The organism is Demequina lignilytica (assembly GCF_030418305.1).
In the GTDB taxonomy this organism is placed as follows: Bacteria; Actinomycetota; Actinomycetes; order Actinomycetales; family Demequinaceae; genus Demequina; species Demequina lignilytica.
Window position 1 is genome coordinate 338,067 of record NZ_JAUHPX010000002.1, and the last position, 53,089, is coordinate 391,155.

At 71.6% G+C, this 53,089-nt stretch carries 60 protein-coding genes and 2 tRNA genes (2 of these 62 only partly in view); 29 read left to right on the forward strand and 33 right to left on the reverse strand.

Annotation, left to right across the window (positions count from 1 at the left end; all coding sequences use genetic code 11):
- From QQX10_RS04865 to QQX10_RS04890, 6 genes are all read left to right on the forward strand, one after another.
- Positions 1-676, forward strand: partial view of a hypothetical protein gene (locus QQX10_RS04865; RefSeq protein ID WP_301118557.1) — the 3' end only. Its footprint begins 3,824 nt before the window's first position; 676 of the gene's 4,500 nt are visible here — the last part of the coding sequence; the start codon falls outside the window, past its left edge; it ends in the stop codon at positions 674-676.
- 154 nt (positions 677-830) lie between these two features.
- Complete coding sequence (locus QQX10_RS04870; RefSeq protein WP_301118558.1) at positions 831-1,115, forward strand: hypothetical protein; 285 nt, start codon at positions 831-833, stop codon at positions 1,113-1,115.
- Between the two features lie 30 nt (positions 1,116-1,145).
- Positions 1,146-1,745 (forward strand): TetR/AcrR family transcriptional regulator, encoded by a 600-nt coding sequence (locus QQX10_RS04875; protein WP_301118559.1) that lies wholly within the window; start codon positions 1,146-1,148, stop codon positions 1,743-1,745.
- A 70-nt stretch (positions 1,746-1,815) separates the two neighbouring features.
- Entirely contained in the window at positions 1,816-3,942 is a 2,127-nt protein-coding gene (locus QQX10_RS04880) for an alpha/beta hydrolase (protein ID WP_301118560.1), read from the forward strand.
- A 116-nt stretch (positions 3,943-4,058) separates the two neighbouring features.
- Positions 4,059-4,376 (forward strand): DUF2316 family protein, encoded by a 318-nt coding sequence (locus tag QQX10_RS04885; RefSeq protein WP_301118561.1) that lies wholly within the window; start codon positions 4,059-4,061, stop codon positions 4,374-4,376.
- A gap of 106 nt (positions 4,377-4,482) precedes the next feature.
- On the forward strand, positions 4,483-4,716 hold the full coding sequence (locus QQX10_RS04890; RefSeq protein ID WP_301118562.1) for a hypothetical protein: 234 nt from the start codon (positions 4,483-4,485) through the stop codon (positions 4,714-4,716).
- A gap of 12 nt (positions 4,717-4,728) precedes the next feature.
- Here QQX10_RS04890 and QQX10_RS04895 read toward each other — a convergent pair whose 3' ends face one another.
- Complete coding sequence (locus QQX10_RS04895; RefSeq protein WP_301118563.1) at positions 4,729-5,076, reverse strand: hypothetical protein; 348 nt, start codon at positions 5,074-5,076, stop codon at positions 4,729-4,731.
- Between the two features lie 91 nt (positions 5,077-5,167).
- Between QQX10_RS04895 and QQX10_RS04900 the strand changes: the two genes are divergently transcribed.
- The gene (locus QQX10_RS04900; RefSeq protein ID WP_301118564.1) at positions 5,168-6,523 is read left to right on the forward strand and encodes an MFS transporter; all 1,356 of its coding nucleotides are present in this window, start codon (positions 5,168-5,170) and stop codon (positions 6,521-6,523) included.
- Positions 6,524-6,526: 3 nt separating this feature from the next.
- On the opposite strand, the gene QQX10_RS04905 is transcribed toward QQX10_RS04900, so the two are convergent.
- From QQX10_RS04905 to QQX10_RS04920, 4 genes are read right to left on the reverse strand one after another with little or no spacing between them, the layout of a single operon-like run.
- A complete protein-coding gene (locus tag QQX10_RS04905) occupies positions 6,527-6,991 on the reverse strand; it encodes a hypothetical protein (protein ID WP_301118565.1) in 465 nt (154 codons plus the stop codon).
- A 54-nt stretch (positions 6,992-7,045) separates the two neighbouring features.
- Positions 7,046-7,552: a GNAT family N-acetyltransferase gene (locus QQX10_RS04910; protein ID WP_301118566.1), complete on the reverse strand. Its 507-nt coding sequence runs from the start codon at positions 7,550-7,552 to the stop codon at positions 7,046-7,048.
- Positions 7,549-7,965 (reverse strand): ribonuclease E inhibitor RraB, encoded by a 417-nt coding sequence (locus tag QQX10_RS04915; RefSeq protein ID WP_301118567.1) that lies wholly within the window; start codon positions 7,963-7,965, stop codon positions 7,549-7,551. Before QQX10_RS04915 ends, QQX10_RS04910 begins: the two co-directional genes overlap by 4 nt.
- Before the next feature lie 31 nt (positions 7,966-7,996).
- Complete coding sequence (locus QQX10_RS04920) at positions 7,997-8,524, reverse strand: GNAT family N-acetyltransferase (RefSeq protein ID WP_301118568.1); 528 nt, start codon at positions 8,522-8,524, stop codon at positions 7,997-7,999.
- A 150-nt stretch (positions 8,525-8,674) separates the two neighbouring features.
- Between QQX10_RS04920 and QQX10_RS04925 the strand changes: the two genes are divergently transcribed.
- The 6 genes from QQX10_RS04925 (at position 8,675) to QQX10_RS04950 (ending at position 14,193) form a co-directional block, all read left to right on the forward strand.
- The gene (locus QQX10_RS04925) at positions 8,675-8,845 is read left to right on the forward strand and encodes a DUF8730 family Cys-rich protein (protein ID WP_301118569.1); all 171 of its coding nucleotides are present in this window, start codon (positions 8,675-8,677) and stop codon (positions 8,843-8,845) included.
- A gap of 156 nt (positions 8,846-9,001) precedes the next feature.
- Positions 9,002-9,232 (forward strand): TM2 domain-containing protein, encoded by a 231-nt coding sequence (locus tag QQX10_RS04930; protein WP_301118570.1) that lies wholly within the window; start codon positions 9,002-9,004, stop codon positions 9,230-9,232.
- Between the two features lie 52 nt (positions 9,233-9,284).
- Entirely contained in the window at positions 9,285-10,550 is a 1,266-nt protein-coding gene (locus tag QQX10_RS04935) for a CotH kinase family protein (RefSeq protein ID WP_301118571.1), read from the forward strand.
- An 80-nt stretch (positions 10,551-10,630) separates the two neighbouring features.
- Positions 10,631-11,887 (forward strand): arginine deiminase, encoded by a 1,257-nt coding sequence (locus QQX10_RS04940; RefSeq protein ID WP_301118626.1) that lies wholly within the window; start codon positions 10,631-10,633, stop codon positions 11,885-11,887.
- A 20-nt stretch (positions 11,888-11,907) separates the two neighbouring features.
- Positions 11,908-12,114, forward strand: a complete 207-nt coding sequence (locus tag QQX10_RS04945) for a hypothetical protein (RefSeq protein ID WP_301118572.1) — start codon at positions 11,908-11,910, stop codon at positions 12,112-12,114.
- A 267-nt stretch (positions 12,115-12,381) separates the two neighbouring features.
- On the forward strand, positions 12,382-14,193 hold the full coding sequence (locus tag QQX10_RS04950; protein ID WP_301118573.1) for an alpha/beta hydrolase: 1,812 nt from the start codon (positions 12,382-12,384) through the stop codon (positions 14,191-14,193).
- Positions 14,194-14,220: 27 nt separating this feature from the next.
- On the opposite strand, the gene QQX10_RS04955 is transcribed toward QQX10_RS04950, so the two are convergent.
- From QQX10_RS04955 to QQX10_RS04985, 7 genes are all read right to left on the reverse strand, one after another.
- Positions 14,221-15,207: a DUF4432 family protein gene (locus tag QQX10_RS04955; protein WP_301118574.1), complete on the reverse strand. Its 987-nt coding sequence runs from the start codon at positions 15,205-15,207 to the stop codon at positions 14,221-14,223.
- Positions 15,208-15,221: 14 nt separating this feature from the next.
- Positions 15,222-16,241, reverse strand: coding sequence for a class I mannose-6-phosphate isomerase (locus QQX10_RS04960; RefSeq protein ID WP_301118575.1), 1,020 nt, complete (start codon positions 16,239-16,241; stop codon positions 15,222-15,224).
- Positions 16,238-17,488 carry an ADP-dependent glucokinase/phosphofructokinase gene (locus QQX10_RS04965; RefSeq protein WP_301118576.1) on the reverse strand — a complete coding sequence of 417 codons (1,251 nt, stop codon included), beginning with the start codon at positions 17,486-17,488 and terminating at the stop codon, positions 16,238-16,240. The genes QQX10_RS04960 and QQX10_RS04965 overlap by 4 nt, the downstream gene beginning before the upstream one ends.
- A gap of 13 nt (positions 17,489-17,501) precedes the next feature.
- Entirely contained in the window at positions 17,502-18,362 is an 861-nt protein-coding gene (locus tag QQX10_RS04970; protein WP_301118577.1) for a ketose-bisphosphate aldolase, read from the reverse strand.
- A gap of 38 nt (positions 18,363-18,400) precedes the next feature.
- Entirely contained in the window at positions 18,401-19,282 is an 882-nt protein-coding gene (locus tag QQX10_RS04975; protein WP_301118578.1) for a carbohydrate ABC transporter permease, read from the reverse strand.
- Between the two features lies 1 nt (position 19,283).
- Positions 19,284-20,234: a carbohydrate ABC transporter permease gene (locus QQX10_RS04980; RefSeq protein ID WP_301118579.1), complete on the reverse strand. Its 951-nt coding sequence runs from the start codon at positions 20,232-20,234 to the stop codon at positions 19,284-19,286.
- A gap of 89 nt (positions 20,235-20,323) precedes the next feature.
- Positions 20,324-21,589 carry an ABC transporter substrate-binding protein gene (locus tag QQX10_RS04985; protein WP_301118580.1) on the reverse strand — a complete coding sequence of 422 codons (1,266 nt, stop codon included), beginning with the start codon at positions 21,587-21,589 and terminating at the stop codon, positions 20,324-20,326.
- Positions 21,590-21,828: 239 nt separating this feature from the next.
- Between QQX10_RS04985 and QQX10_RS04990 the strand changes: the two genes are divergently transcribed.
- The gene (locus QQX10_RS04990; protein WP_301118581.1) at positions 21,829-22,650 is read left to right on the forward strand and encodes a DeoR/GlpR family DNA-binding transcription regulator; all 822 of its coding nucleotides are present in this window, start codon (positions 21,829-21,831) and stop codon (positions 22,648-22,650) included.
- A 13-nt stretch (positions 22,651-22,663) separates the two neighbouring features.
- Here the strand turns inward: QQX10_RS04990 and QQX10_RS04995 are convergent, their stop codons facing one another.
- Both QQX10_RS04995 and QQX10_RS05000 read right to left on the reverse strand, forming a co-directional pair.
- Positions 22,664-23,635, reverse strand: coding sequence for a VOC family protein (locus tag QQX10_RS04995; RefSeq protein ID WP_301118582.1), 972 nt, complete (start codon positions 23,633-23,635; stop codon positions 22,664-22,666).
- A 119-nt stretch (positions 23,636-23,754) separates the two neighbouring features.
- Positions 23,755-24,333, reverse strand: coding sequence for an NADPH-dependent F420 reductase (locus QQX10_RS05000; RefSeq protein WP_301118583.1), 579 nt, complete (start codon positions 24,331-24,333; stop codon positions 23,755-23,757).
- Between the two features lie 113 nt (positions 24,334-24,446).
- On the opposite strand from QQX10_RS05000, the gene QQX10_RS05005 reads away from it, so the two are divergent.
- Positions 24,447-25,004: a MarR family winged helix-turn-helix transcriptional regulator gene (locus tag QQX10_RS05005; RefSeq protein ID WP_301118584.1), complete on the forward strand. Its 558-nt coding sequence runs from the start codon at positions 24,447-24,449 to the stop codon at positions 25,002-25,004.
- Positions 25,005-25,008: 4 nt separating this feature from the next.
- Here the strand turns inward: QQX10_RS05005 and QQX10_RS05010 are convergent, their stop codons facing one another.
- From QQX10_RS05010 to QQX10_RS05025, 4 genes are all read right to left on the reverse strand, one after another.
- Complete coding sequence (locus tag QQX10_RS05010) at positions 25,009-25,341, reverse strand: SH3 domain-containing protein (RefSeq protein WP_301118585.1); 333 nt, start codon at positions 25,339-25,341, stop codon at positions 25,009-25,011.
- A gap of 98 nt (positions 25,342-25,439) precedes the next feature.
- Complete coding sequence (locus QQX10_RS05015) at positions 25,440-25,583, reverse strand: hypothetical protein (RefSeq protein WP_301118586.1); 144 nt, start codon at positions 25,581-25,583, stop codon at positions 25,440-25,442.
- Between the two features lie 13 nt (positions 25,584-25,596).
- A complete protein-coding gene (locus QQX10_RS05020; RefSeq protein WP_301118587.1) occupies positions 25,597-27,054 on the reverse strand; it encodes an NAD(P)/FAD-dependent oxidoreductase in 1,458 nt (485 codons plus the stop codon).
- Positions 27,055-27,235: 181 nt separating this feature from the next.
- Complete coding sequence (locus tag QQX10_RS05025) at positions 27,236-27,622, reverse strand: phage holin family protein (RefSeq protein WP_301118588.1); 387 nt, start codon at positions 27,620-27,622, stop codon at positions 27,236-27,238.
- Positions 27,623-27,932: 310 nt separating this feature from the next.
- Between QQX10_RS05025 and QQX10_RS05030 the strand changes: the two genes are divergently transcribed.
- The gene (locus tag QQX10_RS05030; RefSeq protein WP_301118589.1) at positions 27,933-29,546 is read left to right on the forward strand and encodes a cation:proton antiporter domain-containing protein; all 1,614 of its coding nucleotides are present in this window, start codon (positions 27,933-27,935) and stop codon (positions 29,544-29,546) included.
- Between the two features lie 15 nt (positions 29,547-29,561).
- Here QQX10_RS05030 and QQX10_RS05035 read toward each other — a convergent pair whose 3' ends face one another.
- On the reverse strand, positions 29,562-29,975 hold the full coding sequence (locus QQX10_RS05035; RefSeq protein WP_301118590.1) for a carboxymuconolactone decarboxylase family protein: 414 nt from the start codon (positions 29,973-29,975) through the stop codon (positions 29,562-29,564).
- A gap of 94 nt (positions 29,976-30,069) precedes the next feature.
- On the opposite strand from QQX10_RS05035, the gene QQX10_RS05040 reads away from it, so the two are divergent.
- The 4 genes from QQX10_RS05040 to valS all read left to right on the forward strand — a co-directional run bounded on the left by QQX10_RS05040 (position 30,070) and on the right by valS (position 34,678).
- Complete coding sequence (locus tag QQX10_RS05040; protein WP_301118592.1) at positions 30,070-30,489, forward strand: DUF4383 domain-containing protein; 420 nt, start codon at positions 30,070-30,072, stop codon at positions 30,487-30,489.
- A gap of 64 nt (positions 30,490-30,553) precedes the next feature.
- On the forward strand, positions 30,554-31,144 hold the full coding sequence (locus QQX10_RS05045) for a sigma-70 family RNA polymerase sigma factor (protein WP_301118593.1): 591 nt from the start codon (positions 30,554-30,556) through the stop codon (positions 31,142-31,144).
- Positions 31,144-31,881, forward strand: coding sequence for an anti-sigma factor (locus QQX10_RS05050; protein WP_301118627.1), 738 nt, complete (start codon positions 31,144-31,146; stop codon positions 31,879-31,881). The genes QQX10_RS05045 and QQX10_RS05050 overlap by 1 nt, the downstream gene beginning before the upstream one ends.
- Positions 31,882-31,912: 31 nt before the next feature.
- Positions 31,913-34,678: a valine--tRNA ligase gene (gene valS, locus QQX10_RS05055; protein WP_301118595.1), complete on the forward strand. Its 2,766-nt coding sequence runs from the start codon at positions 31,913-31,915 to the stop codon at positions 34,676-34,678.
- A 20-nt stretch (positions 34,679-34,698) separates the two neighbouring features.
- On the opposite strand, the gene QQX10_RS05060 is transcribed toward valS, so the two are convergent.
- From QQX10_RS05060 to QQX10_RS05075, 4 genes are all read right to left on the reverse strand, one after another.
- Positions 34,699-35,670 carry an endonuclease domain-containing protein gene (locus QQX10_RS05060; protein ID WP_301118597.1) on the reverse strand — a complete coding sequence of 324 codons (972 nt, stop codon included), beginning with the start codon at positions 35,668-35,670 and terminating at the stop codon, positions 34,699-34,701.
- 177 nt (positions 35,671-35,847) lie between these two features.
- Positions 35,848-37,092: an ATP-dependent Clp protease ATP-binding subunit ClpX gene (gene clpX / locus QQX10_RS05065; RefSeq protein ID WP_301144524.1), complete on the reverse strand. Its 1,245-nt coding sequence runs from the start codon at positions 37,090-37,092 to the stop codon at positions 35,848-35,850.
- Positions 37,093-37,296: 204 nt separating this feature from the next.
- Positions 37,297-38,001, reverse strand: a complete 705-nt coding sequence (locus QQX10_RS05070; RefSeq protein ID WP_301118599.1) for an ATP-dependent Clp protease proteolytic subunit — start codon at positions 37,999-38,001, stop codon at positions 37,297-37,299.
- A complete protein-coding gene (locus tag QQX10_RS05075; RefSeq protein WP_301118628.1) occupies positions 37,998-38,576 on the reverse strand; it encodes an ATP-dependent Clp protease proteolytic subunit in 579 nt (192 codons plus the stop codon). The genes QQX10_RS05070 and QQX10_RS05075 overlap by 4 nt, the downstream gene beginning before the upstream one ends.
- 214 nt (positions 38,577-38,790) lie before the next feature.
- Between QQX10_RS05075 and QQX10_RS05080 the strand changes: the two genes are divergently transcribed.
- A complete protein-coding gene (locus tag QQX10_RS05080) occupies positions 38,791-39,186 on the forward strand; it encodes a DUF4190 domain-containing protein (protein WP_301118600.1) in 396 nt (131 codons plus the stop codon).
- A gap of 130 nt (positions 39,187-39,316) precedes the next feature.
- The gene (locus QQX10_RS05085; protein WP_301118601.1) at positions 39,317-39,868 is read left to right on the forward strand and encodes a DUF4190 domain-containing protein; all 552 of its coding nucleotides are present in this window, start codon (positions 39,317-39,319) and stop codon (positions 39,866-39,868) included.
- Between the two features lie 75 nt (positions 39,869-39,943).
- On the opposite strand, the gene tig is transcribed toward QQX10_RS05085, so the two are convergent.
- Positions 39,944-41,275, reverse strand: coding sequence for a trigger factor (gene tig / locus QQX10_RS05090; RefSeq protein ID WP_301118602.1), 1,332 nt, complete (start codon positions 41,273-41,275; stop codon positions 39,944-39,946).
- Positions 41,276-41,458: 183 nt separating this feature from the next.
- On the opposite strand from tig, the gene QQX10_RS05095 reads away from it, so the two are divergent.
- The gene (locus QQX10_RS05095; RefSeq protein ID WP_301144525.1) at positions 41,459-41,884 is read left to right on the forward strand and encodes a MarR family winged helix-turn-helix transcriptional regulator; all 426 of its coding nucleotides are present in this window, start codon (positions 41,459-41,461) and stop codon (positions 41,882-41,884) included.
- Complete coding sequence (locus QQX10_RS05100; protein WP_301118604.1) at positions 41,881-43,116, forward strand: MFS transporter; 1,236 nt, start codon at positions 41,881-41,883, stop codon at positions 43,114-43,116. The genes QQX10_RS05095 and QQX10_RS05100 overlap by 4 nt, the downstream gene beginning before the upstream one ends.
- Positions 43,117-43,122: 6 nt before the next feature.
- On the opposite strand, the gene QQX10_RS05105 is transcribed toward QQX10_RS05100, so the two are convergent.
- The gene (locus tag QQX10_RS05105) at positions 43,123-44,760 is read right to left on the reverse strand and encodes an alcohol dehydrogenase catalytic domain-containing protein (protein ID WP_301118605.1); all 1,638 of its coding nucleotides are present in this window, start codon (positions 44,758-44,760) and stop codon (positions 43,123-43,125) included.
- A 149-nt stretch (positions 44,761-44,909) separates the two neighbouring features.
- Positions 44,910-45,470 (reverse strand): NYN domain-containing protein, encoded by a 561-nt coding sequence (locus tag QQX10_RS05110; protein WP_301118606.1) that lies wholly within the window; start codon positions 45,468-45,470, stop codon positions 44,910-44,912.
- Between the two features lie 33 nt (positions 45,471-45,503).
- On the opposite strand from QQX10_RS05110, the gene QQX10_RS05115 reads away from it, so the two are divergent.
- Positions 45,504-46,088 (forward strand): GNAT family N-acetyltransferase, encoded by a 585-nt coding sequence (locus QQX10_RS05115; protein ID WP_301118607.1) that lies wholly within the window; start codon positions 45,504-45,506, stop codon positions 46,086-46,088.
- A gap of 8 nt (positions 46,089-46,096) precedes the next feature.
- Here the strand turns inward: QQX10_RS05115 and QQX10_RS05120 are convergent, their stop codons facing one another.
- Complete coding sequence (locus tag QQX10_RS05120) at positions 46,097-46,318, reverse strand: hypothetical protein (protein WP_301118608.1); 222 nt, start codon at positions 46,316-46,318, stop codon at positions 46,097-46,099.
- 61 nt (positions 46,319-46,379) lie between these two features.
- A complete protein-coding gene (locus QQX10_RS05125) occupies positions 46,380-46,976 on the reverse strand; it encodes a cation efflux transmembrane domain-containing protein (RefSeq protein WP_301118609.1) in 597 nt (198 codons plus the stop codon).
- 40 nt (positions 46,977-47,016) lie between these two features.
- Here QQX10_RS05125 and QQX10_RS05130 point away from each other — a divergent pair, with 40 nt between their 5' ends.
- Positions 47,017-47,412 carry a DUF1304 domain-containing protein gene (locus tag QQX10_RS05130; RefSeq protein ID WP_301118610.1) on the forward strand — a complete coding sequence of 132 codons (396 nt, stop codon included), beginning with the start codon at positions 47,017-47,019 and terminating at the stop codon, positions 47,410-47,412.
- Between the two features lie 10 nt (positions 47,413-47,422).
- Here QQX10_RS05130 and QQX10_RS05135 read toward each other — a convergent pair whose 3' ends face one another.
- Positions 47,423-48,133, reverse strand: a complete 711-nt coding sequence (locus tag QQX10_RS05135; RefSeq protein ID WP_301118611.1) for an MBL fold metallo-hydrolase — start codon at positions 48,131-48,133, stop codon at positions 47,423-47,425.
- Complete coding sequence (locus QQX10_RS05140; RefSeq protein ID WP_301118613.1) at positions 48,130-48,492, reverse strand: DUF2568 domain-containing protein; 363 nt, start codon at positions 48,490-48,492, stop codon at positions 48,130-48,132. The genes QQX10_RS05135 and QQX10_RS05140 overlap by 4 nt, the downstream gene beginning before the upstream one ends.
- Before the next feature lie 82 nt (positions 48,493-48,574).
- Here QQX10_RS05140 and QQX10_RS05145 point away from each other — a divergent pair, with 82 nt between their 5' ends.
- Both QQX10_RS05145 and QQX10_RS05150 read left to right on the forward strand, forming a co-directional pair.
- Positions 48,575-49,138 (forward strand): TetR/AcrR family transcriptional regulator, encoded by a 564-nt coding sequence (locus QQX10_RS05145; RefSeq protein ID WP_301118614.1) that lies wholly within the window; start codon positions 48,575-48,577, stop codon positions 49,136-49,138.
- Positions 49,139-49,210: 72 nt separating this feature from the next.
- The gene (locus QQX10_RS05150) at positions 49,211-49,630 is read left to right on the forward strand and encodes a DoxX family protein (RefSeq protein WP_301118615.1); all 420 of its coding nucleotides are present in this window, start codon (positions 49,211-49,213) and stop codon (positions 49,628-49,630) included.
- Between the two features lie 20 nt (positions 49,631-49,650).
- Here QQX10_RS05150 and QQX10_RS05155 read toward each other — a convergent pair.
- Positions 49,651-49,724 (reverse strand) — tRNA-Pro (locus QQX10_RS05155).
- Positions 49,725-49,814: 90 nt separating this feature from the next.
- On the opposite strand from QQX10_RS05155, the gene QQX10_RS05160 reads away from it, so the two are divergent.
- Positions 49,815-49,885: transfer RNA gene (locus QQX10_RS05160), tRNA-Gly, on the forward strand.
- A 79-nt stretch (positions 49,886-49,964) separates the two neighbouring features.
- Here the strand turns inward: QQX10_RS05160 and QQX10_RS05165 are convergent.
- Both QQX10_RS05165 and QQX10_RS05170 read right to left on the reverse strand, forming a co-directional pair.
- Positions 49,965-52,844, reverse strand: coding sequence for an aminotransferase (locus tag QQX10_RS05165; protein ID WP_301122004.1), 2,880 nt, complete (start codon positions 52,842-52,844; stop codon positions 49,965-49,967).
- Between the two features lie 99 nt (positions 52,845-52,943).
- A protein-coding gene (locus QQX10_RS05170; RefSeq protein WP_301122006.1) for an aldo/keto reductase crosses the window boundary here: on the reverse strand, positions 52,944-53,089 show its final stretch. It continues 802 nt past the right edge of the window; only the last 146 of its 948 coding nucleotides appear in the window; its start codon lies beyond the right edge, outside the window; the stop codon is at positions 52,944-52,946.

Below are 53,089 nucleotides of genomic sequence, written 5' to 3' on the forward strand. Positions count from 1 at the left end.
CCAGGGCAAGCTCAACCTCTGCGGGCCGGCCGCGACGCTGCGCGCCGTGATGAACCGCGACCGCAAGCTGGTCGCCGGGTTCGTCGCCGGCCTCTACGCGCACGGGGACGCACGCTGGGGCACCCGGACCGTCGAGCCCGGCGGGGATCTGCGCCGTCAGCTGATGGATCCCGCGTGGGGCGTCGAGCCCGCCGCCTGGATCGCGATGAGCTCGCTGCGGGACGACGAGAACTGGCTGCTCGACTTCGAGGGAACCCCCGACGAGGACGTCGCGGCCGCGACCACGCCCGGAGAGGTGGCCGACTGGCTCGAGGAGACCAACCTCTACTCGAACGTGCGGAACGAGGCGAACCTGGTGGTCAACCGCGACGTCGACCACATCCTGGGCCTCACGCCCGACAACCGCCATGACGTGATCCTGCTCATCCACGCGCACCTGCTGCGCGGGCAGCCGGTCGCGGCCTCCGGCGGAGCCCCGATCGACGGCGAGGTGAAGTCCGACGAGTTCATCCTCAACTCGTTCCCCAACCACTTCATCATGCTCGACGGGCCGGCCACGCTGAACGGCGACCGGGTGGGGTTCAACGCGTGGTCGTGGGGCACCAACTACGACGTGAGCGTCCCGGTCGACACATTCAAGAAGAACTACTACGGGGCCGTCATCGCGACCGCCTGAGCCGCCGGGCCCCCGACGCCCCTGACAGCGGGCCGAATTCGGACATTCCGGTTGACATCCACCGTGCTCGGGCGCATGCTGACACATGTCGGTCGAACGACCGAACGAGGAGCGGCGACGATGCGGCTCCCCGACAGCAGATGGAGTCCCCGCCATGACCACCTACGACAACCCCGACCTGCGGTACGTGCCGTCCCCCGACCCGAACCAGGCCATCGCGCAGGCGATCGCGCAGCTGACCTACCGTCGCGTCAACGGGCACCTGCCCGGCCGCGACGAGCACCGCGTGCACCGCACCCCGCGTCAGCGCGTGCTCGCCGACCGCCTGCGCCACGCCGGCCAGGTGTCGCTCGACGCGGTCGCCGCGCGCGCCCGCCGCTGGTCCGACGCCCTCGCCGACGCCGGCACCCACGGCACCGGCACCCCGAGCGCGGCCTGACACCGGTCGTACCCTGAGACAGAGGACCCGATGACACCGACCGCCACCGCCGACGCGACCACCACGGATCGCATCCTGGCCGCCTGCCGCGAGCAGATCCTCACGGGCGGAGCGGCCTCGGTGTCGACCCGGAAGGTCGCCGACGCCGCCGGCGTGCCGCTGTCCCAGATCCATTACCACTTCGGGTCGAAGCGCGGCCTGATGCTCGCCACCTTCGCCGCCGAGGACCGCCGCCTCCTCGACCGTCAGGCCGCGATGTACGCCGGGAACGAGCCCTTCGCCGTCCAGTGGCGACGGGCCTGCGACCACCTCGACCAGGACCTCGAGTCCGGGTACGTGCGCATGCTCCAGGAGATGATCACCGCCGGCTACTCCGACGACGAGCTGCGGGCCCAGGTGCGCGACATGCTCGGCGGCTGGTCCGGCCTCATCACCGAGGCCCTGCGCTACCACTACGCCCACGGCCTGCGGCTCGGCGGCCTCACCGCCGACGAGGCCTGCGCGCTCATCGCCGCGGTCTTCCTGGGGGCTGAGACACTGTGCCTCATGGGTCAGACCGACGACGCGACCCCGGTCCGCGACGCGCTCCGCGCGCTCGAGCCGCTGCTCGCCGCCGCCCAGCAGCCCTGACGCCATCCCCGCGTCGACCGCGCATCGGCGCCACGTCCCCGCCCGGCCTCCCCGTCCCCAGGAGCCACCCATGCGACCAGTCCTCCCGTCCTCCGACGGCACGGTGGAGCGCGACCGTGCCCGCCTGCACTTCGACGTCTACGCGGACCTCTGCCCTGCGGGCTCCCCCACGATCGTGCTCCTGCCCACCTGGACGGTGGTGCACGCGAGCGCCTGGAAGATGCAGATCCCGTACCTCGCGCGGCACTTCCGCCTGGTGGTGTTCGATGCCGCCGCCTCGGGCCGCTCCACCGGCCCCACCGACCCGGCGCGCCACACCCACGGCAACCGGCTCGCCGACGCTGCCGCCGTGATCGAGGCGACCTGCGACTCTCCCGCGCTGGTCGCGGGCGTCTCCATGGGCGGGACCCTCGCCTACAGCCTTCAGGCGTACCGGCCCGAGCTGGTCGCCGGTGTCGTGTCGATCGGCGGCAGCGAACCGTTCCGCGTCGACCCGCCGGACTGGCACGACGCGCACTGGGCGGACGACCCGTGGCTTCTCGAGTGGTCCAAGTTCGACCACGACCGCATCCGCAGCGACTGGACCGGCTTCCTCGAGTTCTTCATGTCGCAGGTGAGCCACGACCCCCACTCGACCAAGGCCGTCGAGGACCTGATCGCCTGGGGCAGCACCCAGGACCCGGACGTCGCGCTGGCGAGCATCACCGATGCCGACGACCTCGACCAGGACGACTGGCGCCGCCGCCTCACGGCCACGACCATCCCGACCCTCATCATCCACGGCACCGACGACCGCATCATCCACGTGGACAGCGCCCGTCGCGCGGCGGCGGAGATCCCCGGCGCGCGCCTGATCATCGACGAGGGCGCCGGCCATGCCCCGCACGCCCGCTACCCCGCGCTCAACAACCTCCGCATCCGCGACTTCGCGGACGAGGTGTTCGGCCGACCCTCCCGCGCGGCCCTGGAGGCGGCGGCCTGGGCGGCCCCGGCATCGTCCCGCCGGAAGGTGCTGTACCTGTCCTCGCCGATCGGTCTGGGGCACGCGCGGCGCGACGTGGCGATCGCGCAGGAGCTCGCCGCCGCCCACGACGTGGAGATCGACTGGCTGGCGCAGGACCCCGTCACCCGGGTGCTGGCCGCCGAGGGTCACCGCGTGCACCCGGCGTCGCGGCTGCTGGCGAGCGAGTCGGCGCACCTCGAGGAGTCCTGCGGCGAGCACCAGCTCGACGTGTTCGAGTGCTCGCGCACCATGGACGAGATCCTCATCACCAACTTCCACGTGCTCGACGAGGTGGTCGCGGAGGGTCGCTACGACCTGATCGTCGCCGACGAGGCGTGGGACCTCGACTACCACCTGCACGAGACCCCCAGCCTCAAGAGGGCGCCGGTGGCGTGGCTCACCGACTTCGTGGGCAACGTGCCGATGCCGGCGGGTGGAACGCGCCAGGCCGAGCTGGTCGCCGACTACAACCTCGAGATGATCGAGCACGTCGCCCGGCATCCGGAGATCCGCGACGCCTCGGTGTTCGTGGGCGAGCCCGACGACGTCACGCACCTCCCCTTCGGACCTGGCCTGCCGGGGATCCGCGAGTGGACCGAGGAGCACTTCGACTTCACCGGGTACATCGCGGGCTTCGACCCGAGGACTCTCGGCGATCGCGACAGGCTGCGCGCGTCCGTGGGCTTCGGGCCGCGGGAGAAGGTCTGCGTGGTCGCCTGCGGCGGCACCGGGGTCGGACGGAGCCTGCTCGAACGGGTGGCGGCCGCGGTGCCCGCGGCGAGGGCGCTGATCCCGGAGCTGCGCGTGGTGATCGTCACCGGACCGCGGCTGGACCCGCAGACGATGCCACAGGTCCCGGGCGTCGAGTACCACGCGTACGTCGACCGGCTGTATCGCTGGCTCGCGGCCTGCGACGTCGCGATCGTCCAGGGCGGCCTCACCACCACCATGGAGCTCACGGCGGCCAAGGTGCCGTTCATCTACGTGCCGCTGCGCGACCACTTCGAGCAGAACGTCCACGTGCGGGCGCGCCTCGAACGCTACCGCGCGGGACGCCTCATGGAGTACGACCAGCTCGAGCCGGCCGCCGTCGCCGCGGCGCTGGTGGAGCTCCTCGGCAACGAGGTCGACTACGTCGACGTGGAGACGGACGGAGCGCGGCGGGCGGCGGCCCGCATCGGCGTGCTGCTGTAGCCCCTGCCGGGCGTGTCGCCAACATCACACGGTTGTTCGTCCGATAGTTGGCGTATCGCGGATTATCCTTCTGCGGTGGCACGAGGCAACGTCGCCTCGGACCGAAAGGAAGACACATGTCGCTGAACCGTGAGCAGACCGCGCGCGCAGGCCGCGAGATCGCCGCCAACCTGGCCCTCGCGGGCCTCTCGCCCGAGACCATCGCCCAGACCCTCGAGTTCAGCCCGCGTCGCGCCGCCGAGACGCTCCGCGTGGGCCCCGCCGCCGACCCGGTCGACGTGTGGGCCGTGCGCGACCTGCTCGACGCGACCATCCGCGGGGCCGGCGCCGAGCCCGCGCCGTGGGAGGTCCTCACCGACAAGGCCCGCGTGGCCGCGGCGCAGTGGTTCGCGCTGCGGACCCCGCCGACCGTGACCGAGGCGCCCGCCGCCTGACCCTGACCGCGATGCGGGACCTCGGACCCGCATCGTCCACCCGCCGAGGCGCGTACCCTGGACGCGCCCTTTCTGACAACGACGTACAGAGGACTGGCACCGCATCATGATCGACAGCCGCGACCGGCTCGACCACCCCACCATGGACAACTACGGCGACCTGCTCGCGCTCGCGGGCATGGTCCGCGCCACCGGCAGCTGCGTGGCCTGCCCGCCCGAGTCAGCGCACCATCACGCCGAGCACCTCTGGCTGGTCCACGACGCCGCCACCCAGGACGCGACCCCCGAGGGCCTGCTGTGCTCGCGCCACGCGCTCGAGGCCCGGGCCTCGATGGGCTGAGCCCCGCCGCGCTCAGAGGTCCCTGAGCGCCCTCTCGACCAGGTAGGTCCGGTTCATGATCACGGCCTGGATGGCCGCGCCGAACCAGCTGACGATGCCGATGACCCCGGTCCACCAGCCGGCGGGCAGCAGCACCACCAGCGAGCTGAACACCAGCCACGCGCCGCCCGAGACGTAGTACTTGACCCGCGCGGTCTTGAATCCCGCCCAGACGAACCCGACCCAGCCGAGCACGCCGAGCGAGACCAGCGGCGGCAGGATCCACCATGACGTCTTGAGCCGCCACGAGCGGTTCTCGAGCTTGCGCACGGCGTGCGGCGGCAGCGGAGCGCCATCGGGGCGGCTGGCGGGCATGGGCATGGAACCTCCTCGTCTGCCCCTCAGCGTAGGCGCGGCGCGCCGCGCGTCCCCCCACCCGGTCCGGACGGCGCGCCGGCCGTAGCCTGAGCAGGTGAACCGCCCCCGAGCCGTCCTCGCGATCGCGATCCTCGGCAGCTTCGTCGCCTTCCTGGACGGCAGCATCGTCACGGTCGCGCTCCCGGCCATCGAGCGCGACCTGGGCGGCGGCGTGTCGATGCAGCAGTGGGTCGTCGACTCCTACCTGATCACGCTCGGCGCGCTGATCCTCGTGGCGGGCTCCCTGTCGGACCTGCTCGGCAGGATCCGCATCCTGCGCCTGGGCCTGCTGGGCTTCGCCGTCGCCTCCGTCGCGATCGCGCTCGCGCCGACCGCGGGCGTGCTGATCGGCGCGCGGCTGTTCCAGGGCGCCGCCGGCGCGCTGCTGGTGCCGTCCAGCCTCGCGCTGATCATGTCGACCTTCCGCGGCCCCGAGCAGGCCAAGGCGATCGGCACGTGGACGGGGGCGACCACCGGCGCGTTCGTGGTCGGCCCGCTGCTGGGCGGGCTGCTCACCGACCTCGCGAGCTGGCGGTGGGCCTTCGGCATCAACGTGCTGCCGATCGCGATCACGATCCTCCTGCTGGGCCGCCTGGGCCCCTCGGAGAGGCGACGTCCGGGGACGCGGGTGGACCTCATCGGGGCGGCGCTGGCCGCGGGCGGCCTCGGGGCCACGGTGTTCGCGCTGATCGAGCAGCCTCGGCTCGGGTGGATGCACCCGGCGATCATCGTGACCGGCACGCTCGGCGCGGTCGCGCTCATCGCGATGCTGATCCACGAGTCCCGCACACCCGCACCGATGCTCCCGCTGAGCCTGTTCCGCATCCGCAACTTCGCCTGGGGCAACGCCGCCACGTGGATGATCTACGGGGCGCTCGCGCTCAACGGATTCATCCTGGGGGTCTACCTCCAGACCGGGGCCGGGCTCAGCGCGACCCAGGCGGGCATGGCGTCGCTGCCGGTGATGCTGCTGATGATCCTCGGCTCCTCCACGGTCGGGCGCTGGGCGGGTCACCGGGGCCCACGCCTCTTCATGACGGCGGGACCGGCCGTGATGGCGGTCGGCAGCGTCATGCTGCTCGCCGTCGACGCGGAGTTCGACTACTGGACCCAGGTGCTGCCCGGCGTGATCGTGTTCGGCGCGGGGCTGACGCTCACCGTGGCGCCACTGACCTCCGCGATCCTCTCCCCCGTGGGCCCCGACCGCGCGGGCATCGCGAGCGCCGTCAACAACGCGGTCGCGCGCATCGCCGGCCTGGTCGCGGTCGCGATGCTCGGATCGATCGTGGCCGGCCTGCTGGACCTCACCGGCTTCCACCGTGCGACCGTGGTGACGGCCGTGCTCCTCGCGGCGGGCGCGGCGATCTCCTGGGCCGGCATCAGGAACGATGCGGCGGTCCAGGAGACGTAGAGCTCACCGGTGCCTGACGTCGGCACGGATGCTCAGCAGGGCGATGTCGTCGTCGTCGAGCGGGAGGCGATGCCGCAACCGCGTGATCGACAGGCCGACGTTCAGGCCCAACAGCGCCACGGCCACCAGCGTCATCGCCATGTGCGCGTGGAACGCGCCGCCCACGGTCTCGCTGATCACCGCGAACAGGCCGTATGCGCCGAACAGGCCGCCGACCACGGCGGTGCCCCAGGCGCTCGCACGGTCGTTCAGCAGCAGCGTCGCGACCGCCATCACCAGCGGGATCACGACGAAGCCGTTCATCATGTAGCCCCACAACGGGACGATCTCCTCGCCCTCCATGGTGCCGCCGACGGCCTCCTCGATCACGCCCGGCTCGTAGAAGAACAGGGTCAGGGCCGACAGCAGCGCGATCGCTGCGGCGAGCCAGACGCCGGTGGCCTGGACCTTGAATACCAGGGATCTCATGATCTCTCTCCCCTCCTCCGTGAGGTCGGGGACCACTCTCTATTCTAGTCGGGGTCAGTCGAGCGGGCAGGTCCAGACGTTGAGGGTCATGTCGACCCCGCGGTACTCCTCCTCGATGACGCCCACGCGGGCGAACCCGACCGCACGGCACAGCGCGTTCGACGCGTCGTTGTCCACGTTGGGACAGGCCATCAGCAACGGCGCCGCCGCGGACTCGTCACGATGCGCCCGCGCGTCCTCGACCAGCAGCCGCAGCGCAGCGCTCGCGGCACCCCTGCGCTGGAACGCGGGCAGCACGTTCCATCCGGCCTCGTAGCACGCTCGACCGTCCCACTCCGAGACCCACCAGCCGATGCCGCCGACCCCGACCCCGGCATCGTCCCGGATCGAGTACATCCGCGGCATCCCCGCGTCCCACCCGCGGATGTACTGCTCGTGGCGGCGGCGCACCCGCGCCTCCGTCTCCGGCCCGCCCAGGTGGGCGGTCATCTCCGGGGCGTTGGCCGCGATCAGCAGCGGCAGGTCGGCGTCCGTCCAGCGACGGAGCCGGTACCCGGTCATCGCAGCACGTCGAGGGCGTCCGAGTCGCCCTTCTCCTCGTCGGTCAGCAGGCCGGCCCAGCCCTCGTACTCGCCGCCGTACTGGTCGGCGATGCGCTCGCACAGGTCGATGGTCTCGCGCAGGTAGTCCGGCACCAGCGGCTTGTTGAAGCCCCGCACGAACACCATCCACTCGGGGATGTCGTGGCTGGGCTCCACAAGCTCGTGGGTGATGCGCATGGCCCGCAGCTCGTCGACGGCGAGGCGCACCTTGGGCTCGGAGGTGAAGCTGAGGAAGAACTCGGACTCCCGCGGCGCGGTGACGTCCGCCCCGCGGGCCTCGAGCGCGTCGAGCTGCTGCGCATCGTCGCTCCACAGGCTGTACGGCGCGACCCTGCTGCGCCCGCCCCCGAACACCTTCGACAGGAAACCCATGGGGCTCACGCTATCCCGCGCGGGTCCCGGCTCACGACCCTTCGGGCCCCCGCGAGACCTCGACGAACCCCAGCCCCTCGTACAGCGCCCGCGCACCCGCGTTGTCCTCGTCCACGGTCAGCCCGAGGGCGTGCTCCCCCACGGCCTTGGCGGCGCGCGCGGCGGCGGCGAGCAGGCCCGACGCGACGCCCTGACGCCGGTGATCGGGGATCGTGAGGCAGTTGAGGACGAACGGGCTGTCCGGCGCGTCGTCGATCGTGATGCGCTGGACGGTCGCGACCACGCCGGCGACGTAGCCGTCCTCGGTCACGCCCACCGGCGACGCGACGGGCATGAAGTCGCCCCACCGGCCGGTGAAGATCGACTGCGTCGAGGCGACCGCAGCGTCCCAGGTCTCGAAGCCGCGGCCCCCCTGGTAGGCCTCCCACGAGGCGGCGGCGAGCCACGGGATGTCCTCGGGCTGGAGCGGCCTGACGTGCGGCCAGGGGGTCGCGGCGGCGATGATGGAGTCCACGGGGGCCGTCATCACGATGCGCATCCTCGGGCTGTCGTCTGCCATTCCAGCAACGTAGCACCGCCCTCTTGACACATACCCCCTGGGGTATGCATACTGGACATCAAGCGACCGGCGCCGCCTCCCCCCTCATGGCCCGGTCGCCTCAGACCGACCGGCGACCGCCGGGACAAGACGACAAGAAGGAGTCACCCTATGTGCTCTCGCATCACCTGCAGCCAGTGCGGCAAGGCCACGTGGACCGGTTGCGGCAACCACGTCGAGCAGGCCCTCGCGGGCGTCGCCAAGGACCAGCGCTGCACCTGCGAGCAGACCTCGAACGCCGGCTCGTTCGGCTCCATCTTCGGGTCGATCTTCTCGCGCTGAGCCGCTGAGAGCAGGCCGGACCCCGCCACTACCTTTCCGGTGGCGGGGTCTTCTGCTGTCCGGGGACGATGAGCGGGCCGGGACGATGCGGCGGTCACGCAAGATCAGGGCGTTCCCCGATGGCGGGTCCCGACCGCCCGTGCCTACGCTCGAGGCATGAGCTACCCGACCGTCCCGCTCCCGCCCAAGGACACGGCGATCACCTACATCCTGTGGTTCTTCCTCGGGATCTTCGGCGTGCATCACTTCTACCTGGGCAAGATCGGCCGCGGGATCCTGTGGCTCCTGACCGCGGGCCTGCTCGGCATCGGCTGGCTGGTCGACCTCTTCACCATCCCCAGCCAGGTCCGCACGGTGAACGCGCGGCGCGCCGCCGGCATCCGCTGATCCCCACCGGACTCCCAGCCCCCTCCCAGGGACGTGCGGTCCACTGGATCGCATGACCCGACGACGCGCCCTGCTCCCGCTTCTCGCCACCGCCACCCTCGCGCTGGGCGTCAGCGCCTGCGACGCCTCCGAGGCCGAGAGCACCTCCGCCGCGTCCGTCGACGCCGCCGCCATCGCCGACGTCTGGGACTCGACCGTCCTGCACACCTTCGAGGTCGAGTACGAGCAGACCGACTACGACGCCCTCATGTCCGCGTACGAGTCCGCGGGCGAGAAGGTGTGGATCGCGGCGACCGTCACCATCGACGGGGTGACCTACGAGGATGCGGGCCTCAAGCTCAAGGGCAACTCCTCCCTGCGCGGAGCATCGAGCGCGGACGACCCGGCGACCCTGCCCTGGATCGTGTGCCTCGACAAGTACGTCGACGGGCAGTCCCACGACGGCTCGACGGAGTTCGTCATCCGCGGCAACTCCTCCGAGACGTCCCTCAACGAGGCGATCGCGCTCGAGCTGCTCGACGCGTCGGGTCTCGCGGCCCAGCAGGCGATCTCCGTCGCGCTGACCGTCGACGACGGCGAGCCCGAGCTCCGGCTCGTGGTCGAGAATCCCGACGACTCCTGGATGGAGCGCGAGCTCGGCGACGGCGCGCTCTACAAGGCCGAGGCCGGCGGCGGCTACGACTACCTGGGCGACGACTCCGACGCGTACGCCGAGGTCTTCGACCAGGAGGGAGGCGACGACGACCTGGAGCCGCTGATCGACTTCCTCGAGTTCGTGAACAACGCCGACGACGCGACGTTCGCCGCGGAGCTCGCCGACCACCTCGACGTCGACGCCTTCGCGACGTACCTCGCGTTCCAGGAGCTGGTCGACAACGACGACGACATCGACGGCCGCGGCAACAACTCCTACCTCTACTTCGACCCCGACACCGGGCTCATGACGGTGGTGAACTGGGACCTCAACCTCGCCTACGGGGCGACGCCCGGCACGGGCGGCGGCGCAGGCGTCGGCGCGGGAGCAGACGCGGGCGACCGGACGATGCCCGGCGGGAGGGCGCCCGGCGGCGCCCAGGCCGGCGCGGGCGGGCCCAGCGACGGGAACATCCTCGCGGCACGCTTCCTGGCGGACGACGACCTCGCCGCCCTGGTCGACGCCGAGGTGACCCGCCTGACCGAGGCGCTCTACGGCGACGGCATCGCCGACGAGGCGCTCGACGCCTGGTCCTCGATGCTCCTCGACGGCGCGACGGACCTGGTCCCCGCCGAGACCATCGAGTCGGAGGCCTCCGCGCTGTCCGACCGCTTCCCCGCATGACGCATCGTCCCGGACCACCGCATCGTCCCCGCTGGTAGGTTCGACACGACGCCCAGGAACGGAGATCACACGTGTCCGAGATGACCGCGCCGCCCACCACGCAGCCGCGCTACGGCGTGCATTCCGAGGTCGGGCGCCTGCACTCCGTGCTCGTCTGCTCGCCGGGGCTCGCCCACCACCGGCTCACCCCCTCGAACTGCCACGACCTGCTCTACGACGACGTGCTCTGGGTCGAGCAGGCGGAGCAGCACCATCAGGGCTTCGTGACTCTGATGAAGGACCGCGGCATCGAGGTCAAGGAGCTGCACACCCTGCTGGCCGAGACCCTGCACGTGCCCGAGGCCCGTGACTGGCTGCTCAGCCGCAAGATCACCCCCGACGAGGTCGGGCTCGGCCTCGCGACCGACATCCGCGAGTTCCTCGACGAGCTCGACAGCGCCACGCTCGCCGACTACCTCATCGGCGGCCTCTCCACGCACGACCTCCCGCGCGACTTCTCCCCGCCCGGCGTCCAGCTGGTGCGCGAGGAGTCGGGCATGACGGACTACCTGCTGCCCCCGCTGCCCAACACGCTCTTCACACGCGACACCACCAGCTGGGTCTACGGCGGGGTCACCCTCAACCCGCTGTACTGGCCCGCACGCCACGCCGAGACGCTGCTGATGAAGGCCGTCTACTCGTACCACCCCGACTTCGCGGGCGCGGTCCGCACCTGGTGGGGCGATCCCGAGATGGAGCACGGCTTCGCCACGCTCGAGGGCGGCGACGTCATGCCGATCGGCAACGGCACCGTGGTGATCGGCATGTCGGAGCGCTCCTCCCGCCAGGCCATCACCCAGCTCGCGATGGAGCTGTTCCTGGGCGAGGGCGCGGAGCAGGTGATCGTGGCGAAGATGCCGCGCATGCGGGCCGCCATGCACCTCGACACCGTGTTCACGCTCGCCGACCGCGACGTCTGCACCGTGTTCCCCGGGATCATCGATCAGATCGAGACCTTCACCATCCGCGAGGCGCCCGCCCCGACGTTCCTCGACGTGAACCGCGAGGACCGGCCCTTCGTCGACGTCGTCGCGGGCGCGCTCGGGCTGGACCATCTGCGCGTGATCGAGACCGGCGGCGACCGCTACATGTCCGAGCGCCAGCAGTGGGACTCCGGCAACAACCTGCTCGCGCTCGAGCCCGGCGTGGTGGTCGCGTACGACCGCAACGTCGCCACCAACAAGAAGCTCCGGGCCGCGGGGGTCGAGGTGCTGGAGATCGTCGGCGCGGAGCTCGGCCGCGGGCGCGGCGGCGCGCACTGCATGACCCAGCCGCTGCTGCGGGACCCCGTCGACTGACCGCCGCCGCGGGGGGATCCATGGCACCGGCGGAACCGTGCGCACGGCTGCGACGCAGCCCGACGTGGCACGGCATCGCCTACCTGGCGGCCGTCGGCCGCGCGCTGTGGGTGGCGGTGGCGCTGGTCGTCATCGCCGCGGTCGCCGTGGGCCTCTGGCTGGGCCGGGACGATGCGGCGGCCGGGTGCGCTGAGGATCCCCCCGTGGTGGACGCCGGGTCCTGCTGACGCCACCCGGAGATGCGACGAGCGCGGCCACACCGTCGTGGCCGCGCTCGTGAGGCGAGGTGCGGGCACGCCATTGTGTCCGCACCCTTCGACGCTAACGCTCGTAACAGCGTGATGGCACCCCGTTTGCCCAACCGTGACCTTCGCATCGTTGCAGATCTCGTGAGAGCGCGCTCTCACCTGTGAACGGAGGTCCGGGGTTCTCCGGGTCGCGCTGTTCCGGTCCGGATTCATCCCCGCTACAGTCGACCGCAGAGGGGGGCACCGATGATGGCTCAGACCAGCGAATCACCCCATGCCGCGCGCGAGCGCGTGAGCGCGGACGAGCGACCCCGCAACCGCCACGAGCGCCACCTCGCGGGCAGCCGCCGCGCGACTCGGGAGGCCCGGCCCGGCTGGACCCGCCCCCCGCGGATCTTCGAGCCGAGCTTCTCGGGCGTGGGCCTGGTGGTCGGCGCCCTCTTCATCGCCGTCAGCCTGCTGCCGTCGCTCCTCCCCCGCGGATCCGTGGTCCAGGGCGTCGCCACGGGAGTGTCCTTCATGCTCGGCTACGGGATCGGCGCGGCCGGACACGCGATCTGGAACTACCTCGAGATCCCGAACCTGCGCGGGCGCGCGCGGACGATCGTCGCCTGGGTGCTGCTCGGCTTCATCGGTCTGATGCTGGCGTCCGCGATCTGGGGATGGGTCGGCTGGCAGAACGAGATCCGCCACACCTTCGGCATGGACGACCTCCACCCCACCGCATGGCCCCTCGTGATCGGCTCGGGGCTGCTGACCGCGGCGCTGGTCCTGATCGTGTCGAGGTCGTTCCGCACGCTGTTCCGCTGGGCGGGCGACACGCTCGACCGCTGGCTGCCGCGCCGTCTCGCGATCACGCTCTCCACGGCCGGGCTGCTCCTGCTGCTCTGGCTGCTCGTGTCCGGAGCGCTTGTGCAGGGCTTCTTCGCCGGGGCGAACGCGATCTTCTCCGTACGCGACACGAACGACAAGGCCGGCGTGGAGGAGGTGACCTCGGCCCTGCGCTCCGGCAGCCCCGCCTCGACGGTCGAGTGGGAGGATCTCGGCCGCCAGGGTCGCAGCTTCGTCTCCTCGGGCCCGACGATCGACGAGCTCGACGGCTACAACGACGGCGGAGCGCGTGAGCCCATCCGCGTCTACGTCGGCCTGAAGTCGGCGGACACGCTCGAGGAGCGCGCCCAGCTGCTGCTCGACGAGCTGATCCGCACGGGTGCGTTCGACCGGAAGGTGCTGATCGTCGGCACCACCACCGGCACCGGCTTCCTGGAGCCCAACGGCGTCGACTCCCTCGAGTACCTGTTCAACGGCGACACCGCGATCGCGGGCCTGCAGTACTCGTACCTGCCCAGCTGGATCTCGCTGCTCGCCGACCAGCAGGCCGTCAAGGAGACCTCGCAGGAGGAGTTCCGCGTCATCCACGACTACTGGGCCGAGCTGCCCGAGACCTCGCGACCCGAGATGTATCTGTACGGCCTCTCGCTGGGCTCGTACGGCGTGGAGTCGGTGCTCAGCAGCATCGACATCATCAACGAGCCGATCGACGGGGCGCTGCTGTCCGGGCCGCCGTTCGTCAACCTGCTGCACAACGAGCTCGAGCGGACCCGCGACGCCGGCACGCCCCAGTGGCTGCCGACCGTGAGCGAGGGACGCACGGTCCGGTTCACGGGAGAGGTGGACTCGCTCGACGCGCCGACGTCGACATGGGGCGACACCCGGATCGTCTACTTCCAGCACGGCTCCGACCCGGTGGTCTTCTTCACCCCCACCGCCTTCTACCGGGAGCCGGAGTGGATGCAGGGCACGCGCGCGCCGGACGTCTCGTCGACCATGGCATGGTTCCCGCTGGTGACAGGGTGGCAGCTGCTGCTCGACCTCCCCGCCGCGGGCTCCGTCCCCGAGGGCTATGGGCACATGTACTCCGTGACCGGCAACCTTCAGGCCTGGGTGGGCGTCACGGAGCCCGAGGGATGGACGGACGCCGACACGGACGCGCTCGCGGCACACCTGGAGGAACGCGTGGTCGAGCAGCGCACCCTGCTGGAGCAGCTCGGCGACTGACCACGCGGCCCGTCGCGGCCGCACACGTCAGCGGCTGAGGTCGATCGTGACGCCCATGGTCGTGCCCTCGCCTGGCCCGAGCATGGGCGCGCCCGCGTGCGGACCGGTGCGGTCCGGACCGAACAGCGGCGCGTTCGTCGGCTCGATCCCCAGCGCCCAGCCGCCGCGGGTCGGGTAGATCCACTGGACGCAGCGCGGCTGCTCCGAGGCGCGCCACTCGACGGTAGCCGTGCGGCCCGTCGGAGACGTGACCCGGGCGCGCGCGACGCCCGCGGCGTCGGCGACCAGCCCCGCGTGCTCCCACACGGACTCCCCCACCGCGTCCGACGGCTCGGGGTACACGGACCAGGGAACCACCGCGGCCTCGGGATCGCGCGGTTCATGCGTGGCGGCATCGACGGCCACCGTGGTGCCCGGCAGCACCAGCGGGGCGCCCAGGTTGACGTGGTAGAGCACGGGTATCGCTGCGGGCACGACGCCGCGGTTGACGACCGTGTCCCGCACCTCGACGCGCGGAGCTCCCGCGCGCACGCGGATCTCCCGCCGCACCTCGACCTGGCGACCGAACACGCTCGCGGAGTCGATCACGCCCGTCACGAGGACGTCGCCGTCCGGGGTGCGCCCGACGGCGACGTCCTCGGCCGGCGTGAGATGGTGCGAGCCGTGCAGGCCGAACCCGTCGCGCGCGGGGCCGATGTTGTCGAATCCGCAGGTCGCGAGCGCTCCCCCGCCGAACCGTCCGATCCATCCCTCACCGCGCGGGTCACGCGATCCGCCGCGCGGCCCCAGCGCGGAGCGCCAGGCGTACGGCACGTTGTCGAACCACAGCGAGCCTAGGTCGAGGCCGCGCTCGGGGAGGATCTCGACGCTCACGCCGCCGAGCATCGTCACGCGGTAGGAGCGTGCGCCGGGCCCCGACCGCGGGTCGCCGACCTGCTCCCGGATCTCGGCGAGAGCGTCGGGACGCGAGGCGAACCCCTCCGAGAGCAGGGACGAGGCGGATGACTCGGACATGGCGGCCGCCGCCCTCAGACCGCGTCCGCCGGCGACGGCGGACGGCAGCGGATCGCCTCGAAACCGGGCCCGGCGGTCACCGACCAGACGCCCGCGGCGTGCGGAAGCAGGGCCGTGGCGCCACGACGGACATCAAGCGAGTCACCTGACTCGAATGTGAGGGTCGCGGCGCCCGCGGTGCACACCAGCACCGAGAACCCCGCCTCCAGGACCGAGTCCCCGCGCACGCGCTCCGCCCGGAAGAAGGGCGCCGCGGCGGCAAGGAGGCTTCCGCCGTCGCGCGCCCGAGCGGTGCGCAGGGACTCGACCTGCTCCCGGGACAGGGCACGGCGGTCGACGGCGCGAAGCGCACGGTCGAAGCCCAGCCCCAGGTGCCCAGCGACGGCTCCGTCGATCGCGAAGCCGTCCCACTCCATGAGGATCGAGAGGTCCGTGGGCTCCTGGAGCTCGACCAGGAACGCACCCTCTCCGATCGCGTGCGCGGTGCCGGCCGGCACCAGCACCGCGTCGCCCGCCTCGACGCTCAGCCGGTGCATCGCGCCGAGCATCGCCGCGGTGTCCTGCGCGCTCACCCACCGGGCGAGCTCGTCCTCGCCCACCTCGCGCGTGAAGCCCAGGTGCACGTCCGCGGGCTCGAGGAAGATCCAGGCCTCGGTCTTGCCGTGAGCGAGCCCCAGGTGCTCGGCCGCGAAGGGGACGTCGGGGTGCGCGTGCACCGGCAGCCGCTGGCCCGCATCGAGGAGCTTCACCAGCAGGCACGTGTCGGCGCCGAACGCGGCGACGTGCTCCTCACCCAACCAGGCGACCGGGTCGGCCGCGACCGCGTCCGCCAGCGCCGTCCCGTCCGGGAGCACCGTGCGTCCGAGCGAGGCCTCGCCGAACAGCGGCGTCACGGACCCGACCCAGTCCTCCGGGGTGTGCGGGCGTGCCGCTCCGTCGCCACGGAACGCGGCGATGCGCTCGCCTCCCGCGTAGAACCGGTCGGCCGGCTGGTTCGCGCCGAGCAGCGTGCCCCCGGCGGTGAGGGTGGTCATGCGCGGCTCCTCGTCGCGGCCTGCGACACCAGGGCGGCCACGACGCCGCCCACGAAGGTGTCTCCCAGGCCGATGGTGGTGGGGCTGTCGGTGTCGAGCACGCGGGCGGCGCGGCACGCGACGCGGTCGCCCAGCAGCGCCTCGATGCCCTCCGCGAAGGCGACGCCGCGCTCCTGGCGGGGCAGCCGCATCGTCGCGGCGTACAGGTCGGCGTCCAGGGCGTCACCGTGGAGGTAGCGCGTGCCCGCGAGCGCGGAGCCGGCGTCCAGGGCGTCCGCGAATCGCGCGGCGCCCGGACCGTAGGCGAGCGCCCACGCGCTCGTATGGACCACCAGCGTGGGGCCGGGGATCAGTGCGCGCAGCGTGGCGAGAGCGTCGGCCACGTCGGCGGGGTCCAGCAGGTCGACGTCGCGGCCGACCCGCGTCGCGAGCTCGTCCTCGTTCATCCCGTAGACGTCCACGACGTCGGAGAGCTCGCGGATCAGCACGTCCGCCAGCTCGGGCACGTGGTAGCCGGCGTCCTCGAAGACCACGAGCGAACCGGCGGGCATGCGCTCGATCGCGTCCCGCATCGTCTGGATGCGGGCGCGCAGCGCCGCCTCGCTCACCATGGCGTTGAGGCCGCTGATGAGGAACAGCCGGGCGTCCTCGAGCAGGTCGCCCAGGCCGGGATCGATGATCATCTCGGTGTTCGGGCGGTCGCAGACGTAGATGAGGCGGTTCGAGGCGGGCGCGACCAGCTCCGTGCCGTCCGCCAGCCTCACCCGCGCCCCGCGCGGGAACTGCACGATCAGATGCGGGTTGAGGGTGTCCTCGTCACCGCTGCAGATCCAGACCACGCCCGCCGGAAGGAGCCGGCGGACGTGGTCGTCGACGCTCACCAGGTGGAGCGTGCTGGGGACGCCGATGCGGCTCATCGCGAGCGCGGCGCGCACCGAGGTGCCGCCGAGCGTGATGCGCCGCTCGAACATGCGGCTGAGCGCCTCGATCGGCTCGAGCGCGGCGACCGCGCGCTCTCCCCCGACGCCGTCCCTGAGGAAGGCGAGGATCGAGCGCACCAGGTCCCGCTCGCTGCCGATGACGTCGCCGCGCTCGAGCTCGGAGGCCACGATCCCGTGGCGCCGTGCGAGCTCCTCGAGCGCGGCGACGTCCCAGGTGATCTCATAGTCGAGGCAGCCCCCGAGACCGAGCACCGCTGCCCCCGCCTCGGCGCCGGCCGCCGCCGCCCCGTCCATGTCCGCGATCACCTGTGGCTCCCTCTCAGAACAGGGAGGCCTTGCCGGCGGCGCCGAACAGGTCGATCTTGTGGGCGGCCTCGACCTTCATGGCCTCGATCGCCGGCGGCTGGATCGTGTTGGGCTCGCGCAGGCTCGCGTCCGCCATGACCTCGCGCATCTTGGTGTGGTAGGCCACCTTGATGTCCGAGGAGATGTTGATCTTGTTGACACCCAGCGCGGCCGCCTCGCCGATCTCGGAGTCGGGGTTGTTCGAGCCGCCGTGGAGCACCAGCGGGATGTTCACCGCGGCCTTGATCTCCTTGAGCAGGTCGAGCTTGAGCTCGGGCTTCATCCACGACGGGTAGATGCCGTGCGAGGTGCCGATCGCGATGGCGAGCGAGTCCACGCCGGTGAGCTCGATGAACCGGACCGCGTCCTCGGGCACCGTGTAGATGATCTCCGCGGCGCCGTCCTCGGCCTCCGCGTCGGTCTTGCCGATGGTGCCGAGCTCGCCCTCGACGGACAGCCCGACCGCGTGCGCGATGTCGACCGCGGCCTTGGTGAGCGCTACGTTCTCGTCGAACGGGAGCATCGAGCCGTCCAGCATCACCGAGGTGAAGCCGCTCTGCACCGCCCACACCATCTGGTCGACGGTGGCGCCGTGGTCGAAGTGGATCGCGACGGGGACGGAGGCCCGGTGCGCGAGCTCGCGGATCGCGGGCATGAGGGCGTCCGTGGTGTGGGACAGCTCGTCGGGGTGGATCGCGATGAGCAGCGGGGCGTTCTTCTCCTCGCTGATCTCGACGATGCCGCGGCACATGTTCCAGTCGGAGATGTTGAAGGCCGGGACAGCGAAGCTGTTCTCGTGAGCCACCTGGAGGATGGCGTCGCCGGAGGTGAGCATGGGTGTTCCTTTCGGGTTGCGGGGGTTGTGGTCCGGCGCTACGCCTTGACGGCGCCGGCGGACATGCCGCCGATGAAGTAGCGCTGGAAGAACAGGAAGAGCACCAGGACGGGGATGGAGCCGAGCACGCTCATGGCCATCATCTGGTTCCACTCGTAGGCGTGCTGGCCCATGAGCAGCTGGATGCCGATCGGCACCGTGCGCATGTCGTTGGTGCGGGTGAGGGTGAGCGCGAAGAGGTACTCGTTCCACGCGATCATGAAGGTGTAGACACCCACCGAGACCATGCCGGGGACGGAGATCGGGAGCAGCACGCGGAACAGCGCCGTGATGGGCCGTCCGCCGTCGACCTTGACGGCCTCGTCGAGCTCGCGCGGCAGGGTGTTGAAGTACCCGGTCATCATGATGATCGCGTAGGGCAGCGTGAACACCATGTAGGTCAGGATCAGGCCCGGGTAGGTGTTGTACAGCCCGAGCGCGACCACGAGCCCGAAGTACGGGATCAGCAGCGTGATCGGCGGCACGGCCTGGACCGAGATCACCACCACGTTGATGAGGCGCTTGCCGGGGAACTCGAAGCGGCTGAACGCGTAGGCCGCGAGCACCGCCACCGCGAGGGTGAGCACGGTGACCGCTCCGGCGATGAGGTAGCTGTTGAAGAAGAACCGCAGCTTCTCCGGGTCCGTCAGGATCGCGACGTAGGCGTCGAAGCTGAAGTTGCTGGTCACCAGGCGGGGCGGGTACGCGAAGATCTCGCCGTTGGTCTTGAAGGAGCTGGAGAGCATCCAGACGATGGGCGCCGCGGGGAAGGCGGCGCAGACCACCAGGGCGGCGATCAGGGCGGCCTTCTTGGCCTTGTGGCGGCGGACGACCTGCTCGCGCGTGGGGACGCCGGCGGCGTCGACGGTGGTGGCGGACATGTCAGTCCCTCGCCTTCTGATGACGGACGTACAGGTAGGCGAGGATCATCGACAGCACGAGGACGATCACCGCCGCGGCCGAGGCGACCGAGAAGTCGTAGGTCGCGAACGCCAGCTTGTAGGTGTAGGTCGACAGCATCTCCGTGCGGTTGATGGGGCCGCCGCCGGTGGTCATCCAGATGAGCGCGAACTGCTGCGTGGTCCAGATGAAGTCCAGCAGCGCCATCGAGATGATGATCGGCTTGAGCTGCGGGATGGTGACGTGGAAGAACTGCTTCACGGGGCCCGCGCGGTCGATCAGCGCGGCCTCGTACAGGTCCTTCGAGATCCCCTGGAGGCCCGCCAGCAGGCTGACCATGAAGAACGGGTAGCCGGACCAGATGTTGATGAAGGTCACCGCGGGGAGCGCGAGGCTCGGGTCGGACAGCCACTCGACCGTGCCAGAGCTGAGCCCGAACGTCTCGGTCAGGTAGTTGACGATGCCGTTGGGCGACAGCAGCATGCGCCACAGCACCGCGACGATCGCGATGGTGAACAGCCACGGGAGGATGTAGACGGTGCGGAAGATCGCCTTGGTGCGGTGACCGAGCATCGGCGAGTTCAGCATCAGCGCGAAGCCCATGCCGATCACGAAGTGGGCGATGACCGAGGCGCCGGCGAAGAACACGGTGTTCCTCACCGCGACCATGAACACGGGGTCGGTGAGGACCTCGCCGTAGTTCTCGAAGCCGACGAAGTTCGACTCGGGGGCCGTGATGACCCGGTCCATCAGCGAGTAGCCGATGACCATGACGATCGGCGTGACCATCAGGATGATCAGCAGCACCAGCGTGGGCGACAGGAAGCCGAAGGGGCCGAGCCGCCGGAGGAGGTCGCGGCGCCGGGTGGAGGCGGCCGGGGGTTCCGCTCCCTTGCCGGCCCTCGCCTCGGGAGGCGTGAGGGTGGTGGTCATGAGATGACGCTCCTTGGGGGGTGAGGGTCGCGCCGGGCGTCGGGGGCACCCGGCGCGACCCTGGTGGAGGGTGGGAGGGAGAGGAGCTCCTAGAACTCCTCCTCCCACGCCGCCTGAGCGTTCGCGAGGGCGGTGTCGACGTCGATCTCGCCGGCGAGCATGCTCTGGAACTGCTCGGAGAAGTCGCGCATCAGCTGCTCCGCCACGGGGAGGCCGACGAACTCGTTCGCCGGGTAGCCCGCCTGCCAGACGTCGAACGCGGTCTGGAACATCGGGTCGTTCTCCACGAACTCCGGCACCGCGGTGCTGTTGCCCGGGAAGGCGTTCGCGGCGTTCGCGAGCTCGCCGTTGGCGGCCTCGCTCATGAGGAACTCGATGAGCTTGAAGGCCTCGGCCTTGTGCTCGGAGTTCTCCGCGACGCCGATGCCCCACGAGGCGTACGGGGTGCCGCGCTCACCGGTGTAGCCGTCCTCGGCCGGCAGCGCCGAGAGGGTGAAGTTCAGGTCGGGGTTCGACTCGCGGATCGTGTTGATGTGCGCGAGCGAGGAGACCATCATGGCCACGCGGCCGTTGGTGAACTCCTCCACCTTGTCCTGCTCCTTGAGGGTGGCCGCTCCGGGAGCGATCACGCCGTCGGCGTCGAGCTGGGCGATGAACTCGACCGCGCTCTTGACCTCGTCGTTGGTGACGTCGGGCTGACCGTCGGCGAGCATCGAGCCGCCGGAGGCCCACACCCACGACATCACGTCGTTCTGGATGCCGTTCGGCGCCTCCAGCGACAGCGGGAGGATCCAGCCGGACACGTCGTCGGTGGTGACGGCCTTGGCGGCGGCCTCGAACTCGGACCGCGTGGTGGGCACGTCGACGCCCGCGGCGTCGAGCAGGTCCTGGTTCGAGAACAGCATGTACGCGAAGTTGACCACCGGGATCATGTAGGTCGAGCCGTTCAGCTGGACCTGGCTCGCGAGCTGGGACTCGTCGTAGCCCGCCTCGGTCATGAGGGCCGAGAGGTCGGAGATCGCGCCCTGCTGGACGAAGTCGGAGACCCAGGCGCCGTCGAGCCCGACCACGTCGGACATGGTGCCGGAGGCCGCACCCGCGACCACCTGCTCCTTGGTGGAGGCGTAGGGGCCGGAGAGGAGCTCGACGGTGATGCCGGGGTTCTCCTCCTCGAACTGGTCCATCAGACCGCGCAGCATGCCCTCGGGAAGCTCGGGCTCCCACCACTGGGCGAACTCGAGGGTGACCTCCTCGCCCGATCCGGTGTCGGTCCCAGTCGAACCGTCATCGGTGGTGGTGCCACCGCTGCTGCAGGCCGCGAGGCCGAAGATCGCGAAGCCGGCCGCGCCGGCCATGAATGCCTTCCGTGCTCGAGCACCGTTGCTCATCGTTGCTTCTCCTTATCGAAGTGTGCCGCGTTTTGCGCCTCAATGCGCTCTTGTGCGGCTTCCCTCACGCTAGACCGGCAAAATAACGCATGTCAAGTCGAGAAGCGGCATGTTCTGGCAACGATTTCGTAACCTGCGATGCAGATTTGCCGATGTTAAGGCAAACATTCTGCGTGTTGATGCGGGTTTGTGCTACAACTGCGGGTATGAACCAACCTCTGGGGGCAATGATGACCGAGGAGGCACGCCGCCGGCTTCCCGCCGGGCGCAAGGCGCGACTCGCCGCGCACGTCGCGGAGAACGGCCAGGTGACCGTCGCGGAGCTCGCCGACATGTTCGGCGTCTCCGTCGACACCATCCGGCGCGACCTGGACCAGCTGGACGCCGACGGCGTCCTCATCCGCACGCACGGGGGCGCGGTCAGCCCCGACGCGCTCCCGAAGCCCGACACCGGCCTCGAGATCCGCCGGCGCGTGCAGACCTCGGCGAAGGAGCTCATCGGCGGCCTCGCCGCGAGCCTGGTGCAGGACGGGCAGAGCATCCTCGTCAACGGCGGCACGACCGTGCTCGCCCTCGCGCGCGCCCTCCGGGATCGCAGCGATCTCACCATCGCGACCAACAACCTGCTCCTGCCCAGCGAGATCCCCGCGGGCGTGTACCGGAGCCTCTACGTCTTCGGCGGCATCGTCCGCGAGAGCGCCCAGGCGACGATCGGCCCGGTGACGTTCACCCCGCTCGGCTCCCCCGGCGTGGAGGTGAACGCCGATCTCGCCTTCGTGGCGATCGGCGGGCTCACCGTCTCGGGCGGCTACAGCACCTCCAACGTGGCGGAGGCGCAGATGATGCGCGACATGATGGACCGTGCGGACAAGGTCGCGGTGCTCTGCGACTCCACCAAGTTCGGGCGCAAGCTGTTCGCGCAGTTCGCCCCGCTGGAGCGCGCCGACTACATCGTCACCGAGGCACCGCCGGCGCCGGAGTTCCGGGACGCCTTCGCCGAGCGCGGGATCGCGGTGCTGACGCCGTAGTCCCGCCGAGCCGTCACGCCGCGACCCGCACCACGACCTGGGTGCCCCACGGATCCAGCACCGTCAGCCCGTCGACGGTGCGCTCGTGCACGGCGCCTGCCGCGACGGCGCGAGCCTCCACGGCGTCGACGGTGGCGGCGTCCGGCACGGTGACCGTGACGTGGCCGAGGCCGAGCGCCTCGGGACGCTCGCCCGCGCCGGCGGAGCTCCATGTGTTGACCGCGAGGTGATGGTGGTAGCCGCCCGCGCTGAGGAACACCGCGGAGTCGATCCGGCTGGTCACGGCCATGCCGATGACGTCGACGTAGAAGCGCTCGGCGGCGTCGACGTCGCCTCCGCGCAGGTGGACGTGCCCCATCGCGACGCCGGTCGCCGCCAGCGTCGGCCCGGACGCCGGCAGGTGCTCGGCGAGGAAGGCGTTCGGGTCCAGGGCGTACGTGCCCATGGTGACGCGCCCGTCGGTCCAGGTCCAGGTGTCGCGCGGCAGGTCGACGTACAGCTCGACGCCGTTGCCCTCGGGGTCCGCGAAGTAGAACGCGTTGCTCACCGTGTGGTCGGAGGCGCCCTGGAAGGCCTCGGGCGAGGCCGTCGCCACACGGACCACCGCCGACGCGAGCTCGGAGGCATCCGCGAACAGGAAGGCGGAGTGGTAGAGCCCCGCCTCGCCAGGGTCGTCGGTGCCGAGCCCGGGCGCGCGGACGAGCCGCACCAGCGCCTCGCCGTCCGCGCCGAGCACTGCGGTCTCGGAGGTCTGCTCGATGACCTCCAGGCCGACTCCACCCGCGTAGAACTCCACCATGGGGGCGAGGTCGGCGACCAGGAGCTCGATCTCGCCCATCCCCGCGGCGCCCGGCAGCGCCGCGACCGGGGGGACGCCGTCGTCGGAGGACCGCGCCATCGTGGTCCCGACGGTGACGCCGACGGCGAGGAGCACGATCGCGCTCAGGATGATCAGGGACGTGCGGCGGCGGGAGGGCGCGTTCATGCGAAGGGAGCTCCGGGGACGATGCGGGTACGGGTGCGCCCGCGCGGCCGGGTGGCCGCGCGGGCGAGGGGTGACGGCTGGCGCGCGCCGGGAGGGGTGGCCGGCGCGCGCCGGCGCAGTCAGCGCTGGACGGCGAAGCCGCCGGTCCAGCCGAGCTTCTCGCCCACCGCGAGGGTGAGCTGCGCGAAGCCGATCGCCTCGAGCTCGTGGGCGCGGGCCAGCGAGCCGGCGTCGATCGCACCGAGGCCGCCGGCCTCGACGGCCGCGACCAGGGCGGCCTTGGCGGCGGCGGAGTCGCCGGCGACCAGCACGGTGGTGGTGAGCTCGCCGATCTGCTTCGACGCGAGCGTCGCCGCGAAGTTGGTGTTGAAGGCCTTGACCACGGTCGCGCCGGGGATCTTCGCCTGGATCTCGGCGGCGGCCGACGAGCCGGCGGGCACCACCAGCGAGTCGAAGGTCTCGAAGTTCAGCGGGTTGGTGATGTCGACGACGACCTTGCCGTCGAAGGCGTCGCCGTAGGCCGCGAGGATCGAGTCGACCGCCGGGTAGGGCACGGCGAGCACGACGACGTCGCCGGACAGCGGCGCGGTGCCGACCTGGTCCTTGGCGATGTAGGTGACGGACGAGCCGCCCTCGGCGAGCACGCCGCCGATCGCGTTGGCCATGTTGCCGGTGCCGATGATGGTGAAGGTGGTCATGATGTGCATCCTCTCCTGGGATCCGGACCGCCTCGCGGCCCTTTGGTTGTACCTACAAGTAGAGACTCTAGACCCTTATTGTTGTAGATGCAACCTTCGAGTAGGATGGGCTCATGACGACCACCGACACCGCCCTGCGCCACGGCGAGCGCGTGGCCGTCGCGCGCCTGCACGCGCTGCTCGAGCTGCTGCCGACCGCGCTCGACCACCGCATGGCCGCCGCCGGCCTCACCGCCTTCGAGTACACGCTCCTCGAGGCGCTGTGGGAGGCCGACGGGCACCGGATGCGCCTCAGCGCGCTCGCCGCCCGCACCAACGCCACCCTCCCCCGGCTGTCCCGCGTGGTCACCAGCCTGGAGAAGAAGGGCCTGGCCACGCGCACCCCGTGCGCCGAGGACGGGCGCGCCTTCAACGCCGAGCTCACCGACCGCGGCATGGCGACGTTCCACGACACGCGCCCCCTGCACGCGGACGCCGTGCGCGAGATGATCCTCGACGACCTCAGCGACGACGAGGTCGACCAGCTCGCCGGACTCGCCCTCAAGATCCTGGGCCGCCTGGACCCCGACCGCCGCCTCGACATCACCGCCTGCCTCGCCGACCCGGCGCCGGCGGCGGAGTGCCCCGCGGACCCCATGCCCGCCTGCCCGGCGGATCCGCGCGAGGGCTGACCGCTCAGTCCATCTGCAGCACGCGGTGCGGCACCCACCCCTCACGCCCCGCGAGGTCGCGGCACCAGCACCAGCCGCTCACCGCATCGTCCTTGAGGGGCTCGACCGAGTCGCCCGCGGCGACGGGCAGCTCCCGGGTGTCGTACGCGGTGAGCACGGTCGCGACGGGTCGCGCGGCATCGAGATGCCGTTCCGGCACCCATCCCTCGCCCGCTGCCGCGGCGACCCGGACGAAGGCGGGCCACTCGGTGTCGCGCTCGCCCACGGTCACCCGCTCCCCCGGCACGATCGCCAGCGGCGCGCGGTCGGGGATCTCGTGGTCCATCACCACTCGCATGCGCCCAGGCTAGCCCGGGCGCGCATCGGCCCGGCACGCCGAAGGGGGCGCGCCGGGCCGGGAACCTGACGGGGCGGAGGACGTCCGCCGCCCCGCACCTAGTGGTGCTTCTGCGCGAGCCTCCACATCACCCATGACGTGGACACGAAGCGCCAGAACTGCACGAGCACGTTCCGCCGGCGGCGCAGCTCGCCCGTGGTGGGCAGCGGGGCCTCGCCGATGCGGGCGTTGGTCTGATCCATCACTCGCCTCCGATCATTCCGGGATCATGGTCCAGCCCGGACGGGCCTTCGCCTTGTAGATGAACAGGGTGTGGAGCATGCGCTTCACCCAGTGGCCGGACAGCCCGATCTCGCCCTTGGTGGCCTTGAGGTCGCGACCCGTCTCCGGGTACCTCTCCCAGTCGGGCACCACGGGGCTCATGGTCATGGCGGCGGCGGTGCCCGACTTCATGCCGTGCCCGGCGGAGGCGACGCACGCCGCGGCCATCTCGGACATGGACGCCGAGTGGGTCGGCGCGGCGGCTCCCTTGAGGATCATGTCGGCGATCGACTTGGCGACCACCTTGCCCATGGTCCCCGACGGCATGCCGGTGCGCGGCGGCGACGGTGCGACCGCGACGCCGTCGGGCGTCGCCCGCGGCTTCGAGATCTGGTGCGGCGGAGCGAACGCGATGCCCACCGCGAACACGTTCCGGTAGACCGGGCTCTGGTAGGTGCGAGGCCAGTCCTTCGCGCTCCACTCCTCGTACTTCTTGGGCGTGTAGTCCGCGTCGACCTTGAGGAACCCGGACGGCGCGAACACGGTCGAGGTGATGTCCTCGCCGTCCTTGTCGAACGCCTTCCAGTCGTTGCCCTTGAACGGCGGCAGCAGCATGGCGAAGTCGAACTCGAGGTCGTTGTGCGAGCCGTCCAGCTGGTCGTAGTGGATGACTCCGGGCTCGATCGAGGTGACGGCCGCGCCCGTGATCGCCTCGACCCCGCGCTCGCGGAACAGCGACTCGGTCCACAGCTGCGAGGACGTGCGGAAGCCGTTCTGCTCGAACTGCATGCCGCCCACGCCGAAGTCGCCGAGCTCGTTCTCGTTCGTGAGGTACACGAGCCGCGCGTTGTCGCGCACGCCGGCCTCGCGCAGCTCGTGCTCGACGTTGAACGTGTACTCGAACGCCGCACCCTCGCAGGTGCACGTGCCGTGCCCGACGCCGATCACCACGGTCTGCTTCTTGGTGCGCAGCACCTGCGTCAGGGCCGCCAGCCGGGCCGATGCCTCGGTCGCGTGGTCGGGCGTGCAGACCGAGAGCGTGTGGCCGTCGTCGGGTCCGAGGCCCGGCGTGGCGCCGAAGTTCAGCTTGGGACCGGTCGCGTTGATCACGTAGTCGTAGCGCAGCTTCTCCGTCTGCCCCTGATGCCCCGCGTCGGTGCGCTCGACCTCGACGGCGGGACGCGCATCGTCCGCGTCCCCCTCGGGCCACAGCGCGAAGGCCTTCGCCTGGACGAACTCGATCCCCTTCTTGGCGTAGATGGGTCCGAGGTCGAACACGACGTCCTCGTGGGTCATCTTGCCCACGCCGACCCAGATGTTCGACGGGATCCAGTTGTAGGTGGGCTTGGGGTTCACCACCGTCACGGTGTGCTCCTTGGGGAGGAGCTTGCGCAGGTAGAGCGCCGCCGTGTGGCCGGACACGCCGGCCCCGAGGACGACCACTCGGGCCATTCCGATCACCTTCTTCGCTGATCATGAGGGCGATCGTCGGTGACCGCCCTACCTTTCAGGTTTATACCCCTAGGGGTATATCACGCCAGGGTCGAAGGTCCCAAATCCAGGGGTGACGATACGTGTGCCGGAGCGCGACGGCGCGCCGCGACCCCGGGAGGTCGCGACGTCCGGCGCCGGATCAGCCCTTGCGCTTCTCGACCTGGTTGCGCAGGAAGATCAGCGGCAGCAGCCACGTGGCGATCGCGGTGAACAGCCACACGAGCACCGTGCTCGCGATCCACGCGGTCACGCCGTCGATCGACAGGTTGTCGGAGATGAGCGAGGTGATCAGCAGGGACACGAACGTCGACACGAGCCCGACGCCGCCCGTGAACGCCGAGGCGTACTTGGTGGTCATCTTGAAGATGAACGGCGACAGGATGCTCTGCAGGATCGCGAAGATCACCACGGCGATCACGATGCCGACGCCGGTGATCGAGAAGCCGTCCACGATCAGAGAGGAGACCCACAGGCCGACGGCCGCAGAGCCCAGGAAGATCAGCGCATTCACCACGAAACGGATCATGGGACCGACGCTACCCGCGCGCGGTCCGTTTCGCGCGTCGAACCAGGCAGGACGCACGATTTCCGCGCGCCACCCGCACAGACGACGAGGGCGCCTCCGGGGAGAGGCGCCCTCGTGTGCTGTCGACCGTTCCCCGTCCGGCCACCAGGGACTTGCGGCCGGGACGTAGGTACTAGGACCTAGTGCCCAGAACGATACCCCATACGCCCCGTCCCGGGTACCCGTCGGGCCGCGGCGCGCCGCGCGGCCCGATCGGGCCGACGGGGGCAACCGACATATCGGCGTCACATGGGTCGACTAGGTTCAGGGCATGCTGCATCACGCCCCGCTCATCACGACGATCGCGGTGGGCCTGGTCGGGGCGTTCATCCTCGGCTTCATCGCGCAGAAGCTGCGCCTGTCCCCGATCGTCGGCTACCTGGCGGCGGGCCTGCTGATCGGCCCCCACACCCCCGGCTACGTCGGCGACGTGGAGCTGGCCACGCAGCTGTCGGAGATCGGCGTGATCCTGCTGATGTTCGGCGTGGGCCTGCACTTCTCCTTCCGCGAGCTGCTCGCCGTGCGCAAGATCGCCCTGCCGGGCGCGATCGCCCAGATGACGCTCGCGACGGCGCTGGGCACCGGCCTGGGCCTGTGGCTGGGGTGGGGGATCAGCGGGGCGCTGCTGTTCGGGCTCGCGCTGTCCGTCGCCTCCACGGTCGTGATGCTGCGGGCGCTCGAGGAGCGCCAGATGCTCGACACCCGCGCGGGGCACATCGCGGTCGGCTGGCTGATCGTCGAGGACCTCGCGATGGTGATCGCGCTCGTGGTCGTGCCCGTCCTCGCGGGCACCGACGGGGACCTGTCGCTCGGCGCACTCGCGGGGGAGCTCGCGATGACCGTCCTGCGGGTCGCCGCGTTCGTGGTGCTCATGCTCGTCGTGGGCCGGCGCGTCATCCCCTGGGCCCTCGCCCGCGTCGCGCACACGGGCTCGCGCGAGCTGTTCACGCTGGGCGTGCTGGCGATCGGGTTGGGCGTCGCGGTCGGGGCGGCGTGGCTGTTCGAGGTGTCCTTCGCGCTCGGGGCGTTCTTCGCGGGCATGATCCTGCGCGAGTCCGACCTCGCCCACCGCGCCGCCGAGGACTCCCTGCCGCTGCGCGACGCGTTCGCCGTGCTGTTCTTCGTCGCGGTCGGGATGCTGGTCGACCCGGCGATCGTGGTCGAGCACCCGTGGGCGCTGCTCGCGACCGTCGCGATCATCGTCGCGGGCAAGGCCGTGGTCGCCTTCGCCCTGGTGCGCATGATGCGCTACTCGCGATCGATGGCGCTCATGGTCGCCGCGTCGCTCGCGCAGATCGGCGAGTTCTCCTTCATCCTCGTGACGCTCGGGGCGGATCTCGAGGTGATGCCTCAGAGCGCTCAGGATCTGGTGCTCGCGGGAGCGATCATCTCGATCGTCCTCAATCCCCTGCTGTTCGCGTGGGCGTCGCGGGTCTACGCCCGCGCCAACCCCGAGGACGCGGACGACGCACCGATCCACGCGGAGGCGACCGGTCACGTGATCGTGGTCGGCTACGGGCGCGTCGGCGGGCGCGTGGCCCGCAGCCTGTGGGACCGGGGCGTGCCGGTCGTGGTGATCGACGACGACGAGACGCGGGTGGAGGCGATCCGCGAGCTCGGGCACGAGGCGGTGCTCGGCAACGCCGCGCGCGCCAAGGTCCTCCGTGCCGCCGGCATCGCCGATGCTCGTGCGGTGGTGATCGGCATCCCCGATCCGCTCAACGCGGGCGCGGTGGTCGCGGCGGCCCGCGGGCTGTCGCTCGACGCGGAGATCGTCGCCCGCGGGCACGGCTCGCGAGACGTCGGCTATCTCAGCGCGCAGGGCGCCACCGAGGTGCTCGTCGGCGTGCATGAGGTCGCCGACCTCATGGCCGCCCGGTACTGACGCGCCGCGGACCGGTCAGTCGGTGCCGCGCAGGACGCGGTTCCACGCGTTGGTGAGCGCCACCGTCTGCACGATCGCGCCGATCTGCGTCGAGTTGTACCAGTGCCCGGCGTCCACGCGGGCCTCGGGCTCGAGACCGCGCGGCGCATCGGTCAGCACCTCCGCGAGCCGGAGCGCCGCCTCCTCGCCGTCGGAGACCAGGCCCGCGCGCATGAGCCGCACGGGACGCGCGAGCGCGGCGATCACGTCGGGGCGCACACCCTCGAGCGTGAGCGACTCGGAATGCAGGCGGATCGAGTTGACGCATCCGTTGAGGTAGGACACCCGCAGGCGGAGCATGTCGCGCAGCCGGGGCTCCAGCTGGGCGCCCGCGCGCGCGTCGAGAGCCTCCAGCTCCTTGAGCACGTCCCCCGCCAGCGTCGCCCGCATAACGGGAGGCTACCGGCCCGATCGTGAAATCCCTCCAATCCGCGCCGGTGGGCCGCGCGAACCCGCCTCGTCAACACCTAGCAAGGAGGACAGCATGAAGGGCAGCATCAACCGCAGCATCGGCACGGCGTTCGGCGCCGTCTACGTCCTGGTCGGGCTTCTCGGCTTCACGGTCTCCGGGGGCCACGCCGCCGCCGGCCACGAGGGCGGCATGCTCCTCGGGATCTTCGAGGTCAACGTCACGCACAACGTGGCGCACCTGCTGATCGGCGCGGCCATGATCCTCGCGGCCCGGGCCTCGGTCAGCGCGTCGCGTGTCACGAACGGCGTGATCGGTGCCGCGTACCTGCTGCTGGCCGCGCTCGGGCCGTTCATCGGCGGCGATCACTCGCTCAACATCCTGGCGCTGAACTCGGCCGACAACGTGCTCCACGCCGCGTCCGCCGTGCTGCTGATCGGCATCGCCGTGGCCGCGGACCGCCGGGCCCGCGTCGAGGAGCCGGTCCGCGCCTGAGACCCCGGCCCGGGGCGCGTCGCTGAAGGGCGCCCCGGGCCGGCATGGTGGGATGGGAGCCCGCATGACCCCGAGGATCGACGACCGCGAGGAGGTGACGGTGGACCTGGATGCTCTGCTCGTCGCCGCCGGCCGCGGCGACGCTCGCGCCTTCGAGCGGCTGTACACGGAGCTGCTCCCCCAGGCCCACCGCCTCGCCCTGCGAACAGTCCGGGATCCGCAGCTGGCCGAGGACGTGACCCAGGAGGCGCTGGTCGAAGCCTGGCGTCGTGCGGCCTCGTTCGATCCCCGGCGCGCGACCGCGCGCTCCTGGGTGCTCATGATCACCCACCGCCGCGCCGTCGACCGCGTGCGCCGCGAGCAGCGCCAGCGGGTGCAGGCCGAGCACGAGGCGGCGACACTGGCATCGCCCGGCGCGGCGCCCGTCCCCCAGGACGCCGTGGTCGAGGACGACTACCGGGCCTGGCAGACCGACCGGGTGCGCACCGCGCTCGGACGGCTCTCCGCCCTGCAGCGCGAGGCCGTCGAGGCCGCCTTCTACGGCGGCCGCACGCACGCGGAGGTCGCCGACCATCTGGGCGTGCCGCTGGGCACGGCCAAGACCAGGATCCGCGACGGCCTGGGCCGCCTGCGCGATGCATTGGAGGGAGCGTGATGGACGTCCACGACCTGGCAGCCGGCTACGCGATCGGAGCCCTCGACCCCGAGGAGCTCCGCGACTTCGAGGCGCACCTCGACGCGTGCGCCCGATGCCGCGCCGAGCTGCGCTCGCTCGCGACAGCCGTCGAGGCGCTCGCCGAGACGCGGGACGATGCGGTGCCGGGCCCCTCGGCCGACCTCGCCTCCCGGATCGCCCGCGAGGTGCGGGACACGCCGCAGGCGCCGCGACCGGCATCGTCCCTTGCCGCGGCGCGACGGCGGCGCCCCGTCGCACGGGTGCTCGCCCTGGCCGCCGCCGTCCTGGTGGTGGCCGGCGTGGGCGTCGTCTCGCTGCTCCAGGGCCTCGGCACCGACGGCTCGACCATCACCGACTACGAGCGGATCCGGGCCGCGGGCGATCGCGAGGATCTGACGCTCGGGCTCGGCGAGGCGACGGTCTGGATCTCGCATGCCGTGGGCGGCGAGGAGGCGGACGGCGTCGCGATCGACGGCTCGCTCCCCGCGCTGGGCGACGACCTCACCTACCAGGTGTGGGTGGTGCCGGCCGACGGCGGCGCACCCGTGCCCGGGCCGGTGCTGCGGCCCACGCCCGACGGCACCTACGCATCGTCCTGGATCACGCCGCTCGGCGGCGCCGCCGCGGTGGCCGTGTCCGTCGAGCCGTGGGACCCCGACCGGCCCGAGGAGGGCTCCACCACGCCCACGGAGGTGGTGGCGGCCGTCGAGCTCTAGCCGACCGCCGCATCGTCCCGGCTCTGGAAGAATGTCCCCCATGACTTCTCGCATCCCTGACAAGGCGACCGTCGACGGCCTCGAGGACCGCTGGAACGAGTCGTGGGAGGCCGCCGGGACCTACCGGTTCGACGAGTCGGCCACCCGTGAGCAGGTCTACTCGATCGACACCCCTCCGCCGACCGTCTCCGGGTCGCTGCACGTGGGTCACGTGTTCTCATACACGCACACCGACGTGGTCGCGCGCTACCAGCGCATGCAGGGCCGCGAGGTCTTCTACCCGATGGGCTGGGACGACAACGGCCTGCCGACCGAGCGCCGCGTGCAGAACTACTACGGCGTGCGCTGCGACCCGACGCTGCCGTACGTGGACGGCTACGAGCCGCCGTTCGCGGGTGGTGAGGGCAAGTCGGTCAAGGCCGCGGACCAGCAGCCGATCTCCCGTCGCAACTTCGTCGAGCTGTGCGAACGCCTCACCGCCGAGGACGAGAAGCAGTTCGAGGCGCTGTGGCGCCACCTGGGCCTGTCCGTGGACTGGTCGCGCACCTACCAGACCATCTCCCCGTCCTCGCAGGCCGTGGCGCAGCAGGCGTTCCTGCGCGGGCTCGGCCGCGGCGAGTGCTACCAGGCCGAGGCGCCCACGCTGTGGGACGTGACGTTCCGCACGGCCGTCGCGCAGGCCGAGCTCGAGGACCGCGAGCGGCCCGGCGCGTACCACCGCCTCGCCTTCGAGCCCGCGGCCGACATGGAGGAGGCCACGGGCTCCTTCGGGACCGTCTGGATCGAGACCACCCGCCCGGAGCTGCTGCCCGCATGCGTGGCGCTGGTCGCGCACCCGGACGACGAGCGCTACCAGGGGCTGTTCGGCACCCATGTACGGACCCCGCTGTTCGGCGTCGAGGTCCCCGTGGTGCCGCACCACCTGGCGCAGCCCGACAAGGGCTCCGGCATCGCGATGATCTGCACCTTCGGCGACATCACCGACGTGACGTGGTGGCGCGAGCTCAAGCTGCCGACGCGTCCGGTGCTCGGCTGGGACGGCCGGGTGCTCCCCGAGGCGCCGGCGGGGATCTCCTCCCCCGAGGGGCTCGCCGCGTACGGCGAGATCGCCGGGATGACCGTGTTCTCCGCCCAGAAGCGGATCGTCGAGATGCTGGTCGAGCAGGGCCTCATGGAGGGCGAGCCGCGCCCGATCAGCCACCCGGTGAAGTTCTTCGAGAAGGGCGACAAGCCGCTCGAGATCGTGACCACCCGGCAGTGGTACATCCGCAACGGCGGCACCGACGCCGCGCTCAACGACGCGCTGGTCGCGCGCGGCGCGGAGCTCGACTTCGTGCCCGACTTCATGCGCGTGCGCTACGAGAACTGGGTGAAGGGACTCACGGGCGACTGGCTGATCTCGCGCCAGCGCTTCTTCGGCGTGCCGATCCCGGTCTGGTACCCGGTGCTCGCGGACGGCTCGCCCGACTACGACAACCCGATCGTGCCGTCCGAGGACGCGCTCCCGGTGGACCCGTCGGCCGACGTTCCGTCCGGCTACACCGCCGATCAGCGCGACGTGCCCGGCGGCTTCACGGGCGAGAAGGACATCATGGACACGTGGGCGACGTCGTCGCTCACCCCGCAGATCGTGTGCGGCTGGCGCGACAACCCCGCGCTCTTCGCCGCGACGTTCCCCATGGACCTGCGCCCGCAGGGCCAGGACATCATCCGCACCTGGCTGTTCTCCACGGTGGTGCGCTCGCACGCCGAGCACGGCACCCTGCCGTGGAAGCACGCGGCGATCTCCGGCTGGATCCTCGATCCCGACCGCAAGAAGATGTCGAAGTCGAAGGGCAACGTGGTGACCCCGATGGGACTGCTCGAGTCGCACGGCTCGGACGCGGTCCGCTACTGGGCCGCCGCGGCACGCCTGGGCACCGACGCCGCGTTCGACGAGGGCCAGATGAAGATCGGCCGCCGCCTCGCGATGAAGGTGCTGAACGCGTCGAAGTTCGTGCTGGGCGCGTCCGGCGTCGCGACCGCCGCGGGTTCCTCGCTCGCCGAGGGCGTGTCCGCGGCCGCCGCCGTCACCGCCAAGCCGGTGACCGAGGCCCTCGACGCCGCGATGCTGTCCGCGCTGGCTGACGTCGTGGACGCCGCGACGGCCGCGCTCGACAACTACGACCACACGAAGGCCCTCGAGGTCGCCGAGACCCTGTTCTGGACGTTCTGCGACGACTACCTCGAGCTGGTGAAGACCCGCGCGTACGACGGCGCCGCGCCCGGCGAGGCCATCGACCCGTTCGCGCCGTGCTCCGAAGGCGCCGCGTCCGCTCGCGCCACGCTGGTGACCGCGCTGGGCGTGTTCCTGCGCCTGTTCGCGCCGGTGCTGCCGTTCGCGACCGAGGAGGTCTGGAGCTGGTACCAGGAGGGCTCGGTGCACCGCGCCGCGTGGCCCGTCTCGGCGCCGGTGCGGGCCGCCGCCGACTCGACGTCGGGGGGCGCGCCGCTGCTGGCCGCCGCCGGCGAGGCACTCTCGGTGCTCCGCAAGGTGAAGTCCGAGGCGAAGGTGTCGCAGCGCACCGAGATCGAGTCGATCGACCTGCTGGTGCCCGAGGCGAAGGTCGCGTTCGTGCGGGCGGCGGAGCCCGACCTGCTCGCGGCCGGCCGGGTGCGGACCATGCAGATCGTGGACGCGGTCGCGGCGCTTGAGCCGGGCGTGGACGGTGAGGCGCCGGAGGACGGCTCGGTCGACGAGATCGCGGATCCGACGGTGATGCGGACGGAGAACGCGGCTCTGGTCACGGAGGCTTGACCCCCCGCCCCTCGGGACGGTCAGCGTCGCATTCCGCCGATCGCTGACCGCTGCGGGGCGCTGTCTGTCGTACGCCTGACCGCGAGCACGTCTCTCACCACCGACCGGCACCACTGCGGCCGCTCGGTGATGTCCGCGTAGGTCAGCCGCACGGTGAGGATGCCCATGCTTGCGAGGATCGCGTCCCGCCGGACGTCGCGTTGACGCTGGTACGGGGTCGAGTGATAGGCGGCGCCGTCGAGCTCCACAGCAGTCATGGTCGCCGCGTCGTACATGTCGATCCGGAACAGCTCGCCACGCACCCGCACGCGGTGCTGGCGGACCAGCTGCCCGAACTCCCTCGTGTTGAAGACCCTCCGCGCACCGTGCTCCTCGAGATGGCTCTCCGCTCCCCGCGCCGCAGCCTCGATGCGGGCGAGCAGCTCTCGACGTGACCTGCACCGAGGCACGCGGGCGAGCGTGGCAGCGAGCCGGTCAGGCGTGGTCGCACGCGTCGCGATCGCCCGGTACACCACCCGCCCCCGGCTGTCTCGTGGCAGCGTGCCGAACCCGAGGACGATCGCCAGGTCACGGGAGACCAGCGTCAGGGACCCGACGCGACCCGCCGTGAGGTTCCAGGTCACGCGTCGGACCCGCACCCACTCGGGACCCCGTGGCCGGTCCGTGTGGGGAACCACCAGGTCGATCTGCGACGGCGGCGCATCGATCAGGCCCCACACGAACAGCGCGGCCGCGCCCGAGAGCGCCGCGTTCGCGCCGGCCCACAACAGGGCCGCATCCGCACGGGCGACGAATGAATCGGCGTGCAAGCTCGAGACGTACGCGTCCGGGAGCAGCCTCACGACCTCGCCGCGCTCGATCGCCGTGCGTGCACGCCGCTCCGAGGACATCGCGACCAGCTCTGCGAGCCGGAAGGCGCGAGGTTCGCGCGCGAGCCGCGCCGCCATCGCCTCGCCGGGCTGCAGCACCGGTATCGGCCTGAGGTGCGTCATGCACTCGTTGTAGGTCAGCCCGGTCGTCATGAGCGGGGGCCGACACCGCCTGGGGATCGGACCGGGGCTCGCTCACGCCTGGGGAAACCGAAGCGACGTCGGTGGGTGTCCCCCTTCAGGCGGCAACCTGCCGCAACCGTCCCTGGTTGTCCCCTGGTGAGAGGGTGCGGGTGCGGGTCAGGCCGCGCCGGCCTCCAGGTCGCGGCCCTCGAACGTCGGCTCGCCGCGCCTCAGCACCGTCGCCTCCGTCACCACCACGCGGGAGATGTCGTCGCGGCCGGGGACCTCGAACATGGTGTCCTGGAGGACCTCCTCCATGATCGCCCGCAGGCCGCGCGCGCCCGTGCCGCGCTCGAGCGCCTGCTCGGCGATCGCGCGCACTGCGGCCGGCTCGAACTCGAGCTCGACGTTGTCGAGGTCGAACATCCGCTGGTACTGCTTCACCAGCGCGTTCTTGGGCTCGGTGAGGATCGAGACCATCGCATCGACGTCCAGCGGCGACACCGTGGCGATCACGGGCATCCGGCCGATGAACTCGGGGATCAGCCCGAACTTGTGCAGGTCGGACGGCGTGACCTGAGAGAACAGGTCGGTGTTGTCCGCCTCCTTGAGCGTCGACCCGAAGCCGATGCCCTTGCGGCCCACACGCGCCGAGATGATCTCCTCGAGACCCGCGAACGCCCCGCCGAGGATGAACAGCACGTCGGTGGTGTCGATCTGGATGAACTCCTGGTGCGGGTGCTTGCGCCCGCCCTGCGGCGGCACCGACGCCACGGAGCCCTCGAGTATCTTGAGCAGCGCCTGCTGCACGCCCTCGCCGGACACGTCGCGGGTGATCGACGGGTTCTCCGCCTTGCGGGCGACCTTGTCGATCTCGTCGATGTAGATGATCCCCCGCTGCGCCTTGTCGACGTCGTAGTCAGCCGACTGCAGCAGCTTCAGCAGGATGTTCTCGACGTCCTCGCCCACATAGCCGGCCTCGGTCAGCGCGGTGGCGTCGGCGATCGCGAACGGCACGTTCAGCATCTTCGCGAGGGTCTGCGCGAGGTAGGTCTTGCCGGTGCCGGTGGGACCGATGAACAGCACGTTGGACTTGGCGATCTCGATCTGGTCGTCGTCCGCCTTGGTGCGGGTCTCGCCGGCGCGGACGCGCTTGTAGTGGTTGTACACCGCGACGGACAGCGCCCGCTTCGCCTGGTCCTGGCCCACGATGTACTGCTCGAGGAAGTCGTAGATCTCGCGCGGCTTGGGCAGCTCGGTGAGCTCGGCCTCGACCTGCTCGGCGAACTCCTCCTCGATGATCTCGTTGCACTCGTCGCAGATGTACACGCCACCGCCCGCGATGAGCTTGCGCACCTGCTTCTGCGTCTTGCCACAGAACGAGCACTTCAGCAGGTCGCCGCTGTCCGCGGGTCGATTCATCGGGAGTCTCCTCTCACGCCCCTCCAGGCTACCCAGGCGGTGTGACACGCGCGGGGCGGCGCGCCGGTCCGTCGGGCCCGGAATCCGCCTAGCAGGAAGGACACCAAGCAAGTCAGCCGAATCGTGACCTCCCCGACACGGCCCGGAAACGCGCCGAGGGGCTCCGGCGCGTGCCGGAGCCCCTCGGACGGGACGATGCGCGGGTCAGGCGGGCGGCGCGGCCACCGCGGTCGCGCCCTTGCGCGACTCGAGGACCACGTCGACCAGGCCGTACTCCTTGGCCTGCTCGGCCGAGAGGAACGTGTCGCGCTCGATGTCCTCGCGGACCTTCTCCGGGGTCTGGCCGGAGTGGTAGGCGAGCGTGTTCTCGAGCCACTCGCGCATGCGGAGCATCTCCTCCGCGTAGATCTCGATGTCCGAGGCCTGGGCGCGGGCGCCGCCCTCGATGCGCGGCTGGTGGATCATCACGCGGGCGTTGGGCAGCGCGAGGCGCTTGCCGGGCGTGCCCGCCGCGAGCAGCACCGCCGCCGCGGACGCCGCCTGACCCAGGCACACGGTCTGGATCTCGGGCTTGACGTACTGCATCGTGTCGTAGATCGCGGTCAGCGCGGTCTGCGAGCCGCCGGGCGAGTTGATGTACAGCGTGATCAGGCGGTCCGGGTCCTGCGACTCGAGCACCAGCAGCTGCGCCATCACGTCGTCAGCCGACGCGTCGTCGATCTGCACGCCGAGGAAGATGATGCGGTCCTCGAACAGCTTGGCGTAGGGGTCCTGACGCTTGAAGCCGTAGGCGGTCCGCTCCTCGAACTGCGGAAGGATGTATCGCGACGAGGGGGCGTCGTACGCCCCGCCGCCGAACGTGCCGGCCGTGCGTCCGGCCGCCTGGAACGCGCGCTGGATCTCGCTCACGCCTTGCCTCCCTGGGACTTGTCGCCGGCCTCGGCCGCGTGCTTGATGACCTTGTCGACGAAGCCGTACTCGAGCGCCTCGTCCGCGGTGAACCACCGGTCGCGGTCGGCGTCCTTGGTGATCTCCGCGACGGTCTTGCCGGTCTGCTCGGCGGTCAGCGAGGCGAGCGTCTTCTTCATGTGCATGATGAGCTCGGCGTTGATGCGGATGTCCGTCGCAGTGCCGTAGATGCCGCCGGAGGGCTGGTGCATCATCACGCGGGCGTGGGGCGTCGCGAAGCGCTTGCCGGGAGCACCGGAGCTCAGCAGGAACTGGCCCATCGACGCCGCCATGCCCATCGCCACGGTCGCGACATCGGGCTTGATGTACTGCATCGTGTCGTAGATCGCCATGCCCGCCGTGATCGAGCCGCCAGGGCTGTTGATGTAGAGGTAGATGTCCTGGTCCGGGTCCTCGGCAGCCAGCAGCATCATCTGCGCGCAGATGGCGTTCGCGTTGTCGTCGCGCACCTCGTCGCCCAGCCAGATGATCCGCTCCCGCAGCAGCCGGTTGAAGATCGAGTCGTTCAAGGCCATCCCGGGCCCGTCGCCTCGTGCGGTGATGTGGTCCACGCCTCTCCTCCTGTCGTGCGTCCTGCTCGACACTAACGCGACACGAGGACACCCCCATGCCGTTTGACCCCCGTTTTCGCTACGGGGGGAACGATGCGCGGGCCGGGCATGCGGGGCCGCACCGGCGGGACTACCGTGGAGATGAGGTCCCCAGAGGCGCTGGCCGAAGGAGGGCATCATGAGCACCTCAGCCGAGACTCCGACCCCGCAGCGAGACGTCGCGGCGGCACCGTCCCCGGCGCCTCCGCCCCACGCGACCGCGCCGCCCGGCCCCTATCCCCCGCCGCCGTGGCGCGCGAAGAACTGGATGGGCGTCACCTCGCTCGTGCTGTCGCTGGTAGGTCTCGTCACGGGCGTCACCGCCATCGCCGGCATCGTCTTCGGGCACCTGAGCCTCAACGCCGTCGCCCACGGCGAGGCGGACAACCGCAGCGTGGGCCTCGCGGGACTGGTCCTCGGGTACATCCTGCTGGGCCTGAGCATCGTCATCCTCGTGGTCGTGTTCGGCTTCGTCGGCTGGGTCGTGTCCCAATGCGCCGGGCCCGATCCCGCGTCCTGGTGCACCACCCCGTAGCCGCCTCTGCGGCACCGCCAGGGTGAACCCCGAGGTCCGACCCCGCTCGGATCCACCGACGGGACGATGCGCGGCGCACCGCCGCGCAATAGCCTGGAGGCGTCCGGCACCCGAGCACCGAGGAGGGGACGTGTCGACCCAGGACCAGAACCCGAACCCCCAGGACCCCACGGGGTCCGGGGCGTATCAGCCCGAGCCGAGCGGCGAGGCCGCTCCGGCCGACCCGTACGCGCAGCCGCCCGCCGCGCCGTACGGCCAGCAGCCCGGCACCACGCCCCCGCCGCCGCCCGGCTCGACACCCCCGCCCCCGCCGGGGTACGGCGCCCCCCAGTACGCGGCACCGCCGGCGTACGGCGCCCCGCAGTACGCCGCGGCGCCCATGACCACGCCGTACCCGAAGAACTGGATGAACACCACGGGCATGGTGCTCTCCCTGCTCGGCCTCATCACGGGCATCACGGCGATCGCCGGCGTCATCTTCGGCCACCTGGGCCTGGCGGCGGTCAAGCGCGGCGAGGCCGACAACCGTGGCCAGGGCGTCGCCGCCCTGGTGATCGGCTACATCCTGATCGTGCTGGGCATCGTCGCCACCATCGCGATCATCGCCTTCGCCGGCTGGTTCGTGAACGAGTGCGGCGGCGACAACCCCGCCAGCTGGTGCACCGACCTCGACAGCCAGTAGCGGCGCCCGCACCGCGGACAGCACAGCGCCCCGGCCACCTCACGGTGACCGGGGCGCTGTCGCGTCTGCGGCTGGTTACGCCTCGGCGGTCTCGGCGGCGGCCTCCTCGGCCTCCTCCGACTTCTCGTCCTCGATCGAGCCGATCACGGCGGACAGGTCCACCGCGGCACCCGCGGTGTCGACCACGGTTGCACGGCGCAGCGCGAAGGCGGTGGCCTTCGAGCGGGCGACCTCGGCGACCATCGCGGGGATCTGGCCGGCCTGCTCCACCTGCTGGATGAAGGTGCCCGGGTCCATGCCGTACTGGCGCGACGAGTTGATCAGGTAGTCGAGGAGCTCCGACTGCTCGACCTCGATGTCCAGGTCGTCCGCGAGCTGGTCGAGCAGGATCTGCGTGCGCAGGGCCTTGGTCGCCTCCTCGGTGACCTCGGCGCGGTGCTCGTCGTCCTCGAGGCGGTTCTCGTTCTCGAGGTGGTTGTGGACCTCGGTCTCGATGACCTTCTTGGGGAGCTCGAACTCGGTGGCCTCGGTCAGCTTCTCGAGGAGCTGCTCGCGGGCCTCCATGGCCTGGTTGTTCGTCTTGATGCGCGCGGCCTGCTCGGTGAGGTCCTCGCGGAGCTCCTCGATGGTGTCGAACTCGGAGGCGAGCTGCGCGAAGTCGTCGTCGGCCGCGGGGAGCTCGCGGGCCTTCACCGCGGTCACCGTGACGGTGATCTGGGCGGTCTCGCCGGCGTGGTCGCCCGCGGCGAGCGGGCCCTCGTAGGTGGTGGTCTCGTCGGCGGACAGGCCGGTGATCGCCTCGTCGATGCCCGCGAGCATGTTGCCCGCACCGATCTGGTACGAGGTGCCCTGGACCGAGTCGATGGTCTCGCCGTCGATCACGGCGGTGAGGTCGATGGTGACGAAGTCGCCATCGGCGGCCGGGCGGTCGACCGAGACCAGGGTGCCGAAGCGCTCGCGGAGCGCGTCGAGGCGCTCGTTGACGTCCTCGTCGGAGACGGCGACCGGCTCGACCTCGATGGTGAGGTCGGCGGCGGCGGGCAGGGTCACCTCGGGGCGGACCTCGACCACGGCGGTGAACTCGAGGCCCTCGTCGCCGGCGACCACACCGGGGATCTTGGTGACCTCGACCTCGGGCTGGCCGAAGGGGCGGATGCCCGACTCCTTGACGGCCTCCGAGTACCAGCCGGGCAGGCCGTCGTTGACGGCGTGCTCGATGATCGCGCCCTTGCCCACGCGCTGCTCCAGCACCTTCGCCGGGACCTTGCCCTTGCGGAAGCCGGGGATCTGCACCTGCTTGCCCACGTGCTCGTAGGCGTGCTCCATGGAGGGCTTGAGGTCCTCCTCGGTGAGGTTGACCGTCAGCTTGACGGTCGTGGCGTCGATCTTCTCGAGGGCGCTGGTCACTGCTACTCCTGAATGGTGGGGTGTGGGGCCCGCGGGTGCTCCGTCGGCTCCCGGTGGTCGGGCAACCCCACAAGCGTACCCGCCATACGCGAACGACCCAATTCGAACCGGACGATGCCCGGGAGCCTCGCGCACGAGTCGTCGCCTTGACATTTGTACATCAGCCACTTAAATAAGTTGCTTATGGAAAACCGTCGCCGCGTGATCGTCGAGCTCGTCGCCCAGACCCAGCGCCTGACCCGTCTCGCCGCGCAGGCCACGGGCAACTCCACGCCCGCGTCGTCGTGGCGCCTGCTGTCGATCCTCGACCGCGAGGGGCCCCAGCGCATCGGCACCCTCGCGGCCGCCGTGCGCGTGAGCCAGCCGGCGCTCACCCAGATCGCCCAGCAGCTGACCGAGCAGGGCCTCGTCGTGAAGGGGCCCGACCCTGACGACGCACGCGCCGCCATCCTCACCCTCACGGATGAGGGCCGCGTCGCGATCGCCGACTGGCGTGCCGAGCTCGGCGGCGCCCTCTCCCCCTACTTCTCCGGACTCGACGCCGACGCGTGGGAGCACCTCGCCGCGACCGTCGAGATCCTCACCGCTCTCGACAAGGAGTCCCTATGAGCCGCTCCCCCGCCACCTCCAGCCTGCTGCACCAGCCCCGCGCGGTCTGGGCCGTCGCGTTCGCCGCGGTCATCGCCTTCATGGGCATCGGCCTGGTCGACCCGATCCTCCCCGCCATCTCCGCGCAGCTCGACGCGAGCCCCACGCAGGCGGAGCTGCTGTTCACCTCGTACCTGCTGGTCACCGGGCTCGCGATGCTGGTGACCAGCTGGGTGTCTGGACGGATCGGCGCGCGCCGGACGCTGCTCATCGGGCTAGGGCTGGTGGTGGTGTTCGCCGCCTGCGCGGGCGCCGCGGGAGACGTGAACACCATCATCGGGCTGCGCGCCGGCTGGGGCCTGGGCAACGCGCTGTTCATCTCGACGGCGCTCGCCACCATCGTCGGCGCGGCAGCCGGCGGCGCCGGGAACGCGATCATCCTCTACGAGGCCGCGCTGGGGCTCGGCATCGCGATCGGCCCGCTGCTCGGCGGGTTGCTGGGCGAGGTCAGCTGGCGCGCCCCGTTCTTCGGCACGGCGGCGTTGATGGCGATCGCGTTCGTCGCGCTGCTCGTGATGCTCAGGGACGACACCACCCCGCGGGTCCGGGTGCCGCTGCGCGCGCCGTTCTCGGCGCTGCGCCGCGAGCGGGGCCTGCGCCGCCTCGCGGTGACCGCGGTGCTGTACAACATCGGCTTCTTCACCCTGCTCGCGTACACGCCCTTCCCCCTGGGCTTCGGCGCCATCGAGCTGGGGCTGACGTTCTTCGGGTGGGGCGTGGGCGTGGCCGTCACGTCGGTGTGGGTGGCACCCCTCCTGACCGCGCGCTACCGCCGCACCAGCGTGCTCGCCGTCACGCTCGCCCTCCTCTCCGCGGACCTCCTCGCGGCGGCGGCGGCCGTCGGCTCGCCGGCGGCGCTCGTGGTCTGCGTGGTGGTCGGCGGCCTGCTGCTGGGCGTGCTCAACACGGTCTTCACCGAGGCCGTCATGGAGGCCACCGACCTCCCCCGCACGGTCGCCTCCTCCGCTTACTCGTCGGTGCGCTTCCTCGGCGGAGCGGTCGCGCCGCCGCTCGCGGCCTGGCTGGCGTCGCAGGCGGGCGACTGGCTGCCCTACACGGTCGCGGCCGCGGCCGTCCTCGCCGGCGCGATCGTGGTGCGCGCCTCCCGTGACCTGCTCGCACGCGTCGACGCGCACCTCGCCGAGAGCCCCGCGGTCGAGGCCGTCGCGATCTCCGTGGGCGATGCCGCGTAGCGCCGCTCAGGAATCGAGCTCCGGCAGGGGTCCGACCTCGCCGCGCGGGTCGCGCTCGAGCACGAAGTAGTAGGGACGGCCGTCGTCGAGGGCGCCCCGCCCGGCCATCACGCCGAGCAGCGTGTCCGCGTCGACGCGCACGAAGTGGTCGTGGAGGGGGCGCGCGTCGTAGCTCATGGTCGCCGTGACCTTCCCACGGTGCGCGGCGTCGGCGAGCCACGCCCCGGCGCCGCCCGCGAGCGTGGAGGCGGACCGGAGCTCCCCGTGCTCGTCGCGCACCACCAGCGGCTGCACGGTCTCGGCGTCGATGAAGTTCTTGCCGTACCAGCGCGACCGCACCAGCAACTGCTGGGTGCGATGCCCGGTGTCGATGCCGGCGCCGTGCCAGAGGCCTCGCAGGTCGTCGGCGCGCACCGGCGGGAGCAGGTCCCACAGCATCGCGAGCTCGTCGGCCTCGCCCGCGCCGGAGGCGGCGATCCGTCTGACCCGGTCCGCGGCGGTCGCCGTGCGGGGACGTCGTGCGGGCGGCACCGACTCGTCGCCGAGCAGGAGCACGGCCTTGACGGCGCGCCCGACGCGCGCGGCGCCCACCGCATCGTCCACCCGCTCGAAGCGGAACGGCACCACCAGCCGTTCGAGCGGCAGCAGACCCGCCCTCCACATCGCGACCAGGAGCGGGATGGTCGCGTCGGGCATCGCGTCCCCCTCGATCACTCCGACCAGGGTGCGGCCCCACAGGAGGGCCGTCTGGCTCACCGTCACCCGGTTCGCCCCCGGCCGCAGGGCGACGGTGGCGCACACGCCCGGCGACGCGAGCCCACCGAGCGCGGCGTCGAGCGAGTCCTGGGTGCCGACCGTGTCGATCGCGAGGTCGTGCGCCGCGGCCCGTGGGTCGAACGCGTCGGGCGCGACCACCAGGTCCGCGCCCAGGTCGATCGCGAGCGCGCGGCGCGCGACGTCCGGCTCGACCACCGTGATGGTCGCGCATCCGAGCGCGCGCGCCACCATCACCGCCGACAGCCCCACGGTGCCGGCGCCCATCACGAGCAGCGAGTCGCGGTCAGTGGGCCGGAGGACGCGGAGCACCGTGCCCGCGCCGGTGAGCACGCCGCAGCCGAGCGGCGCCGCGAGCGCGAACGGGATGTGATCCCCGATCCGCACCACGTTGGTCTCGCGCGCGATCGCGTGCGTGGCCCAGGACGACTGCGCCATCCAGGCGGCGGCCACCGGCTCCCCGGCGGAGTCGCGCAGCGTGGGCGAGCCGTCGGCGCGGGCGCCCAGGTAGTTGCGCGCCGCGAACTCCTCGCACGACGCCGGATGCCCGTCGCGGCAGCGTCGACAGGCCCCGCACGAGTCGAAGGTCAGCACCACACGGTCTCCCGGCGCCACGCGGGTCACGCCCGATCCCACCTCGACCACCGTGCCGGCGCCCTCGTGGCCGAACACCGCGGGGAACGAGTAGCCGACGCCCCCGTCGAGCGCGGTCAGATCCGTGTGGCAGACGCCCGACGCGGCGACCGCGACCAGCACCTCGTCCGCACGGAGCGCATCGAGCCGCACCTCGGCGATCTCGGGGGCGCCACCCGGCTCCCGCACGGTGGCGGCGAGCGCCACCACCGGCGGCGCGGAGGCATCGATGCTCATCCCGCATCCCTTCGTACGACGCTGTACCGCGCCCGGGACGCGGGCGCGAGGACGCCCTCAGTCTGCCGCGCCGAGGCGCGGTTGTCACGCATTTTGTTAATCGAGATTCACATGCTGGCCGGCGCCGACGGCGCGGCGAGCGCACGCCCCTACAGGAACTCGAGCGGGTCGAAGTCCTCGATCGGGATGATCCGCACGCGCGGCAGCGGCTCGTTGAAGGCATGGATGTCGTACTCCATGTCGAAGAACTCGAGGCCCTGCGACTGGAGCTGGATGAAGCCGTTGTTGCGGAACTCCACGAACCCGGCGACGCCCACGCGGCGGCCGTCGAGGAGCTCGTCGACGTGGTCCACGAAGTCGCCGTCGTTGCTCACCAGCAGCACATCCGCGTCGCGCTCCGCGAGCGCGTCGAGGGTGCGCTGGATCGCGATGTCCACGACCTTCTCCCCCGCCGAACCCGACAGCGGCACGGGACGGAAGCCGATCGCCAGGAGCGCCTGCACGAACGTCATGGGCAGCTCGTTGTTCGCCGCGAGGAAGAACAGCCCCTGCGCGGGCTGGCCCCAGCGCTGCTCGATGTGTCGCAGCACCCTCTCCCACCGCGGCCGCTCCTCGGGCTTGGGGCGGCGGCCCAGGATCGAGGTGCCGAGCGTGGCGTCGATGTTCTCGCCATCGACCAGGACGTACGTGAGCCGCGAGGAGTCTGCCATGCGATGAGACTACGGCGCCGGTAGCGTGACCGCATGACCCAGCCGCGCATCGTCCCTGCGAATCTGGCGTCAGCCGCCGATCTCGACCTGGTGATGCGCGAGGGCGGCGACGCGAACGGCTGCCGCTGCCAGTGGTTCAAGCTGGCCCAGCGGGACTGGAAGGCGACCGGCCGCGAGGCGCGCGCGGCGACCCTGGAGGAGCAGGCCGGCTGCGGGCGGCCCGACGCGCCCACGTCCGGGCTGCTGGCCTACGTCGGCGGCGAGCCCGCCGCGTGGGTCGCGGTCGAGCCGCGGACGGCCTATCCGCGGCTGCGCACGGCGCGGATCCCGTGGAGCGGGCGCGACGAGGACCGGGACGATGCCGACGTGTGGGCGATCACGTGCTTCGTGGTGAGGAAAGGCTTCCGGGGCCGGGGCCTCGCGAAGGCGCTCGCCGTCGCCGCGGTCGAGCACGCGCGCCAGGGCGGCGCGACGGCCGTCGAGGGCTACCCGCAGGCGGGCGACGCCACCGTGTCCGACCTGTTCGTCGGGTCGATCGGGATCTTCGCGTCGGCCGGGCTCGACGTGGTGTCGCGACCCACGCCTGCGCGGGCCGTCATGCGGCTCGAGCTCGCCTGAACGCCCGGTCAGGCGACCCGGTCGCGGACCTTCCGCCCCGCCAGGGGCATGCGGAACAGCGGCGCGAGCAGGCACACGTCGAGCAGCCCGACCAGGATGAACACCGCGCCCGGCGCGATGAGCCAGAGCCAGGCACCGCCGAGCGACACCGCGACCACGACGAGCGCGACGCCCGCGAGCGAGCGGGTCCACCGTCCTGCGGTCGAGCTCATGAAGCGTACGAATCCCATGGGAGCCTCCTTCGGTTCACTTCGGAGCGTATACCCCATCGGGTATTCCGGAGCCGGAACCTCAGGCCTCCGCGTACTTCGCCTCGAGCCGCTCCTTGGTGGCCGCGCGCCAGACCTTGATGCCGGCGTCGGCGTTGAGATAGGCGATGCCGATCCCGACGATGATGTCGGGCCAGCCCGACACCCACGCGAGCGCGACCAGGGCCGCCGCGATCACCGCGACGTTCGCGAGCGCATCGTTCCTCGCCGAGAGCCACGCGGCGCGCGCCAGCGATCCGCCGTGGTGACGATGCCGGGCGAGGATCGCCGCGGCGGTGAGGTTGGCGATCAGCGCGCCGAGCGCCGCGAGCGACATGGGCACCGTGTCGGGGCGCGTGGGGTCCATGATCTTGATCACCGCGGTGACCAGCGTGAACACGGATGGGATGAAGATGATGACCGCGAGCACGTGGCCCACGTTCGCGCGCCGGCGGAGCGACCACGTGAACGCGAAGAAGATGAGCAGGTTGAGCGCGGCGTCCTCGAGGAAGTCGACCGAGTCGGCGACCAGCGAGACCGAGCCGATCAGCTGGGACACGGTGAACTCGACGATCCCGTAGCCCAGGTTGATGAGCGCCACGGCCATGACGGCCCGGCGGAGCGCTGCGACGTTGGTCATGGGAGCATCGTCGCAGGTCCCACCGACGCCGAGGAGCACCATGACCGTCGCCGCGCTCGTCCTGGCCGCGCTCGCCGCCGCCAGCCACGTGTACATCTGGTGGCTCGAGTCCGTCACCTGGATGACGCCGCGGACGCGGGCGGTGTTCGGGATCGCGTCGGAGGACGATGCGCGGGTCACCCGGGGACTGGCGTTCAACCAGGGGTTCTACAACCTCTTCCTCGCGGTGGTGACGGCGGTCGGCATCGTCCTTCTCTGGACGGGGTCCGAGGCCGCCGGGGCCGCGCTCGTGTACGCGGGCTGCGGCTCGATGGCGGCCGCCGCGGCGGTGCTCCTGGCGTCGGGCGGGCGGACCTACAGCCGCGCGGCCGCCGTGCAGGGGGCGCTGCCGGCGCTCGCGCTGATCCTGCTCACCGTCGGCCTCCTCGCGGGCTGAGGCCGCAGGCTCAGGAGGCCGCGCGGTACTGCCGGACGAGCTCCTCGACCCCGCCGCTCCACGGTTCGCCGTGCCCCGGCAGCACCCAGTCCACGTCGAGCCCCGCGAGCGCGTCCAGGGAGGACGCCGCCTGAGCCGGGGCGTCCGTGAACGGGGCAGGAGCCGGTCCCTCAGCGCCCGTGAGCACGTGGCGGGTCGTGAGCGCATCCCCGACCATGACGGCGCGCGCACGGGGGAAGTGGAGGGCGACGGATCCGGGCGAGTGCCCGGGCATCCCGATCACCCGGGGATCGCCGGGCACGTCCAGCACCTCGCCCGCCTCGAAGGTCGCGACCTCGGTGAGCGGGGCGGCGCGCAGCCCGCCCCGACGCGCCGCGTACGCGAGGAATCGGAGCGCTGGCCCCAGGCGCCAGCTTCCCCACGGCGTCGACGGCTTGCCCTCACCACGCGCCCGGCCCGCGTCCGCGCCATGCACCAGCACCGGGATCCCGTGATCCCGGCGCAGGCGCTCGGCGAAGCCGATGTGGTCCTCGTCGCCGTGGGTGAGCACCACCGCGCGGATGTCGGACACCTCGCACCCCATGGCTCCGAGCTCGGCCACGAGCTCGCGCCACTGTCCCGGAAGGCCTGCGTCGACCAGCGTCAGCCCGGACGTGTCCTCGACCAGGTAGCAGGCGACGATCTCGTTGCCGATCCGGTGCAGCCCATCCGCGATCCTCATCGCGTCACCGCCTCGGCCGCCGCGAGCGTGTCGGGCGCGCCGAGCACTCCGAGCACGACCGTGTTCGCGACGACCGCGACGGCGTAGGCGACGGCGAGCCCCGGCGCGCCCGCGATCGCCAGCGCGACCGCGGCGAGGAGGAGGATGCCGGAGCCCAGCCGCTGGCGCGTCTCCTGCGACAGGCCGGTGCGGGCCTTCGGGGCCGCGACCCGGGCCCACACCGCGATCATCGCCGCCGGGAGCACCGCCGCGAGGACCCACCCCCAGGCGCCATCGGCGACCTGCGTCCCTGCATACGCGAGCGCGGCGAGACCTGCGACCTCGAGCAGGAATCGCACCGCGAGATTCGTGGCGATCATGGTTCGCACCTCCGTCATCGACTACCATGGCTAACATACGTAGCCATCATGGCTAATGTCAATAGCCAAAGGAGGGGCCCGCATGCCCGCACCGTCTCGCACCTCGGTGGAGCGCATCGTCGCCGCGGGGCGCTCCGTCCTGTCGGACGCCGGCATGGAGGGGCTGACCATGCAGCGGGTCGCCTCGGAGGTCGGAGTGCGTCCGCCGTCGCTGTACAAGCACGTGGCGAACCGTGCCGACCTGGTCCGGCTGGTGGTGGCGGACATCGCGCGGGAGACGCGGGAGCTGCTCGCCGCGGCGGCCGGTGAGGGCGACGCGGCCGACGACGCCCGCGCGATGGCGCTGGCGCTACGAGGATTCGCACACCGCGACCGGCACGCGTTCGAGGCGATGTTCTCCCCCGCAGCGGACGCGGCGACGATCGACAGCGCCGTGTACGCGACCGCGGCGGAGCCGATCCTCGAGGTCGCGGCACGGCTCGCCGGAGCGGACCACGCGCTCGACGCCGCCCGCACCGTCACCGCGTGGGCCGCAGGCTTCCTGACCATGGAGCTCGCGGGCGCCTTCCACCTCGGCGGAGACCTGGACCGCGCCTACGACTACGGCATCGACGCGCTCATCGCCGCCCTGCGCAAACCACAGTAGTTGACACTTCAACCAATCAGGCCCTACAGTCTCCCTCGTTAGTTCAACCTACAACCAACCGAGGGGTATCCCATGGACATCGTCTTCCTGGTCGCGCGCATCCTGGTCGCGCTGATCTTCCTGTTCTCCGCGTTCGGCCACATCGCGGCCGCCAACGCCATGGCGCAGTACGCCGCCTACAAGGGCGCGCCGGGCGGCAAGGCCGGCGTGATCCTGTCCGGCGTCGCCATGGGCATCGGCGGCGTGATGATCCTGCTGGGCGTCTGGGGCGAGATCGGCGCGCTGCTGATCGCCGCGACCCTCATCCCGATCACCTTCTTCATGCACGCCTACTGGAAGGAGACCGACGCTCAGGCCAAGCAGACCGAGCAGATCTCCTTCAACAAGAACCTCGGCCTCATCGGCGGCGCGCTCGCGCTGTTCCTGCTCTTCGCGAGCCAGGGCGCCGCCATGGGCCTCACGATCACCGAGCCGCTCATCGCGCTCGCCTGACGCGCCGCACCCGAACGCGAGAGGGGTGACAGGATTTGAACCTGCGACCCTCTGCTCCCAAAGCAGATGCGCTACCAAGCTGCGCTACACCCCGTCGCGCCCGTGGCGCGGGCGCGGTACCCCGCATCGGCAAGGCTCCGCTACTCTAGTACGCGCTGAGCACGCGGCATCGCGGGCAGGCAACGCGGGTGTAGCTCAATGGTAGAGCCTCAGTCTTCCAAACTGATGGTGCGGGTTCGATTCCCGTCACCCGCTCTCGCGAGATGGACAATCGGGGTACGAAACCGTCGGGTTTCGTACCCCGATTCTCCATTTCGGGCAGGGACGATGCGCGTCACAGCGCCGCACGGGCCTCCCGGAGCTCCATGACCCGCCCGAGCGCCCCGAGGAAGCGCCGCACGGCCGCCGCGTCGATGGTGAGGGGCGGCTTGATCTTCAGGACGTTCTTGTGGTCCCCCGTGGGCTGCACGATCACGCCCTCGGTCAGCAGATCCTCGCAGATCTCACGGGCCGCGACGGGGTCGGGCGCGTCCGGGCCGCCGGCCACCACCTCGACGCCCAGGTACAGCCCCATCCCGTGCACCGCGCCGAGCGCGGGGTGACGGCGCGCGAGGGACCGCAGCCCGTCGGCGAGCAGCGCGCCGACCACGCGGGCGTTCTCCTGCAGCCCGTCCTGGTCCAGCACCCGCAGCACGGTGGACCCGACCACGCAGCTCACCGGGCTCCCGCCCGCCGAGGAGAAGAACGAGCCCTCCACCGCGAACGCCTCCGCGATCGCCCGCGTGGTGATCACCGCCCCCAGCGGATGACCGTTCCCCATCGCCTTCGCCACCGCGCTCACGTCGGGCACCACGCCCTGCTGGTCGAAGCCCCAGAAGTGCTCGCCGAGCCGGCCGTAGCTCACCTGGACCTCGTCCGAGACCACCAGCCCGCCGCGCTCCCGCACCGCCGACGCCAGGCCGGCCAGGTAGCCGTCGGGCAGGAGGATCCCTCCGCCGTTGCCGAAGATCGGCTCCGCGATGAGCCCCGCGAGAGACACCCCCGCGGAGTCGAGCTCCTCGAGCCTCTCGAGCGCATCCTCCAGGTACCGCCCCGCATCGGGACCCCGGTGACGCCCGCGGTAGGCGTTCGGCGCGTCGAGCAGGTGCACCCAGTCGGGTCGCGTGGCGAGCGCGTGCGGGTTGTCGCCCAGCGACGTCGAGACGGCATCGGCGCCGACGGTCCACCCGTGATAGGCCTCGGTGAGGGCGAGCACGTCCGCGCGCCCGGTCGCCGCACGCACCATCCGCAGCGCGAGGTCCACCGCCTCGGATCCCGAGTTGACCAGCAGCACCGTGTCGAGCCCCGCGGGAGCGCGGGCCGCGAGCGCCTCGGAGAGCTCGACCACCGCACCGTAGTGGAACCTCGAGTTGGTGTTGAGCAGCCGCAGCTGGCGCTCGACGGCATCCGCGATCCGGGGCTCCCCGTGCCCGAGGATCGCCACGTTGTTCACCATGTCGAGGTAGCCGCGCCCGCGGACGTCGATCAGATGGTGGCGCCAGCCGCGCTCGATCCGCGGCGGCGCCTCGTAGTAGTGCTCCTGGACCGGCGCGAACGCTTGGGTCCGCGCGGCGAGCAGGCCCGGCTCGTCGGGGGACGATGCGACGGCCGGCTTCCGACCGAGCAGCACCGAGGGATCGGGGCAGAGCCGCCGCCACGCGTCCTCGTGCCCCGCAGTCACGCGCGCGGGCGGCCAGGCATCGGCCACCGCCGAGGCCTGCACCCCGACGATCCCGTTGTCGCGCACCCGCGCGAGGGGGTCGCCCGCCGCGACCCGCCCCTCCACCAGCGCGGTGGCCCCGGTCAGCAGGATCGCGGGCCCGGCGTCGCAGGTGAGACGCACGGCGCCCCGCGCCTCCTCGACCCATCCGTCGCTCGGCGCGCTCAGCACGGTGCCACCCTCGACCACGCCCTCGATCGCGAGGGCGTAGGAGCGCGGCGCGTAGCCCTGCCCCGCCTGCACGTCGAGGCGGTGCTCGCCGTAGCGGGTGACCGCGGCTCCCGCGCCGTCCCGTGCGGCCGCCAGCACGCCCATGGGGCGGTACGGCTCCAGCCAGGCACCGGAGTCGTGCACCGCGGACGTGACGGACAGGTCGATGACCGCAGCGGATCCGAGGTCGATCAGCGGGCGCGCGCCGGTCCAGTCGACCGCGGGCACGCGCCCGAGCGCGTCGCGCAGGAGCAGCTCGGCCTCGCCCGACGCCCACCGCAGCGCGGTCTCGAGCATGCGGGCCTCGAGCAGGCGGCGCGCCTCCGCGTAGGCGTTCCCGGGATCCTCGGCGCGGACCCGGGCGCCCGCCGCAACCAGCACCGCCGCCCGACGCACGACGAGCGGCCACAGGGCCCGGAGCTCCGGCTCCGTCAGCGGCGCCTCACGGTCGAACGCCGCGGCGGCGGCCAGCACGTCGGACATGGCGGCGTCGCCGCGATGGAGCAGTGCGCACAGCGCGATCGCCAGCTCCGCCACACGCCACGACACGCCCAGGTCGCCCAGGTCGATCACCCCGGCGAGCGCCCCGTCCGCCGCGAGCACCACGTTGTCCTCGGTGAGGTCGCCGTGGATGGGCTGCACCGGCAGCGCGTCGGCGAGCGGCGCGAGGGCGGCGTCCGCGCGGGCCATCGCGACCGCGACCCGGTCCCGCTCGCCGGCATCGAGCAGCGGAACCGCCTCCGCGACCACGGCGGACACCTCGCGCAGGTCCCAGGGCCCGCCCCCGGAGAGCCCCTCATGGCTCCACCCCTCCAGCCCGGCGACCACGCGTCCGGCCACGGCGCCGAGGCTCGCGGCCAGCCCGGAGGGGAGACGTCGCGCACCCCCGGGCGGCGTGCCGTCGAGGAAGTCGAGCACCCTCGCATGCGCGGGCCGCTCCGGCGCCGCGAGCGGCACCGCCGTCCCGCCGTCCAGCGCGGGCCAGGGCGCCGGCAGGAGCGCGCCGATCCCCCGCGCCGACAGCCGGGCCACCGCCGCGTGCTGCGCGTCGAGCGCCGCGGGTGCGATGCCCGGATGGGAGACCTTGAGCAGCACGCGCCGGCCGTCGGCAAGGGTGACGAGGAGGTTCTGGTCCTCGTTGCTGCCCAGGTCGCGGATGTCCGTCACGTCCAGTCCCCAGGCCTGCCGCACCAGGGCGGTCGCCGCGTCGTGATCGAGCCGTGGGAACGATGCTGTGGTGTCCACGCGCGCATCGTCGCACGGTCGACCGCACCGGCGGGAGGGGCGGAGCGCCGCGTTCCGACCGGACTGTGCCGCCCCTCCGGGCGGCATGTCCGGACGGCGTCAGGCCGAGGCGTCGGTGAGGGCCTGGACCTCGTCCTCGGTGAGCTCGAGCGTGAGCGCCGCGATCAGCGGGTCGAGCTGGCCGACCGTGCGCGCGGAGGCGATCGGCGCGACCACGGTGGGCTGCGAGCGCAGCCACGCGAGCG

What these genes read in the sequence shown, in the direction of transcription:
- QQX10_RS04870 (WP_301118558.1), top strand. Translation starts at nt 831, where the DNA reads ATGACCACCTACGACAACCCCGACCTGCGGTACGTGCCGTCCCCCGAC.
- QQX10_RS04875 (WP_301118559.1), top strand. Translation starts at nt 1,146, where the DNA reads ATGACACCGACCGCCACCGCCGACGCGACCACCACGGATCGCATCCTG.
- QQX10_RS04880 (WP_301118560.1), top strand. Translation starts at nt 1,816, where the DNA reads ATGCGACCAGTCCTCCCGTCCTCCGACGGCACGGTGGAGCGCGACCGT.
- QQX10_RS04885 (WP_301118561.1), top strand. Translation starts at nt 4,059, where the DNA reads ATGTCGCTGAACCGTGAGCAGACCGCGCGCGCAGGCCGCGAGATCGCC.
- QQX10_RS04890 (WP_301118562.1), top strand. Translation starts at nt 4,483, where the DNA reads ATGATCGACAGCCGCGACCGGCTCGACCACCCCACCATGGACAACTAC.
- QQX10_RS04895 (WP_301118563.1), bottom strand. Translation starts at nt 5,076, where the DNA reads ATGCCCATGCCCGCCAGCCGCCCCGATGGCGCTCCGCTGCCGCCGCAC.
- QQX10_RS04905 (WP_301118565.1), bottom strand. Translation starts at nt 6,991, where the DNA reads ATGAGATCCCTGGTATTCAAGGTCCAGGCCACCGGCGTCTGGCTCGCC.
- QQX10_RS04910 (WP_301118566.1), bottom strand. Translation starts at nt 7,552, where the DNA reads ATGACCGGGTACCGGCTCCGTCGCTGGACGGACGCCGACCTGCCGCTG.
- QQX10_RS04915 (WP_301118567.1), bottom strand. Translation starts at nt 7,965, where the DNA reads ATGGGTTTCCTGTCGAAGGTGTTCGGGGGCGGGCGCAGCAGGGTCGCG.
- QQX10_RS04920 (WP_301118568.1), bottom strand. Translation starts at nt 8,524, where the DNA reads ATGGCAGACGACAGCCCGAGGATGCGCATCGTGATGACGGCCCCCGTG.
- QQX10_RS04925 (WP_301118569.1), top strand. Translation starts at nt 8,675, where the DNA reads ATGTGCTCTCGCATCACCTGCAGCCAGTGCGGCAAGGCCACGTGGACC.
- QQX10_RS04930 (WP_301118570.1), top strand. Translation starts at nt 9,002, where the DNA reads ATGAGCTACCCGACCGTCCCGCTCCCGCCCAAGGACACGGCGATCACC.
- QQX10_RS04935 (WP_301118571.1), top strand. Translation starts at nt 9,285, where the DNA reads ATGACCCGACGACGCGCCCTGCTCCCGCTTCTCGCCACCGCCACCCTC.
- QQX10_RS04940 (WP_301118626.1), top strand. Translation starts at nt 10,631, where the DNA reads ATGACCGCGCCGCCCACCACGCAGCCGCGCTACGGCGTGCATTCCGAG.
- QQX10_RS04945 (WP_301118572.1), top strand. Translation starts at nt 11,908, where the DNA reads ATGGCACCGGCGGAACCGTGCGCACGGCTGCGACGCAGCCCGACGTGG.
- QQX10_RS04950 (WP_301118573.1), top strand. Translation starts at nt 12,382, where the DNA reads ATGATGGCTCAGACCAGCGAATCACCCCATGCCGCGCGCGAGCGCGTG.
- QQX10_RS04955 (WP_301118574.1), bottom strand. Translation starts at nt 15,207, where the DNA reads ATGTCCGAGTCATCCGCCTCGTCCCTGCTCTCGGAGGGGTTCGCCTCG.
- QQX10_RS04960 (WP_301118575.1), bottom strand. Translation starts at nt 16,241, where the DNA reads ATGACCACCCTCACCGCCGGGGGCACGCTGCTCGGCGCGAACCAGCCG.
- QQX10_RS04970 (WP_301118577.1), bottom strand. Translation starts at nt 18,362, where the DNA reads ATGCTCACCTCCGGCGACGCCATCCTCCAGGTGGCTCACGAGAACAGC.
- QQX10_RS04975 (WP_301118578.1), bottom strand. Translation starts at nt 19,282, where the DNA reads ATGTCCGCCACCACCGTCGACGCCGCCGGCGTCCCCACGCGCGAGCAG.
- QQX10_RS04980 (WP_301118579.1), bottom strand. Translation starts at nt 20,234, where the DNA reads ATGACCACCACCCTCACGCCTCCCGAGGCGAGGGCCGGCAAGGGAGCG.
- QQX10_RS04985 (WP_301118580.1), bottom strand. Translation starts at nt 21,589, where the DNA reads ATGGCCGGCGCGGCCGGCTTCGCGATCTTCGGCCTCGCGGCCTGCAGC.
- QQX10_RS04990 (WP_301118581.1), top strand. Translation starts at nt 21,829, where the DNA reads ATGAACCAACCTCTGGGGGCAATGATGACCGAGGAGGCACGCCGCCGG.
- QQX10_RS04995 (WP_301118582.1), bottom strand. Translation starts at nt 23,635, where the DNA reads ATGAACGCGCCCTCCCGCCGCCGCACGTCCCTGATCATCCTGAGCGCG.
- QQX10_RS05000 (WP_301118583.1), bottom strand. Translation starts at nt 24,333, where the DNA reads ATGACCACCTTCACCATCATCGGCACCGGCAACATGGCCAACGCGATC.
- QQX10_RS05005 (WP_301118584.1), top strand. Translation starts at nt 24,447, where the DNA reads ATGACGACCACCGACACCGCCCTGCGCCACGGCGAGCGCGTGGCCGTC.
- QQX10_RS05010 (WP_301118585.1), bottom strand. Translation starts at nt 25,341, where the DNA reads ATGCGAGTGGTGATGGACCACGAGATCCCCGACCGCGCGCCGCTGGCG.
- QQX10_RS05015 (WP_301118586.1), bottom strand. Translation starts at nt 25,583, where the DNA reads ATGGATCAGACCAACGCCCGCATCGGCGAGGCCCCGCTGCCCACCACG.
- QQX10_RS05020 (WP_301118587.1), bottom strand. Translation starts at nt 27,054, where the DNA reads ATGGCCCGAGTGGTCGTCCTCGGGGCCGGCGTGTCCGGCCACACGGCG.
- QQX10_RS05025 (WP_301118588.1), bottom strand. Translation starts at nt 27,622, where the DNA reads ATGATCCGTTTCGTGGTGAATGCGCTGATCTTCCTGGGCTCTGCGGCC.
- QQX10_RS05030 (WP_301118589.1), top strand. Translation starts at nt 27,933, where the DNA reads ATGCTGCATCACGCCCCGCTCATCACGACGATCGCGGTGGGCCTGGTC.
- QQX10_RS05035 (WP_301118590.1), bottom strand. Translation starts at nt 29,975, where the DNA reads ATGCGGGCGACGCTGGCGGGGGACGTGCTCAAGGAGCTGGAGGCTCTC.
- QQX10_RS05040 (WP_301118592.1), top strand. Translation starts at nt 30,070, where the DNA reads ATGAAGGGCAGCATCAACCGCAGCATCGGCACGGCGTTCGGCGCCGTC.
- QQX10_RS05045 (WP_301118593.1), top strand. Translation starts at nt 30,554, where the DNA reads ATGACCCCGAGGATCGACGACCGCGAGGAGGTGACGGTGGACCTGGAT.
- QQX10_RS05050 (WP_301118627.1), top strand. Translation starts at nt 31,144, where the DNA reads ATGGACGTCCACGACCTGGCAGCCGGCTACGCGATCGGAGCCCTCGAC.
- valS (WP_301118595.1), top strand. Translation starts at nt 31,913, where the DNA reads ATGTCCCCCATGACTTCTCGCATCCCTGACAAGGCGACCGTCGACGGC.
- QQX10_RS05060 (WP_301118597.1), bottom strand. Translation starts at nt 35,670, where the DNA reads ATGACGCACCTCAGGCCGATACCGGTGCTGCAGCCCGGCGAGGCGATG.
- clpX (WP_301144524.1), bottom strand. Translation starts at nt 37,092, where the DNA reads ATGAATCGACCCGCGGACAGCGGCGACCTGCTGAAGTGCTCGTTCTGT.
- QQX10_RS05075 (WP_301118628.1), bottom strand. Translation starts at nt 38,576, where the DNA reads ATGGCCTTGAACGACTCGATCTTCAACCGGCTGCTGCGGGAGCGGATC.
- QQX10_RS05080 (WP_301118600.1), top strand. Translation starts at nt 38,791, where the DNA reads ATGAGCACCTCAGCCGAGACTCCGACCCCGCAGCGAGACGTCGCGGCG.
- QQX10_RS05095 (WP_301144525.1), top strand. Translation starts at nt 41,459, where the DNA reads ATGGAAAACCGTCGCCGCGTGATCGTCGAGCTCGTCGCCCAGACCCAG.
- QQX10_RS05100 (WP_301118604.1), top strand. Translation starts at nt 41,881, where the DNA reads ATGAGCCGCTCCCCCGCCACCTCCAGCCTGCTGCACCAGCCCCGCGCG.
- QQX10_RS05105 (WP_301118605.1), bottom strand. Translation starts at nt 44,760, where the DNA reads ATGAGCATCGATGCCTCCGCGCCGCCGGTGGTGGCGCTCGCCGCCACC.
- QQX10_RS05110 (WP_301118606.1), bottom strand. Translation starts at nt 45,470, where the DNA reads ATGGCAGACTCCTCGCGGCTCACGTACGTCCTGGTCGATGGCGAGAAC.
- QQX10_RS05115 (WP_301118607.1), top strand. Translation starts at nt 45,504, where the DNA reads ATGACCCAGCCGCGCATCGTCCCTGCGAATCTGGCGTCAGCCGCCGAT.
- QQX10_RS05120 (WP_301118608.1), bottom strand. Translation starts at nt 46,318, where the DNA reads ATGGGATTCGTACGCTTCATGAGCTCGACCGCAGGACGGTGGACCCGC.
- QQX10_RS05125 (WP_301118609.1), bottom strand. Translation starts at nt 46,976, where the DNA reads ATGACCAACGTCGCAGCGCTCCGCCGGGCCGTCATGGCCGTGGCGCTC.
- QQX10_RS05130 (WP_301118610.1), top strand. Translation starts at nt 47,017, where the DNA reads ATGACCGTCGCCGCGCTCGTCCTGGCCGCGCTCGCCGCCGCCAGCCAC.
- QQX10_RS05135 (WP_301118611.1), bottom strand. Translation starts at nt 48,133, where the DNA reads ATGAGGATCGCGGATGGGCTGCACCGGATCGGCAACGAGATCGTCGCC.
- QQX10_RS05140 (WP_301118613.1), bottom strand. Translation starts at nt 48,492, where the DNA reads ATGATCGCCACGAATCTCGCGGTGCGATTCCTGCTCGAGGTCGCAGGT.
- QQX10_RS05145 (WP_301118614.1), top strand. Translation starts at nt 48,575, where the DNA reads ATGCCCGCACCGTCTCGCACCTCGGTGGAGCGCATCGTCGCCGCGGGG.
- QQX10_RS05150 (WP_301118615.1), top strand. Translation starts at nt 49,211, where the DNA reads ATGGACATCGTCTTCCTGGTCGCGCGCATCCTGGTCGCGCTGATCTTC.